Annotated in this window: 55 protein-coding genes (1 of these 55 only partly in view); 28 read left to right on the top strand and 27 right to left on the bottom strand. The window is 75.6% G+C overall.

What is annotated here, in order from left to right; translation table 11 throughout:
* Window positions 1-1,162, top strand: partial view of an NAD(P)/FAD-dependent oxidoreductase gene (locus ACI79X_RS08105; RefSeq protein ID WP_457024909.1) — the 3' portion only. The gene continues 8 nt to the left of window position 1, outside the view; the window shows 1,162 of its 1,170 coding nt (coding positions 9-1,170); its start codon lies beyond the left edge, outside the window; it ends in the stop codon at window positions 1,160-1,162.
* 4 nt (window positions 1,163-1,166) lie between these two features.
* Here ACI79X_RS08105 and ACI79X_RS08100 read toward each other — a convergent pair whose 3' ends face one another.
* On the bottom strand, window positions 1,167-1,490 hold the full coding sequence (locus ACI79X_RS08100; protein ID WP_457024908.1) for a GNAT family N-acetyltransferase: 324 nt from the start codon (window positions 1,488-1,490) through the stop codon (window positions 1,167-1,169).
* A 25-nt stretch (window positions 1,491-1,515) separates the two neighbouring features.
* A complete protein-coding gene (locus ACI79X_RS08095) occupies window positions 1,516-2,814 on the bottom strand; it encodes a cytochrome P450 (RefSeq protein ID WP_457024907.1) in 1,299 nt (432 codons plus the stop codon).
* 441 nt (window positions 2,815-3,255) lie between these two features.
* On the opposite strand from ACI79X_RS08095, the gene ACI79X_RS08090 reads away from it, so the two are divergent.
* The 6 genes from ACI79X_RS08090 (at window position 3,256) to ACI79X_RS08065 (ending at window position 9,993) form a co-directional block, all read left to right on the top strand.
* Window positions 3,256-3,888 carry a hypothetical protein gene (locus ACI79X_RS08090; protein WP_457024906.1) on the top strand — a complete coding sequence of 211 codons (633 nt, stop codon included), beginning with the start codon at window positions 3,256-3,258 and terminating at the stop codon, window positions 3,886-3,888.
* Window positions 3,889-3,988: 100 nt separating this feature from the next.
* Window positions 3,989-4,219 carry a toxin-antitoxin system YwqK family antitoxin gene (locus ACI79X_RS08085; RefSeq protein WP_457024905.1) on the top strand — a complete coding sequence of 77 codons (231 nt, stop codon included), beginning with the start codon at window positions 3,989-3,991 and terminating at the stop codon, window positions 4,217-4,219.
* Window positions 4,220-4,486: 267 nt separating this feature from the next.
* Window positions 4,487-4,789, top strand: coding sequence for a hypothetical protein (locus ACI79X_RS08080; RefSeq protein WP_457024904.1), 303 nt, complete (start codon window positions 4,487-4,489; stop codon window positions 4,787-4,789).
* Window positions 4,786-5,760: a hypothetical protein gene (locus tag ACI79X_RS08075; RefSeq protein ID WP_457024903.1), complete on the top strand. Its 975-nt coding sequence runs from the start codon at window positions 4,786-4,788 to the stop codon at window positions 5,758-5,760. Before ACI79X_RS08080 ends, ACI79X_RS08075 begins: the two co-directional genes overlap by 4 nt.
* Before the next feature lie 50 nt (window positions 5,761-5,810).
* Entirely contained in the window at window positions 5,811-8,507 is a 2,697-nt protein-coding gene (locus tag ACI79X_RS08070) for a putative bifunctional diguanylate cyclase/phosphodiesterase (protein ID WP_457024902.1), read from the top strand.
* A 91-nt stretch (window positions 8,508-8,598) separates the two neighbouring features.
* A complete protein-coding gene (locus tag ACI79X_RS08065; RefSeq protein WP_457024901.1) occupies window positions 8,599-9,993 on the top strand; it encodes a neutral zinc metallopeptidase in 1,395 nt (464 codons plus the stop codon).
* Window positions 9,994-10,003: 10 nt separating this feature from the next.
* Here the strand turns inward: ACI79X_RS08065 and phaZ are convergent, their stop codons facing one another.
* The 3 genes from phaZ to ACI79X_RS08050 form a co-directional block, all read right to left on the bottom strand.
* Window positions 10,004-10,801 carry a poly(3-hydroxyalkanoate) depolymerase gene (phaZ, locus tag ACI79X_RS08060; protein ID WP_457024900.1) on the bottom strand — a complete coding sequence of 266 codons (798 nt, stop codon included), beginning with the start codon at window positions 10,799-10,801 and terminating at the stop codon, window positions 10,004-10,006.
* 4 nt (window positions 10,802-10,805) lie between these two features.
* On the bottom strand, window positions 10,806-12,560 hold the full coding sequence (locus ACI79X_RS08055) for a PHA/PHB synthase family protein (RefSeq protein ID WP_457024899.1): 1,755 nt from the start codon (window positions 12,558-12,560) through the stop codon (window positions 10,806-10,808).
* A 70-nt stretch (window positions 12,561-12,630) separates the two neighbouring features.
* A complete protein-coding gene (locus tag ACI79X_RS08050) occupies window positions 12,631-13,812 on the bottom strand; it encodes an acyl-CoA dehydrogenase family protein (protein WP_457024898.1) in 1,182 nt (393 codons plus the stop codon).
* Between the two features lie 176 nt (window positions 13,813-13,988).
* On the opposite strand from ACI79X_RS08050, the gene ACI79X_RS08045 reads away from it, so the two are divergent.
* Window positions 13,989-14,696, top strand: a complete 708-nt coding sequence (locus ACI79X_RS08045; RefSeq protein ID WP_457024897.1) for a hemerythrin domain-containing protein — start codon at window positions 13,989-13,991, stop codon at window positions 14,694-14,696.
* 117 nt (window positions 14,697-14,813) lie between these two features.
* Here ACI79X_RS08045 and ACI79X_RS08040 read toward each other — a convergent pair whose 3' ends face one another.
* Both ACI79X_RS08040 and ACI79X_RS08035 read right to left on the bottom strand, forming a co-directional pair.
* Complete coding sequence (locus ACI79X_RS08040; RefSeq protein ID WP_457024896.1) at window positions 14,814-15,860, bottom strand: YihY/virulence factor BrkB family protein; 1,047 nt, start codon at window positions 15,858-15,860, stop codon at window positions 14,814-14,816.
* 95 nt (window positions 15,861-15,955) lie between these two features.
* Window positions 15,956-17,473 (bottom strand): MFS transporter, encoded by a 1,518-nt coding sequence (locus ACI79X_RS08035; protein WP_457024895.1) that lies wholly within the window; start codon window positions 17,471-17,473, stop codon window positions 15,956-15,958.
* 201 nt (window positions 17,474-17,674) lie between these two features.
* Between ACI79X_RS08035 and ACI79X_RS08030 the strand changes: the two genes are divergently transcribed.
* Window positions 17,675-17,845, top strand: a complete 171-nt coding sequence (locus tag ACI79X_RS08030) for a hypothetical protein (protein ID WP_457024894.1) — start codon at window positions 17,675-17,677, stop codon at window positions 17,843-17,845.
* A gap of 85 nt (window positions 17,846-17,930) precedes the next feature.
* Here the strand turns inward: ACI79X_RS08030 and ACI79X_RS08025 are convergent, their stop codons facing one another.
* A complete protein-coding gene (locus tag ACI79X_RS08025; RefSeq protein ID WP_457024893.1) occupies window positions 17,931-19,721 on the bottom strand; it encodes an acyl-CoA dehydrogenase in 1,791 nt (596 codons plus the stop codon).
* A gap of 94 nt (window positions 19,722-19,815) precedes the next feature.
* Between ACI79X_RS08025 and ACI79X_RS08020 the strand changes: the two genes are divergently transcribed.
* Both ACI79X_RS08020 and ACI79X_RS08015 read left to right on the top strand, forming a co-directional pair.
* Window positions 19,816-20,286 carry a hypothetical protein gene (locus tag ACI79X_RS08020; protein ID WP_457024892.1) on the top strand — a complete coding sequence of 157 codons (471 nt, stop codon included), beginning with the start codon at window positions 19,816-19,818 and terminating at the stop codon, window positions 20,284-20,286.
* Complete coding sequence (locus ACI79X_RS08015; RefSeq protein ID WP_457024891.1) at window positions 20,283-21,458, top strand: zinc-dependent alcohol dehydrogenase; 1,176 nt, start codon at window positions 20,283-20,285, stop codon at window positions 21,456-21,458. Before ACI79X_RS08020 ends, ACI79X_RS08015 begins: the two co-directional genes overlap by 4 nt.
* Before the next feature lie 277 nt (window positions 21,459-21,735).
* Here ACI79X_RS08015 and ACI79X_RS08010 read toward each other — a convergent pair whose 3' ends face one another.
* Window positions 21,736-23,523 carry an MDR family MFS transporter gene (locus ACI79X_RS08010; protein WP_457024890.1) on the bottom strand — a complete coding sequence of 596 codons (1,788 nt, stop codon included), beginning with the start codon at window positions 23,521-23,523 and terminating at the stop codon, window positions 21,736-21,738.
* On the bottom strand, window positions 23,520-24,023 hold the full coding sequence (locus ACI79X_RS08005; RefSeq protein WP_457024889.1) for a MarR family winged helix-turn-helix transcriptional regulator: 504 nt from the start codon (window positions 24,021-24,023) through the stop codon (window positions 23,520-23,522). Before ACI79X_RS08005 ends, ACI79X_RS08010 begins: the two co-directional genes overlap by 4 nt.
* Window positions 24,024-24,281: 258 nt before the next feature.
* On the opposite strand from ACI79X_RS08005, the gene hrpA reads away from it, so the two are divergent.
* Entirely contained in the window at window positions 24,282-28,223 is a 3,942-nt protein-coding gene (hrpA, locus tag ACI79X_RS08000) for an ATP-dependent RNA helicase HrpA (RefSeq protein ID WP_457024888.1), read from the top strand.
* A gap of 13 nt (window positions 28,224-28,236) precedes the next feature.
* Here the strand turns inward: hrpA and ACI79X_RS07995 are convergent, their stop codons facing one another.
* A complete protein-coding gene (locus tag ACI79X_RS07995; RefSeq protein ID WP_457024887.1) occupies window positions 28,237-28,671 on the bottom strand; it encodes a hypothetical protein in 435 nt (144 codons plus the stop codon).
* A 194-nt stretch (window positions 28,672-28,865) separates the two neighbouring features.
* On the opposite strand from ACI79X_RS07995, the gene ACI79X_RS07990 reads away from it, so the two are divergent.
* The 3 genes from ACI79X_RS07990 to ACI79X_RS07980 all read left to right on the top strand — a co-directional run bounded on the left by ACI79X_RS07990 (window position 28,866) and on the right by ACI79X_RS07980 (window position 30,913).
* Window positions 28,866-29,258, top strand: a complete 393-nt coding sequence (locus ACI79X_RS07990; RefSeq protein WP_457024886.1) for an ATP-binding protein — start codon at window positions 28,866-28,868, stop codon at window positions 29,256-29,258.
* Window positions 29,259-29,334: 76 nt separating this feature from the next.
* A complete protein-coding gene (locus tag ACI79X_RS07985; protein WP_457024885.1) occupies window positions 29,335-29,508 on the top strand; it encodes a hypothetical protein in 174 nt (57 codons plus the stop codon).
* Between the two features lie 49 nt (window positions 29,509-29,557).
* Window positions 29,558-30,913, top strand: coding sequence for a cytochrome P450 (locus ACI79X_RS07980; protein WP_457024884.1), 1,356 nt, complete (start codon window positions 29,558-29,560; stop codon window positions 30,911-30,913).
* A 7-nt stretch (window positions 30,914-30,920) separates the two neighbouring features.
* On the opposite strand, the gene ACI79X_RS07975 is transcribed toward ACI79X_RS07980, so the two are convergent.
* On the bottom strand, window positions 30,921-32,243 hold the full coding sequence (locus ACI79X_RS07975; RefSeq protein ID WP_457024883.1) for a sulfate adenylyltransferase subunit 1: 1,323 nt from the start codon (window positions 32,241-32,243) through the stop codon (window positions 30,921-30,923).
* A gap of 91 nt (window positions 32,244-32,334) precedes the next feature.
* On the opposite strand from ACI79X_RS07975, the gene ACI79X_RS07970 reads away from it, so the two are divergent.
* Entirely contained in the window at window positions 32,335-32,565 is a 231-nt protein-coding gene (locus ACI79X_RS07970) for a hypothetical protein (protein WP_457024882.1), read from the top strand.
* Here ACI79X_RS07970 and cysD read toward each other — a convergent pair.
* From cysD to ACI79X_RS07940, 6 genes are all read right to left on the bottom strand, one after another.
* Complete coding sequence (cysD, locus tag ACI79X_RS07965) at window positions 32,519-33,427, bottom strand: sulfate adenylyltransferase subunit CysD (protein WP_457024881.1); 909 nt, start codon at window positions 33,425-33,427, stop codon at window positions 32,519-32,521. The genes ACI79X_RS07970 and cysD overlap by 47 nt on opposite strands.
* 96 nt (window positions 33,428-33,523) lie before the next feature.
* The gene (locus ACI79X_RS07960; protein ID WP_457024880.1) at window positions 33,524-34,270 is read right to left on the bottom strand and encodes an inositol monophosphatase family protein; all 747 of its coding nucleotides are present in this window, start codon (window positions 34,268-34,270) and stop codon (window positions 33,524-33,526) included.
* Window positions 34,267-34,986 (bottom strand): PaaI family thioesterase, encoded by a 720-nt coding sequence (locus tag ACI79X_RS07955; protein ID WP_457024879.1) that lies wholly within the window; start codon window positions 34,984-34,986, stop codon window positions 34,267-34,269. Before ACI79X_RS07955 ends, ACI79X_RS07960 begins: the two co-directional genes overlap by 4 nt.
* Complete coding sequence (locus ACI79X_RS07950) at window positions 34,976-36,556, bottom strand: sensor histidine kinase (RefSeq protein ID WP_457024878.1); 1,581 nt, start codon at window positions 36,554-36,556, stop codon at window positions 34,976-34,978. The genes ACI79X_RS07955 and ACI79X_RS07950 overlap by 11 nt, the downstream gene beginning before the upstream one ends.
* On the bottom strand, window positions 36,553-37,281 hold the full coding sequence (locus tag ACI79X_RS07945; protein WP_457024877.1) for a response regulator transcription factor: 729 nt from the start codon (window positions 37,279-37,281) through the stop codon (window positions 36,553-36,555). Before ACI79X_RS07945 ends, ACI79X_RS07950 begins: the two co-directional genes overlap by 4 nt.
* A gap of 106 nt (window positions 37,282-37,387) precedes the next feature.
* Window positions 37,388-38,164: a siderophore-interacting protein gene (locus ACI79X_RS07940; protein ID WP_457024876.1), complete on the bottom strand. Its 777-nt coding sequence runs from the start codon at window positions 38,162-38,164 to the stop codon at window positions 37,388-37,390.
* Between the two features lie 321 nt (window positions 38,165-38,485).
* Here ACI79X_RS07940 and ACI79X_RS07935 point away from each other — a divergent pair, with 321 nt between their 5' ends.
* Together ACI79X_RS07935 and ACI79X_RS07930 are read left to right on the top strand one after the other, a co-directional pair.
* Window positions 38,486-38,695, top strand: coding sequence for a DUF2945 domain-containing protein (locus tag ACI79X_RS07935; RefSeq protein ID WP_457024875.1), 210 nt, complete (start codon window positions 38,486-38,488; stop codon window positions 38,693-38,695).
* 17 nt (window positions 38,696-38,712) lie between these two features.
* Window positions 38,713-39,135: a DUF2795 domain-containing protein gene (locus ACI79X_RS07930; protein WP_457025039.1), complete on the top strand. Its 423-nt coding sequence runs from the start codon at window positions 38,713-38,715 to the stop codon at window positions 39,133-39,135.
* Window positions 39,136-39,157: 22 nt separating this feature from the next.
* Here ACI79X_RS07930 and ACI79X_RS07925 read toward each other — a convergent pair whose 3' ends face one another.
* On the bottom strand, window positions 39,158-40,288 hold the full coding sequence (locus ACI79X_RS07925; RefSeq protein ID WP_457024874.1) for a hypothetical protein: 1,131 nt from the start codon (window positions 40,286-40,288) through the stop codon (window positions 39,158-39,160).
* A gap of 200 nt (window positions 40,289-40,488) precedes the next feature.
* Between ACI79X_RS07925 and ACI79X_RS07920 the strand changes: the two genes are divergently transcribed.
* Entirely contained in the window at window positions 40,489-42,660 is a 2,172-nt protein-coding gene (locus ACI79X_RS07920; protein ID WP_457024873.1) for an LCP family glycopolymer transferase, read from the top strand.
* An 82-nt stretch (window positions 42,661-42,742) separates the two neighbouring features.
* On the opposite strand, the gene pstB is transcribed toward ACI79X_RS07920, so the two are convergent.
* The 6 genes from pstB to ACI79X_RS07890 form a co-directional block, all read right to left on the bottom strand.
* Window positions 42,743-43,522 carry a phosphate ABC transporter ATP-binding protein PstB gene (pstB, locus tag ACI79X_RS07915; protein ID WP_457024872.1) on the bottom strand — a complete coding sequence of 260 codons (780 nt, stop codon included), beginning with the start codon at window positions 43,520-43,522 and terminating at the stop codon, window positions 42,743-42,745.
* A gap of 26 nt (window positions 43,523-43,548) precedes the next feature.
* Window positions 43,549-44,628 (bottom strand): phosphate ABC transporter permease PstA, encoded by a 1,080-nt coding sequence (pstA, locus tag ACI79X_RS07910; RefSeq protein WP_457024871.1) that lies wholly within the window; start codon window positions 44,626-44,628, stop codon window positions 43,549-43,551.
* Window positions 44,628-45,581 carry a phosphate ABC transporter permease subunit PstC gene (gene pstC, locus ACI79X_RS07905; protein WP_457024870.1) on the bottom strand — a complete coding sequence of 318 codons (954 nt, stop codon included), beginning with the start codon at window positions 45,579-45,581 and terminating at the stop codon, window positions 44,628-44,630. Before pstC ends, pstA begins: the two co-directional genes overlap by 1 nt.
* A 116-nt stretch (window positions 45,582-45,697) precedes the next feature.
* Window positions 45,698-46,822, bottom strand: a complete 1,125-nt coding sequence (pstS, locus tag ACI79X_RS07900; protein ID WP_457024869.1) for a phosphate ABC transporter substrate-binding protein PstS — start codon at window positions 46,820-46,822, stop codon at window positions 45,698-45,700.
* A gap of 251 nt (window positions 46,823-47,073) precedes the next feature.
* On the bottom strand, window positions 47,074-48,018 hold the full coding sequence (gene mshD / locus ACI79X_RS07895) for a mycothiol synthase (RefSeq protein WP_457025038.1): 945 nt from the start codon (window positions 48,016-48,018) through the stop codon (window positions 47,074-47,076).
* The gene (locus tag ACI79X_RS07890; protein WP_457024868.1) at window positions 48,015-48,767 is read right to left on the bottom strand and encodes a winged helix-turn-helix transcriptional regulator; all 753 of its coding nucleotides are present in this window, start codon (window positions 48,765-48,767) and stop codon (window positions 48,015-48,017) included. Before ACI79X_RS07890 ends, mshD begins: the two co-directional genes overlap by 4 nt.
* 197 nt (window positions 48,768-48,964) lie before the next feature.
* On the opposite strand from ACI79X_RS07890, the gene ACI79X_RS07885 reads away from it, so the two are divergent.
* From ACI79X_RS07885 to ACI79X_RS07860, 6 genes are all read left to right on the top strand, one after another.
* The gene (locus ACI79X_RS07885; RefSeq protein WP_457024867.1) at window positions 48,965-49,795 is read left to right on the top strand and encodes a hypothetical protein; all 831 of its coding nucleotides are present in this window, start codon (window positions 48,965-48,967) and stop codon (window positions 49,793-49,795) included.
* A gap of 4 nt (window positions 49,796-49,799) precedes the next feature.
* The gene (locus ACI79X_RS07880; protein ID WP_457024866.1) at window positions 49,800-50,501 is read left to right on the top strand and encodes an LmeA family phospholipid-binding protein; all 702 of its coding nucleotides are present in this window, start codon (window positions 49,800-49,802) and stop codon (window positions 50,499-50,501) included.
* A 37-nt stretch (window positions 50,502-50,538) separates the two neighbouring features.
* Entirely contained in the window at window positions 50,539-51,000 is a 462-nt protein-coding gene (locus tag ACI79X_RS07875) for a thioredoxin family protein (protein WP_457024865.1), read from the top strand.
* Window positions 51,001-51,147: 147 nt separating this feature from the next.
* Window positions 51,148-51,585 carry a DUF4395 domain-containing protein gene (locus ACI79X_RS07870; RefSeq protein WP_457024864.1) on the top strand — a complete coding sequence of 146 codons (438 nt, stop codon included), beginning with the start codon at window positions 51,148-51,150 and terminating at the stop codon, window positions 51,583-51,585.
* A gap of 37 nt (window positions 51,586-51,622) precedes the next feature.
* On the top strand, window positions 51,623-52,450 hold the full coding sequence (locus ACI79X_RS07865) for a sulfurtransferase (protein ID WP_457024863.1): 828 nt from the start codon (window positions 51,623-51,625) through the stop codon (window positions 52,448-52,450).
* 6 nt (window positions 52,451-52,456) lie between these two features.
* Window positions 52,457-52,750: a DUF1416 domain-containing protein gene (locus tag ACI79X_RS07860; protein WP_073421221.1), complete on the top strand. Its 294-nt coding sequence runs from the start codon at window positions 52,457-52,459 to the stop codon at window positions 52,748-52,750.
* Window positions 52,751-52,852: 102 nt separating this feature from the next.
* Here ACI79X_RS07860 and ACI79X_RS07855 read toward each other — a convergent pair whose 3' ends face one another.
* On the bottom strand, window positions 52,853-54,091 hold the full coding sequence (locus ACI79X_RS07855) for a PP2C family protein-serine/threonine phosphatase (RefSeq protein WP_457024862.1): 1,239 nt from the start codon (window positions 54,089-54,091) through the stop codon (window positions 52,853-52,855).
* A 93-nt stretch (window positions 54,092-54,184) separates the two neighbouring features.
* Entirely contained in the window at window positions 54,185-54,910 is a 726-nt protein-coding gene (locus ACI79X_RS07850) for a DUF4184 family protein (protein WP_457024861.1), read from the bottom strand.
* A 68-nt stretch (window positions 54,911-54,978) separates the two neighbouring features.
* On the opposite strand from ACI79X_RS07850, the gene ACI79X_RS07845 reads away from it, so the two are divergent.
* From ACI79X_RS07845 to ACI79X_RS07835, 3 genes are read left to right on the top strand one after another with little or no spacing between them, the layout of a single operon-like run.
* Window positions 54,979-55,155, top strand: coding sequence for a hypothetical protein (locus ACI79X_RS07845; RefSeq protein WP_457024860.1), 177 nt, complete (start codon window positions 54,979-54,981; stop codon window positions 55,153-55,155).
* Between the two features lie 37 nt (window positions 55,156-55,192).
* Window positions 55,193-55,729, top strand: a complete 537-nt coding sequence (locus tag ACI79X_RS07840; protein ID WP_457024859.1) for an FABP family protein — start codon at window positions 55,193-55,195, stop codon at window positions 55,727-55,729.
* The gene (locus ACI79X_RS07835; protein ID WP_457024858.1) at window positions 55,726-56,076 is read left to right on the top strand and encodes a hypothetical protein; all 351 of its coding nucleotides are present in this window, start codon (window positions 55,726-55,728) and stop codon (window positions 56,074-56,076) included. The genes ACI79X_RS07840 and ACI79X_RS07835 overlap by 4 nt, the downstream gene beginning before the upstream one ends.

Genomic DNA, 56,076 nt, shown 5'->3' with positions numbered 1-56,076 from the left:
GGTCGCGGGCGCCGGCGCCGTCGCGGACGTCGTCGTGGTCGGGGCGGGCCTGGCCGGTCTGCACGCCGCCACGCTGCTCGCCCGTGGCGGGCACGACGTGCTGCTCGCCGACCGGCGGCCGCGGCTGGCCGGGGCGGTCCGCACCACCGGGATCTTCGTGCGCCGGACCCTCGACGACTTCGAGCTGCCGCCCGGGCACCTGGGGCCGCCGATCCGCCGCGTCGCCCTCTACCCGCCGGGCCTGCGCCGACCGGTGACGCTCGACAGCGACCGCGACGAGTACCGCGTGGGCGACATGGGACCGCTGTACGAGGCCGCCGCGCGCGCCGCCGTCGCGTCCGGCGTCCGGCTGGTCCTCGGCGCCCGCTACGAGGGCCGCGCCGACGACGGCGCCGTCCTGCTCACCGGCCCCGGCGGGCCGCTGCGGGTGCGCACGCGGTTCCTCGTCGGTGCCGACGGCGCCCGCTCCCGGGTGGCCCGCGACCTCTGCCTGGACCGCAACACCGAGCTGCTCACCGGCGCCGAGGAGGTGTACGCCGTCCCCGACACCGGCCGCACGCCCACGTTCCACTGCGTCCTCGACCCCACCCTGGCGCCGGGCTACCTGGCCTGGGTGGTCGACGACGGCCGGCACGCCCACGTCGGCGTCGCCGGGTACGCGCACCGCTTCCCGTCCGGGCTGCGCGCCGCCCTCGAGCGGTTCGCCGCCGCCGCGCCCGGGCTGCCCGGACCCCGGCCGGAGGCGGTCGAGCGGCGCGGCGGCCCCATCCCCGTCGGCGGCCTGCTGCGCCGGATCGCCTGCCCGGAGGGGCTGCTCGTGGGCGACGCCGCCGGCGCGGTCTCCCCGCTCACCGCCGGCGGCCTCGACCCGTGCCTGCGGCTGTCGGCGCACGCCGCCGAGGTCCTCGACGACGCGCTGCGCACCGGCCGGCGCGATGCGCTCGCCGCCTACGACGGCGCCGCGCTGCGCGCCTCGTTCCGCGGCCGCCTGCTCCTGAGGCGGGGCCTCGCGGCGGTGCGCACGCCCGCCGTCGCCGAGGCCGGGTTCGCGCTGCTGCGCACCCCGCCCGGCCGGGCCGCCGCGCGCCGCGTCCTGTTCGGCGACCGGTCCTTCCCCGACCCCACCCCCGTCCGCCGGGCGGCGGACGCCGTGCCCGCCTGAGCGGTCAGCCCTCCGGCAGGGAGAACTGCGCGCGGCGGGCGGCCGGGACCAGGTCGACGTAGTCGGGGTGCCGCTCGATCCAGCGGCGGACGAACGGGCAGAACGGCAGCACCGGGACGCCCTCGGCGCGCGCGGCGTCGAGGGCGCCGCGGGCCAGCACCGACCCCAGCCCGCGGCCCTCGAAAGCCGGGTCGACGACGGTGTGGGTGAAGGCCAGGGACGACGCCGTCCGCCGGTACTCGGCGAACCCGGCGACGGCGCCGTCCACCCGCACCTCGAAGCGGCTCGCCCCGGGCACGTCCACGACCTGCGGCTCGGGATCGCTCATGCCGTGATCCTGGCGCAGGGAGCGCTCAGGCGGGGACGGTCCTGCGGTCGGCGGCCGGGCCGAGCAGCACCGGCAGCGTGTCGTGCCCGCGCAGGATGATCGTGCGGCGCCGTCGGCCCGGCCCGGCGGGGGCGAGGTCGGGGAACCGCTCGAACAGCGCCCGCAGTGCCACCTCGCCCTCCATCCGGGCGAGCGCGGCGCCCAGGCAGTAGTGGATGCCGCTGGAGAACGCGACGTGGTCGCGGGCGTTGGCGCGGGTGACGTCGAAGACGTGCGGGTCGTCGAAGACGCGCGGGTCGCGGTTGGCCGCGGCCAGCACCAGGATCACCAGGTCGCCGGCCCGGACCGGCACGCCGGCGACGGCGGTGTCGCGCAGCGCCCGCCGGCCGGTCCGCTGCACGGGGGACTCCACGCGCAGCACCTCGTCGACGGCGTTGGGCCACAGCGCCGGGTCCTCGGCCAGCAGCCGCCGCTGGTCCGGGGCGGCGAACAGCCGGTCGGCGCCGTTGCCGATGAGGTTCACCGTCGTCTCGAAGCCGGCGCCGAACACCAGCAGCGCGGTGGCCAGCAGCTCCTGCTCGGTGAGCCCGCTGCCGTCGTCGTCGGCGGTGGTGACCAGGGCCGAGAGCAGGTCGTCGCCGGGGGAGCGGCGCAGCTGCCGCAGGTGCCCGCGGAACCAGGCGTCGAGCTCGTCGAGGCTGCGCTCCACGCTGCGGTGGGTGCGCCAGTCCAGGCCCATGTCGAGGCTCGGGGTGGCCGCGTCGCCCCAGGCGAGGAACCGTTCGCGCATCGCGACCGGGACGCCGAGCACCTCGGAGATGACGGTGACCGGCAGCAGGCTGGCGTAGCGCGCCACGAGGTCGGTGCGCCCGCCCGTCGCGGCGGCGTCGCGCTCGAGGTCGTCGAGCAGCTCCTCGGCGATCAGACGGGTGCGCTCGCGCAGCCGCGCCACGGCCCGCGCGCTGAACGCCCGGGTGACCAGGCGCCGGTAGCGGGTGTGCTCGGGCGGGTCGACGGCGAGCATCGACGGCGGGTCGATCGGGCCCACGCTCGCCCGCGGACCCGCCACGCGCAGCGCGGTGCGCAGGAGCGGCGGCAGACCCTCGGTGCGCGAGCCGCCGATCTGCCCGAAGTCGGCGCTGCGCAGCACCTCGGTGCACACGTCGTGGTGGACGCTGACCTTGGAGAACGCGCCGCCCACCAGCGGGGCGGCGGTCCGCAGTCGCTCGTAGTGGGCGAACGGGTCCTCCCGGACGGCCGGGTCGCGCAGCACCTCGGCGTCGGGGTTGCCCGCCCGGGCGCGGGCCCGGATCGCCAGCCGCATCACCCCGTGCGTCGCAGCCCACCGGACCGCGCTGCGTGCCGTCGACCCCGCCGTCGTCCGCGCCGCCATCCCCGCCGCCTCCCTCGCGTCCGGCCACCGGTACGGCCGGGTACCTCATCCTGCGCAGCCGCCGGGGCGCCGTCCACCCGTCCCGCACGGGACGCGCCGGGGACTCCGGCCGGCACCGGGTGACCGACCGGGTTCGGCAACTCCCCACGCCCGGGGGAGCGCGGAACGGTCGACATGTGGGCGGTTGGGGAGGCGGGTCACCGGCTGTGGTAGCGGCCTTGACAACGATCCGGGAACGCCGCGTCCCGCAGGGGTGCAACGGGGCGTGGCGCGCGCCGCGCGGCCCTACCTTTCCCCCATCCGCACCGCCTCCCCACGCGGTCGCGGGTGCCGTCGCACTTCCCCTCGACGGCCCCATGGACGGGACGAACGGTGGACACGGTGGTTCTGCGCAGCAGTGAGGTCCGGCTCGACGGCGAGGCGCGTCTGGGCTGGTGGTTGGTGAGCGAGGACGGGCTCGGGCCCGGCCGGCTGGTGGACGGGCCCTTCCCCGACCGCGCCGGCGCGGCCTGGGCGGCGGCCGGGCACGCGGTGGACGAGGGCAGCAGCCTGCGCCCGGTCTACGGCCTGCGCCGGCCCGACGGCGGGCTGCACCGCCGCCCGTCGCCGCAGGAGCTGGCGTGGCTGGCGCACCTCGGTGACCAGCTCGACCGGCTGCCCGAGGACTGGGACGCCACCCTCGGCGAGGAGGACCCGCTGGCCACCCTCGTCGTCGAGGTCGCCGCGGCGCTCACCGAGGCCGGCCTCCCGCTGTGGGACGCCACCGGCGCCGGTGCGGCGCTGGGCGGCGCGTGCCTGAGCGCCGAGCCCGCTCTCGACGGCGTCGTCGTCGGCTGGCGGCAGCACGACCGGATGAGCGTCGAGCAGGTGCACGGCCTGGTCGCCGACATCTCCATCCAGGCGGTCATGAACCGCGCGCTGGCCGACGTGCTGTGGCTGCGCGGTCTCGAGGTCACCCCGCTCGGCGAGGACGCCGGCGGCCACGTGGTCCGCTACGCCGACTAGGACCCCGCCCCGTTCCACCCTCCAGGGACGCCGTCGATCTCGACGGCGTCCCTGTGGCGTTCCCGGGGGACCGCCGGTGTGCCGTGGCAGGCTGCCGCGCATGCCGCAGGCCTCCTTCCCAGACGGCGGGCTCCACGAGGAGCGCCACCGCGACGGGTCCCTGCGCGCCCGCGGCCCCGTCGTCGGCGGGCAGCCGCACGGGTACTGGGAGTGGTTCCGGCTCGACGGCACGCTGATGCGCTCGGGCACCTTCGACGACGGCCGGCAGAGCGGCGAGTGGACGACGTACGACCGCTCCGGCGCGCCGTACAGGACGACGACGTTCGGCTGACCGGGCCGACACGCCGCGCGCCGGGACCCCGTCCGGGGTGACCGACCGCCCGGCGGGCGCCCCCACGCGGGGGAGCCGACGGCGAGTCGACATGACGTCGGCCGCAGCGGCCGGTCACCGGCCCCTGACCTGCACGGACACAACGATCGCGTGACGGCGGCGCCGCGGGTGCGCCGAACGGGGCCACTCCGGGGGCCCCGGGCCCGATGCTCGTCGCGTCCCCGGCACCTTCCCCGGCCGGGACGTCAGTCCGGGAGGAACCCCACCGTGAGCGCGCCCGCCCCGCCGGCCCCCCGCCGGTCCCTGCTCTCCCCGGCTACGGCCGACGACGGGCTGAGCATCGCCGACCTCGTCGACCTGCTCGGCCTCGGGTCGCCGGCCGACCTCGCCGACGAGACGGCCGACGAGACGGCCGACGAGCCGGCCGACGAGCCTGCCGACGAGCCGGCCGGTCCCCGCGACGAGCCCGCCGGCCGCGAGCCGGTCGACGCCGTCGCCCTCGTCCGTGGATGGGTCCGCCGCGCCGCCGACTGGGGTGCCGGCCCGCAGCGTTCCTGGTGCGCGTGGTGAACGACCCGGTCCTCCTCTGGCCGCTGGTCGCGGTCCTGGGCTTCCTCGCGGCGGCCGGCCTGGTCGTCGCCCTCGGCCGGGCCTCGACCGCGCAGTACGAGTTCGAGCGCAACCTGGCGCGCGCCGGGCAGCAGCGCCCCGCCGACGTCCCGGCCCCGGCCGGCGGGAACGCGGCCGGTCCCGCGGGTCCGGCCGGTCCCGCCCGCGGGGAGCCCGGCGGCCCCGGGGGCTCCGGCGGCGAGGGCGCCCGCGCCCGCGTCGACGCCCCGCTGCCCGGCGCCGGCGCGGTCGAGGTGGCTCCGCAGGCCCGCACCGCCGTCGGGCTGGCCACCCACCCGGCCGGCCGCCGGCTCGCCGACGCCGGCGCGCCGACCGCCTGGTGGCTGGTCGACGTCGACGGCGACCGCTCCGCCCCGGCCGCGCTGGCCGGCCCGTTCGCCGACCGCGTCGAGGCCGACTGGGCGGCGGTGGCCAACGGCCTGGACGCCGACGCCCGCGCCGTCCACGGCGTGCTGCGTCCCGACGGCACCGTCTCCCGCCGGCCCTCGGCCCAGGACCGCGCCTGGCTCGCCGAGCTCGGCGAGCAGCTCGACCGCCTCCCCGAGGACTGGGACGAGCTGCTCACCGACGAGGACGCGCTCACCACGCTGGTCGTGGAGGTCACCGCCGCGCTCGTGGAGGCCGGCCTGCCGCTGCACGACTGCTCCGGCGCCGACACGGGGGAGACCCCGTCGGGCGGCGTGTGCCTGACCCCGGAGCCGCTGCACGGCGGGATCCTGGTCAGCTGGCGCCAGCACGACCGGATGAGCCTGCAGCAGGTGCGCGGCGCCGCCCTGGACACCGCCGTCCAGCGGACGATGAACGGCACGCTCGGCACCCTGCTGGTGCAGTTCGGCTTCGTCGTCGAGGAGTTCGCCGAGGCCGGCTGCCACCTGGTCACCGCCATCCGGACCCACCCCTCGGGGGGGTAGCGGGGGCGCTGCGGGTCGAGAACGGCCGGAACCCGGCCGTTCTCGACCCCATGGCAGGGAAGTCGACGACGCACCCCCGACGGCGGGGGATCGCGCTGTGGTGCCACCTCACCGCGCTGGTCGCGGTCCCGCTCCTCGGCGTGGGCGTCCTGACGACGCTCATCGCCGGCGCGCGGTCGGACGAGGTGGCGAGTGCGGTACGGGCCGAGGACGCGGTCCGCGCCGTGGCCCAGCTCGACGCGATCCGGGCCGCCGTGGAGCAGGAGATCCTCCCGGCGCTGGCGCTCACCGTCATCGACGACCCGGCCGCCGCCGAGCAGCTCGGCGTCCAGCCGTGGCTGCTGGGCGGGGTCCGCACCACCGCCCTCGACGCCATCGACGCGCGCCGCCGGATCACCGACACGGCGCTGCAGGCGGTGCCCGACGGCACGTTCGGCTCCGGGGTGGCCGGACGGGTCACCGAGGCGCTGGCCTGGCTGCGCGCCCGCAGCGACAGCGGTGCCGAGCGGCTCGAGTCGATCTACCTCGGCTACCTGGACGTCTCCAACGAGGTGATGACCGCCGAGCGCGCCGCCGCGTCGGCCGCCGTCTCGGAGGGCGTGCCCGCCCGGACGGTGCGCGCCGTCCAGGACGTGCAGACCGTCGCCCAGCTCGCCCAGGACGCCAGCCGGCAGATGCCGCTCTACCTCGGGTCCCTGTTCGCCGCCGACAACGCGATGATCGGCTCCCGCCTCGCGTGGGAGACCGGCTGGCTGTCCTACACCGACGCCAAGCGCCAGATGGACGAGCTGTCCCAGCCCTCGCTGCGCACCGCGTGGGAGGAGGTGCAGCGGTCGGACCTGATGCAGGAGATGGACCGGCTGCTCACCCCCACGGACAGCCCGGAGGTCCTCGTCTCCGACATCACCCGCACGACCGACGTGTTCTTCCGCAGCGGCGACCGCGACGCGCTCCTCGGTGAGCTGGTCGACACCGCCGTCGCCAGCGCGCTGACCCTCGCCGAGGCCGACCGGGACGAGGCCGGCGACGACCTGCGCACCACGCTCGTCCTCGGCCTGGGCCTGCTGGCGCTGTCGGGTCTGGGCGCCTGGTGGCTGGGCCGCACCATCGCCCGCTCCCTCGGCCTGCTCGCCGGGCAGGCGACGCAGATCAGCCAGGGCGAGCTCGTGGAGGTCGAGGTGGCCGGGCCCCGCGAGGTGCGCACCGTGTCCGCCGCGCTCGGGGACGCCGTCGCCGGACTCCGCCGCATCCAGGACCAGGCGCAGGCGGTGGCGCGCGGTGACCTCGACGACGCGCTGCTGCACCAGTCGCTGCCCGGCCCGCTCGGCGAGGTCGTGCACGCCTCCATCCAGCAGATCGTCTCGTCGGTGCGCCAGCGCGAGGAGCTGCAGTTCGCCCTCGCCCACCGCGCCACCCACGATCCGCTCACCGAGCTGCCGAACCGCGCGCAGGCCCTGACGCTGGTCACCTCCGCGCTGCACCGCGCCCGCCGCTCGGGGGAGACGACCGGGCTGCTGTTCGTCGACCTCGACGGGTTCAAGGGGGTCAACGACGGCCACGGCCACGCCGCCGGCGACACCGTGCTGCGGGAGGTCGCGGCGCGGATGAGGGCCCGGGTGCGGCCCGGCGACGTCGTCTGCCGGCTGGGCGGGGACGAGTTCGTCGTGCTCGTGGAGCCGGCCGGCACCGAGCGCGACCTCGTGGAGCTCGCCGAGCGGCTGATCGCCGCCGTCAGCGAGCCCATCGACCTGGGGGGCACCCCGGTCGCCATCGGCGCCAGCATCGGCATCGCGGTCAGCCGCGACGGCGGCGCCGACGCCGACGTCCTGTTCGCCGAGGCCGACACCGCTGCCTACCGCGCCAAGCAGCGCGGCCGCGGGCGCGCGGAGCTCTTCGACGACGCGCTGCGCCGGCAGCTCGCCGAGCGCGCCGAGACCGAGGCCGCGATCACCGCGGCGCTCACCGACGGCGGCATGCGGCTGCACTACCAGCCGGTCGTGGACGTCGCGGGGCAGCGGCTGCACGGCTTCGAGGCGCTGGTGCGCTGGGAGCGCGACGGCCGGATGGTGCCGCCGGACGAGTTCGTCCCGGTGGCCGAGGCCAGCCGGCTCATCTGCGACGTCGACCGCTGGGTGCTGCACGAGGCCACCCGGCAGCTCGCCGCCTGGCGCGCCGCGTCGCCGCCGCCTGCGGGGGAGCCCGAGCCGACGATGGCGGTCAACGTGTCCGGCCGGCACCTGACCGACCGGCGGGTCGTGGCCGACGTCGCCGACGCGCTCGCCGCCTCGGGGCTGCCGGCGCACCTGCTGGTCCTCGAGGTCACCGAGACCGTGCTCGTGGACGACCCGGTGGCGATGACCCACCTCGCGGAGCTGCGGGCGCTCGGGGTCTCGATCGCGATCGACGACTTCGGCACCGGCTACACCTCGATCGGGCAGCTGCGGCACATGCCGGTGCACACCCTGAAGATCGACCGGAGTTTCGTCACCTCGCCCGACCCGGGCCAGCAGGAGCTGGTGGCGCTGGTCATCCGCGCCGCGCACACCTTCGGGCTGACCGTGGTCGCCGAGGGCGTGGAGGAGCCGGCGCAGCTCGAGCGGCTGCGAGAGCAGGGCTGCGACCACGCGCAGGGCTACCTGTTCCACCGCCCGCTGCCGGTGGGCGAGGCCGGCGCGCTGCTGCGGAGCGAGCCGACCGCCGTGCCCGCCCCCCTGCCCGCCACCGTGCCTGCCGCCGTGCCCGCCTGACGTCGCGCGGCGGGTTGACCCGGGCCGTCCCGGCAGGAGAGCCTCCTGCCGCCGGCCCGGACGCAGGCACCGGCCCGACCGGAGGTGTCCCGTGCGCATGGGTCCCGGGCGCTCCGCCCGTGCCGCCGGTCTGCTGCTCGCCGCGGCGGCGGCGCTCACCGGCTGCACGGGCGTCGTCGTCGGCACCGCGTCCCCGCCCGGCGGCGGGCTGCGCACCGACGCCACCGACGCCGACGTGCCCGTGCGGCTGGCCGAGCCCGGCGGCGAGACCGACCGCATCGCCCGCAACGCCATCGCCGACGTCCTCGCCTACTGGGAGGAGACCTACCCGCAGGTCTACGGCGGGTCGTTCGGCGAGGTCGAGGGCGGCTTCTGGTCGATCGACCCCGAGGAGACCGACGCCGCCGACCTGCCCGACGGCGACTGCTTCGCCGAGGACGTGGCCGAGCTCGCGGAGAACGCCTACTACTGCGGAGGCGCCGACGTCGTCGTCTACGACCGCGCGTGGCTGGAGGACCTCGCCGGCGACTACGGGCCGTTCATGATCGCCGAGGTGATGGCGCACGAGATCGCACACGCCGTCCAGGCCCACGCGGGGCTCGACGACCCGTCGATCATCGCCGAGACCCAGGCGGAGTGCTTCGCCGGCGGGTGGACGCGCTGGGTGGTGGAGGGGCGGTCGCGGCACTTCACCGTGCAGCCGAAGGAGCTCGACCCCTACCTGCTCGGCTACCTGTACTTCGGCGACGCGGTCGGCTCCTCGCCCGACGCCGAGGACGCGCACGGCTCGCTGTTCGACCAGCTCTCGGCGTTCCAGGAGGGCTACGCCGACGGGCCGCAGGCCTGCGCGGCGTTCGACGGGACGCGGCTGTTCACCGAGCAGGAGGCCGACCCCTCCGACGGCAGCGGCGACCTGCCCTACGAGCAGATCGTGGACACCACCGACGACGTCCTCGACGCCTTCTGGCGCCAGGCGCTGACGGCGGGCTTCCCGGGCACCGCGGCGCTGGGCGGGGCGCTGTCCGAGCCCGACGTCCGCGCCGCCGACGGTGAGGGCATGGTGTGCGGCGGCGGGGGTGCCGAGCTCGACCTGCAGTTCTGCCCGGAGGACGGGTCGGTCCGCTACGACGCCGCCGGACTGCTCGAGCCGGCCTACGACGAGGTCGGCGACTTCGCCGTCACCACGCTGATCGGCCTGCCGTACGCGCTGTCGGTGCGCGAGCAGCGCGGCCTGCCCGTCACTGGCACCGACGCCGTCACCAGCGCCGTGTGCGCCACCGGCTGGCTCGCCCGGGAGATGTACCTCGGGGAGATCGACGCGGCGCAGCTGTCCATCTCACCGGGCGACGTCGACGAGGCCGCCGTCGTGCTGCTGCAGTACGCGACCGACCCCGCCGTCGTGCCCGACTCCGGGCTCTCCGGCTTCCAGCTCGTCGACTCCTTCCGCCAGGGCTTCGTCGACGGCGGCGGCAGCTGCGGTCTCTGACCCGGCGGGCTCAGGGCGCGTCGAGGAAGGCGTCGACGACGGGGGCGAGCTCGTCGGCCTCGGTGACCAGCGCCAGGTGCCCGCCGGAGTAGAGGTGCAGCCGGGCCCGGGGGATCCCGCGGGCCAGGATGCGGGCGTTGACCGTCGGGATGATCGGGTCGTCGTCGCCGCAGAGGACCAGGGTCGGCTGCCGGATGAGCGAGAGGAACGGCAGGCTGCTCCAGCCCGCGCTCGCGGCCAGCTGGTAGTAGTAGCCGCGCTGCGGGCCCAGCCGGGTCTCGGCGTGCAGGGCCCGCGCCGCCCGGGCGGGGTCGGTGCGCACCGAGCCGCCGTAGATCGTCCCCGCGATCCGCTCGGCGTAGGCCGGGTCGCGGTGCCGCCGGGGCGTGAGCATGTGCGAGAGCACCCGCGGTGACGCCGGCACCATGAGCGACCCGGTGCCCGTGGCGGCCAGCACCAGCCGCCGGCAGCGCCGCCGGTGCTGCACCGCGAAGTGCTGCGCCAGCCCGCCGCCCCACGACAGGCCCAGCACGTCGACCGGCCCCTCGTGGCCCAGCCGCCGCAGCAGCCCGGACACCACCGGCGTCAGCGTGGCCAGCACGTAGGGCACGACGGGCGCGGGTGAGCCGCCGACCCCGGGGACGTCGAAGCGGACGACGGTGCGCCGCGGGTCGAGCGCGTCGACGAACGGCTGCAGCACCTCCAGGCTCGCCCCGATGCCGTTCATGAGCACCAACGGCGGCGCGGTCCCGTCGCCGCGCCGCTCGGCCACCCGCAGCGTGCGCCCGCCGGCGGTCAGCGTGCGCACGACCTCACTTGTCGAAGACATAGGTCCCCGGTGCGTCCCCGAGCACGGGCAGCTCCGCGCTGCCGAGCTCCTGCGGTGCCGGCACCTCCTCGCCGGACCGCTCGCCCAGCCAGGCGGTGAAGTCCGGCCACCAGGAGCCCTTCTCCTCGTGCGCGGAGGCGAGCCACTCCTCCGGGTCCGCCGGCGTCTGCGGCGCCACCCGGAACGACGCCTTGCGGTTGCCCGGCGGGTTGACCAGCGAGGCGATGTGGCCGCTGGTGGACAGCACGAACCGGCTGTCCCCGCCGAGCAGCTGGGTGGTGCGGTAGCAGGACTGCCAGGGGCACAGGTGGTCGGCGATCCCGGCGGTGACGTAGGCGTCGACGTCGACCGTGGACAGGTCGACCGGCGTGCCGAGCATCGTCGTCGCGCCGGGCGTCGTCAGCCGGTTGCCGACGGCGACCTCGATGAAGTCGCGGTGCAGGGCCGCGCTCATCCGCGTGGTGTCGGCGTTCCAGTAGAGGATGTCGAAGGCCGGCGGCGGGTTGCCCTGCAGGTAGTTGTTGACCCAGTAGTTCCACACCAGGTCGTTGGGCCGCAGCCAGGCGAACACCTCGGCGAGCATCGCGCCGTCCAGGTAGCCCTTCTTCCGCGACTTCTCCGTCGCCTCCTTGACGGCCTCCGGGTCCATGAGCGCGCCGACCGTCCCGGCCTTGGCCCAGTCCAGGACGGTGACGGCGAAGCTCGCGGCGGCCACCCGGTCGAGGCGGTCGGTGGCGGCCAGGTGCGCCAGCACCATCGCGAGGATGATCCCGCCGCTGCAGAAGCCCTGGAAGGAGACCCGCTCGCTGCCGGTGATCCGCGCGGCGGCGTCCATGGCGTCGAGGACCGCCTGCCCGTAGGTGTCCAGCCCCCAGTCGGCGTGCCGCTCGTCGGGGTTGCGCCAGCTGATCATGAAGACCTGCTGGCCCGCGGCCACGTAGTTCTCCACGATGCTGCGGCCGGGCGCGAGGTCGGTGACGTAGTACTTGTTGATCGTCGGCGGGACGACCACCAGCGGCACGGCGCGCACCGTCTCCGTCGTCGGCCGGTACTGGATGAGCTCGAAGACCTCGGTGCGCAGCACCACCGCGCCCGGGGTGACCGCGAGGTCCTCCCCCACGGTGAACGCGTCGGGCTCGACCATCGAGGGCACCCGTGGCGGGGAGAGGACGTCGCTGACGAACCGGCGGGCCCCCGTGACGACGTTGCGCCCGCCGGTGTCGATGGCCGCCTTGAGCGCCAGCGGGTTGAGGAACGGCACGTTGCTCGGGGCCAGGGCGTCGACGACGTTGGTCAGCGCGAAGCGGATCCGCTCGTCGTCCTGCCAGCCGAGGTCGACGTCGTCGACGATCCCGGCGGCCGCCCGGGCCGCGGCGATGTGCGCCTGCATGGTGCGGCGCAGGAAGGGGTTGCCGGTCCAGGCGGGGTCGGCGAAGCGGCGGTCCTTCGGCGAGGGCGCCACCTCGGAGCGGCCGACGGCGATCCGGCCCAGCTCCCGGACCAGCTCCCCGCCGCGGCCGGTGACGGCCTCGGGCTTCCGGACCAGCGCCGCGCCGAGCGCCCCCAGGGTGCGCACCGGCGGGACCATGCGCCGCAGCGGCCCGCGGGCGGCGTCGACGAGGACCATGTCGAGGCCCATGACGGCCTCGCCGGCCTGCTCCTCGGCGCTGCCGTCGGCGGCGGCGGCAGGGCGGGGACGGGGGGTGTCGCGGTCGGTGCGCGGCGCGGTGCTGGTCATCCGGACTCCCGGTGGTCGTCGGATCCTGTGACCCGCTTCACTCAAGCACAGACGCCGGGGTCCGGCACCGTCACGCGATCGCGCTCCTGCCCGTGACCGCCCGGCCCACGATCAGGCTGTTCACCTCGCGGGTGCCCTCGTAGGAGTAGATGGCCTCGGCGTCGGCGACGAACCGGCCCACGTGGTTCTCCAGCAGGATCCCGTTGCCGCCCATGAGCTCGCGGGCCCAGCCGACGGTCTCCCGCATGCGCATGGTGCTGTAGCCCTTGGCCATCGAGGCGTGCTCGTCGCGGAGCATCCCGCAGTCCTGCAGCTGGGAGGCGCGGGCGCACAACGCCGCCGAGGCGGTGATGTTGCCGAGCATCCGGAACAGCAGGTCCTGCACCAGCTGGAACGAGGTGATCGGCCGGCCGAACTGCTCGCGCTCCATCGCGTAGCGCAGCGCGTGCTCGTAGGCGCCGCGCGAGCAGCCCACCGCCGACCACGCCACGCTCACCCGGGTCGCGCGCAGCACGTTCGCGGTGTCGCGGAAGGAGTTGGCGTTCTGCAGCCGGTTCTCCTCCGGCACGCGGACGCCCTCGAGCGTGATGTGGGCGTTCTGCACGGCGCGCAGCGCGATCTTGTCCTCGAGGTCGACGGCGGAGAACCCCGGCGTCGGCGTCTCGACCACGAAGCCGAGCACCCGGTCGGTCTCGACGTCGCGGGCCCAGATGACGACGAGGTCGGCGAAGCTGCCGTTGCCGATCCACTTCTTCTGCCCGTCGAGCACCCACTCGCCGCCCTCGCGGCGGGCCGTCGTCTGGATGCCGCGGGCGACGTCGGAGCCGTGCTCGGGCTCGGTCAGGCCGAAGGCGCCGATCAGCTCCATCCGCGCCATCGCGGGCAGCCAGCGCTCCTTCTGCTCCTCGGACGCGCACAGGTGCAGCGTCCCCATCGCCAGGCCGCCGTGGACGCCGATGAACGTGGCCACCGACGGGTCGCCCCGGCCGAGCTCCATCGCCACCATGCCGTCGAACAGCGAGGAGCGGCCGGGGGAGCCGTACCCGGAGTACTGGGCGCCGGCGATGCCGAGCTCGGCGAGGCCGGGGATCAGCTGGCGGGGGAACTGCGCCCGGGTCCAGTACTCGTTGATGATCGGCTCGACCTGCTCGTCCATGAACGCGCGGACGCGGTGCAGCGTCGCCCGGTCCTGGTCGTCGAGCAGCGCCTCGAGGTCGTAGAAGTCCGACGTGACGGGTGGCCGGTCGGCCATGGGTGCCTCCTGGCGACAGCGGGACCGCGGCGTCCCGTGGGCCCGCCCTACCCGCGGCCGGGCTGGGCAACCCGGGCCGTCGTCCCGGTCGCGGCGGGATCGCGGCCGGCGGCATGGGGACCGCCCGCACCGGGCAGGAGCGGACGGTTCCGTCCGCACTCCCCCAGGAGGGCCCCGTGCCCCGTTCCATCGCCGACCAGACCGAGGCCGAGCTCGGTGGTCCCGGCAGCGTGCTGGTGCGCCAGCGCAAGGACCACGTCGAGCTCGACCGGCTGCTGCACGAGCTCGACGGCGCCACCGGCCGGCACCAGGAGGAGGTGCTCACCCGCATCGACCGGCTGGTGTTCAGCCACGCCTTCGCCGAGGAGACCGTTCTCTGGCCGGTGGTCCGCCGGGTGCTGCCCGACGGCGACGAGATCACCCGCCGGGTCGAGATCGAGCACCAGGAGGTCAACGAGCTCGTCGCCGCGCTGGAGGAGGGCGGTCCCGGCTCCCCGGAGCGGCCGGCACGGCTCGCCCGGTTGGTGCAGGTGCTGCAGGAGGACGTCCGGGACGAGGAGGACGTGATGTTCCCCCGGCTGCAGGAGCGCCTCGACGTCGCCGAGCTGCGTCGCCTGGGCCGCCGCTGGGACCTCGTGCGCCGCATCTCGCCGACCCGGCCGCACCCGACGGTGTCCCGCCGCCCGCCCGGCAACGCGCTCTCCGGCCTGCCGCTGTCCCTGGTCGACCGCAGCCGCGACGCCGTCGACGCCGTCGTCCGCCGGGTGCCCGAGCGGTTCGCGCCCGCGGGCGAGGCCGTCAGCCGCGGCCTGGCCGCGGTGGCAGCGGTCATCGAGCGCACCCCGCCGGCCCGCCGCGGGGACGGGCCGCCCACCGCCCGCTGACGCGCACACGGCAGAGGCCCCCTCCCCGGCCAGGGAGGGGGCCTCTGCCACCTACTGGAACGGCCCGCCTGCACGACCCCGCCACGAGCCTGCGAGTGGTGGGGCCAGGGGGTCCTTCTAGTTGGTGTTGCGGTCCTTCGGCTCGGCGCGGGCGTCGAGCTGGATCTCCTTCTCGGCCGCCGGGACGCCCTCCTTCATCTCCTTCGTCCGCTCCATCTCGGCGTCGAACTCGATGCCGAACAGCAGCGCCAGGTTGATGAGCCAGAACCAGATGAGGAAGACGACGACGCCGGCCAGCGTGCCGTAGGTCTTGTTGTAGCTGCCGAAGTTGCCCACGTAGAACGCGAACGCCGCCGAGGCCACGACCGCGACGAGGATCGCCACGCCGGCACCCGGGCTGACCCACTTGAAGCCGCGCAGCTTCACGTTCGGCGTCGAGTAGTAGAGGACGGCGATCATCAGCGCCAGGATCACGAGGATCACGGGCCACTTGACGACGTTCCACACGGTCAGGGCGGTGTCACCCAGGCCGATGGCCGAGCCGACGGCCTCGACGACCGGGCCGCTGAGCACCAGCATGAGGACGATCGTGGCGGCGAACAGGATGCCGATCAGCGTGACCAGCAGCTGCAGCGGCTTGAGCTTCCAGATCTTGCGACCCTCGGGCGTCTCGTAGACGACGTTGGCGGCCCGGGTGAAGGCGCCGACGTAGCCCGACGCCGACCAGACCGCGCCGGCCAGACCGATGACGAGGCCGATCCCGGCGGCGCTCTGGTTGCCGGCGACCTGCTCGATGACCGGTCCCAGGGTGTTGGCCGCCTGCCCGGGCAGGACCGTGGTGAGCGCGTTGGTCAGCTGCTCGGGCGTCGTCAGCAGGCCGACGATCGACACCAGCGCGATGATCGCCGGGAACAGCGCCTGGATGCCGTAGTAGGTCAGCGCGGCGGCCCAGTCGGTGAGGTTGTCCTCGCTGAACTCCTTGAGCGTCCGCTTGATCGTGCCCATGGTCGTGGGCGTGCGCTCGTGGCCCTTGGGGGCGCTGTCGAAGCGCGTGGAGTTGACCTTGTCGTCGTGCGGCGCGGGGTCGCCGGCGGTGTTGCCGGAGAAGCGCGTCGGCTTCGACGACTCGGTGCTCGCGGCGCGTGAGCCGTGGGGTCGGGCCATCGTGGTCCTCCGGGACAGGGTGCGGGCGGATCAGGGTGATCGATTCCCCGGACGGTCCCGTTCCATGCACCCGGGTGATCACCCGGCGTGTCCGCTCAGCGGATGCCCGACACCGGCGACCACTCCCCGGCCCGCGCGCAGGCCCGCTCGACGTCGGCGAGCTCGTCGGGCCCCGCCGGTCCCCGCCGGCGGGCCTGCACCATGCCGGCCACGCTCACCAGGGCGACCGCCGCGGCCGCGCCGGCGCCCAGCAGCGACACGACCGTGAAGGCGGAGGCGCGGGGGAAGCCGGTGGCCGGGTCGAGACCGGCGCCGAGCAGCGCGACGGTGAGCGTGCTGCCCACCGCCTGGCCCACCGCGCGGGCGATGGAGTTGACCGCGTTGGCCACGCCCGTCTCGCTGCGGCGGACCGCCGAGACCACCAGCGAGGGCAGCGCCGCGTAGGCGACCGTCACCCACGCCTGCGACAGCAGCCCGGCCACGACCACCCACGCCGGCTCCGCGCGGCCCAGGGCGAGCACGAGGAAGCCGGCCAGCCCGGTGACCGAGCCGGTGAGCAGCGTGGGCAGCGCGCCGATCCGGTCGACCACGCGCCCGGCCAGCGGGGCGAGCGCGATGCCCAGCACGCCGCCGGGCAGCAGGTAGACGACGGCGGCCTCGAGCACCGGTGCGCCGAAGCCGTAGCCGGCGGCCGCGGGCGGGGTCTGCACGTACTGCATGACCACGAGGAAGGAGACGAACAGCCCGACGCCGGTGGCCAGGCCCGCGAGGTTCGGGACGAGCATCCGCGGGTCGGCCAGCAGCGCCGGGCGGACCAGCGGCTCGGCGCGGCGGCGCTGCAGCAGCACCCAGCCGGTGAGCACGACGAGTGCACCGGCGGCGCAGCCGAGCGTGAGCGGCGACGTCCATCCCCAGCCGTTGCCCTGCGAGACCGGCAGCAGCAGGAGCACCAGGCCGGCGCCGAGGACGACCGCCCCGGCCCAGTCGACCCGCCCGGTGGCCGTCGCCGGGCGGCGGGGCAGCACGAGGGCGGCCAGCGCCAGCGAGACGAGCGCGACGCCGAGGCCGATCCAGAAGGGCCGGTGGTAGTCGCCGCCGTCGCCGGTGAGCAGCCCGGCGGCCACCAGCCCGACCACGCCGCCCACGCCGAGCGTGCTGCTGACGATCGACATCGCCACGCTCAGCCGCTCCGGCGGCAGCTCGCGGCGCAGCAGGCTGATCGAGAGGGGGAACAGGCCGTAGGAGGAGCCCTGCAGCACCCGGGCGACGATGAGCAGCGGCAGCGAGCGGGTGATGATCGCGAGCAGCGTGCCGACGGCGACCGCGGCCAGGATGCCGAGCACGACCGGGCGCTCGCCGTGGATGTCGCCGAGCCGGCCGAGGACCGGCGTGAGCACGGCGGCGGCCAACAGGTTCGCCGTCAGCACCCAGCTCGCGGCGGCGGCCGAGACGCCGAGTTGCTCGCCGATCGGGCCGAGCACCGGGACCACGAGGCTCTGCAGCAACGACAGGGTCGTGACACCCAGTGACAGGGTCAGGACGAGGAGCGCGGGACGCGTCGGGCGGGCGCTGGAGGCCGTGCCCCGTCGTCGGGCCTGCGCGCCTGCGGACACGTCCCGATGACACCATGCGTGCGCCCTCGGCACCGGCCGGGCTCCTCGCGGGCCCGGCTGTGCTTCCGATCACAGTCCGTCAGGTGAACATCACGTGCCGACGATTGAGAGGGCGGTCGGCTGGGGACACAGTCCTCAGACGACGAGCCGCTGGGCACGGTCCCGGCGGCGCGAGACGAGATGAGCAAGGGGTAGTTCGAGATGGTTCTGTGGCCCGCTGTCGCCCTCGTCGGTTTCCTGGTCCTCACCGGCCTGGTCATCGTGATGGGCGCCTCGACGACCGCACGGTACGAGCAGGAGCAGCGGGCGGCCCGCGCGGCCACGCCCGCGCCCGCCGGTGCCGAGGCCGTGGGGGTCGCACGGGCCGCCTGAGCGTGATGCCCACTGACGCCCCGCGCGACGACCCGCGCCCCGCCGCTCCTCTCCGGAGCCGCGGGGCGCGAGTGCGTCCGGGTGCCTACAGGTGCGTCTCCGGGGTGTCGAGCACCGTGCGGTCCAGCGACTCCAGCAGGTCCAGCCAGGTGTGCACCTTCGGCAGCTCCCAGCGCTGGAAGTACCGCGCCGCGGCGCGCTTGCCCTCGTGGAAGTCGCTGGTCTCGTCCCGGGTGGCCAGCGCCTGCTCCAGCCACAGCCACGCGACGACGGTGTGCCCGGCGGCGTCGAGGTAGGCGCTCGCGTTGGCCAGGGCCAGCGCGGGGTCGCCCGTGCCCCACAGCGTGCCGGTGACCTCGACCAGGCGGCGGACCGCGGTGTCGACGTCGGCGGCCAGGTCGGCGAAGGGGGTGCCGGCCGCCCGTGCCGTCGTCGCCCCGATCGTCTCGGCCAGCAGCCGCAGCCCGGCGCCGCCGTGCATCGTCACCTTGCGGCCGAGCAGGTCGAGGGCCTGGATGCCGTTGGTGCCCTCGTGGATCGGGTTGAGCCGGTTGTCCCGGTAGAACTGCTCGACCGGGTAGTCGCGGGTGTAGCCGTAGCCGCCGTGCACCTGGATGGCGAGGTCGTCGGCGACCGGGCCCCACTGCGACGGCCAGGCCTTGGCGATCGGCGTCAGGGTGTCCAGCAGGAGGTGCGCGCGCTCGCGCTCCTCCTGCGTCTCCGCCGTCCGCTCCTCGTCGACCAGCCGGGCGCAGTAGAGGCCCAGCGCCAGCCCGCCCTGGGCGTAGCTCTTCGCGGCGAGCAGCATCCGGCGGACGTCGGGGTGGTCGACCAGCCGCACCATCGGCGAGGAGGCGTCCCGGTTGCTCGCCGGGCGCCCCTGGGTGCGGGTGCGCGCGTACTCCAGGGCGTGCAGGTAGCCGGTGTAGCCGAGGACCGTGGCGCCCATCCCGACGCCGATCCGGGCCTCGTTCATCATGTGGAACATGTAGGACAGGCCCTTGTGGGGCTCGCCCACGAGGTACCCGACGGCGCCGGCGCGGCCGCCCGGGGTGTGCACGCCCTCGCCGAAGTTGAGCAGCGTGTTCGTCGTCCCGCGGTAGCCCATCTTGTGGTTGAGCCCGGCCAGGACGACGTCGTTGCGCTCGCCGATCCCGCCGTCCTCCCGCACGAGGTACTTCGGGACGACGAACAGCGAGATGCCCTTCACGCCGGGCGGGCCGCCGGGGATCTTCGCCAGCACCAGGTGGACGATGTTCTCGGTCAGCTCGTGGTCGCCGGCCGAGATCCACATCTTGTTGCCGGTGAGCCGGTACGTGCCGTCGTCCTGGGGCTCGGCGCGGGTGGTGATGTCGGCGAGCGACGACCCGGCCTGCGGCTCGGACAGCGCCATGGTGCCGAACCAGCGGCCCTCGAGCATCGGCCGGACGTAGGTGTCCTTCTGCTCCTGCGAGCCGTGCGCCAGCAGCAGGCGCGCGTTGCCCATGGTCAGGAACGGGTAGCTCGACGTACCGACGTTGGCCGCCTTGAACCACGCGAACGCGGCCTGCCCGACGGTCTGCGGCAGCTGCATGCCGCCGTACTCCTCGTCGAAGGTGCCGGCCATGATCCCGGACTCGCGGAAGACGTCGAGCGCCCTGCCGACCTCGGGGATCATCTCCACCCGGCCGTCGACGAACCGGGGCTCGTTCTCGTCGGCCTTCCGGTTGTGCGGCGCGAAGTGCTCCGTGGCGATCTGCTCGGCGAGCTCCATCACCGCGTCGAACGTCTCGCGGGAGTGCTCGGCGTACCGGGGGCGCTTGGTGAGCGTCTCGACCTCCAGCCACTCGTGCAGGAGGAACTCCAGGTCGCGGCGGGACAGGATGAGCGAGGACACGACGGCCTCCACGGACGACGGCGGCGGGAGAGGCGGGCGCGCGGCCCGACCGGCTCACGATAGGCCGGGCGCCGGGCCGGGTAGCCAGCGCCGCATGGACATCGACCAGCTGATCGGCCGGGCCACCGGCCTGGCGAGCGGGGCCGGCGCCGCGCTGCTCAGGCAGTTGCAGCACGTGCGGGTCCCCGGCGCCGGCCAGGCCTCGGCCACCGACGACCCGGCGGTCGCCGCCCGGAGGTGGCGGGCGGTCACCGTGCTGCGGGAGCCCGGGGAGGTGTCGGCCGCGCTGCCCGCGCCGCTGGCCGCGCTCGGCGACCGTGTCGAGGTGCGCACGACGCCCGCGCCGGGCGACCGGGGGACCGAGCTGGCGGCCCGCTTCCGCGGCACCCCGACCGAGGACGAGGTCGGCGAGCTGCGCGCCGCGCTGCGCGAGTCGAAGGCGCTGCTGGAGGTCGGCGAGGTGCTGCGGATGGAGCCGCAGCCCCACGGGAGGCGCGCGGCCACCCCGCAGGGTGCCGCGCTCGAGGGCGCCGCGCAGGCCGCGCCGAAGGAGGGCGTGCTGTGAGGGCCGCGACCTGGACCGGCGTCAACGAGGTCTCGGTGGAGACCGTCCCCGACCCGACGATCCTCAACGACCGCGACGTGGTCCTCAAGGTCTCCCGGACGACGACGTGCGGCTCCGACCTGCACCTGCTCGGCGGCTACATCCCGGCGATGCGGGTGGGCGACGTGCTGGGCCACGAGTTCATGGGCGAGGTCGTGGAGGTGGGCCCCGGCGTGCGGGACCGCCGGGTGGGCGACCGCGTCGTCGTCAACTCCTTCATCGCCTGCGGGCACTGCTGGTACTGCCGGCAGGAGCTCTACTCGCTGTGCGACAACGGCAACCCGAACCCCGGGATCACCGAGGGGCTGTGGGGGCAGAGCCCGGGCGGGTGCTTCGGCTACTCGCACGCGATGGGCGGCTTCGCCGGGTCCCACGCGGAGTACATCCGGGTGCCGTTCGCCGACGTCGGCACCTTCCTCGTGCCCGAGGAGGTCAGCGACGACCGCGCGCTGTTCGCCTCCGACGCCGTCTCCACCGGCTGGATGGGCGCCGACCTGGCCGGCACGGAGCCGGGCGACACCGTCGCCGTGTGGGGCGCCGGCGGGGTGGGCCAGATGGCGGCGCGCGCGGCGATGCTGCTCGGCGCCGAGCAGGTGTACGTCATCGACCGGCTGCCCGAGCGGCTCGAGCAGGTGCGGCGGCACGTGGGCGCCGAGGTGATCGACTACTCGACCACCGACGTGATGGCCGAGCTGCGCGAGCGCACCGGCGGGCGCGGTCCCGACGTCTGCATCGAGGCCGTGGGCATGGAGGCGCACAGCACCGGCGTGCAGGGGGCCTACGACCAGCTCAAGCAGCAGTTGCGGCTGCAGACCGACCGGCCGTCGGCGGTGCGCGAGGCGATCATGGCCTGCCGCAAGGGCGGGAGCGTGTTCGTGCTCGGCGTCTTCGCGGGGCCGGTGGACAAGTTCCCGCTGGGCGCCGCGATGAACAAGGGCCTGACGCTGCGCGGGGCGCAGGTGCACGGCCAGCGCTACATGCCGCGGATCCTCGAGCACATGGCCCGCGGCGAGCTGACCACCGAGCACCTGGCCACGCACGTCATGCCGCTGGAGGACGCCCCGCGCGGGTACCGCATGTTCAAGGACAAGGAGGACGGCTGCGTGCGCGCGGTCTTCCTGCCGCACGGCTGACCCCCGCGGCCGAGCCGGGCCCCGGACGCCCGGCGCCCGGTCGAGATCCGGCTCGTTGCCGCTCGCGGCGGCGTGTCGGTGCGTGTCTGCGGCAACGAGCCGATGATCGACCCGGAGTCCCCCTGCCGATCATCGGCTGCGTGCACGGGACACGGCGCGACACGCCGCGCGGGCGTGCACGCGTCCGGTGATCAACGGTGCGGCCCGCCCCCGAGACGGCGAGAGGCCCCTCCCCGCGAGCTCGCGGGGAGGGGCCTCTCGTCGTCGTGCGGAGGGCTCAGCCGGCGTGGCGCCCGGTGGTCTCCGCGTCGCCCGGCCGGCCGACGGGCGGGGCGGTCGACGTCGGCGCGGACGCCCCGGCCGACTGCACGGCCTGCTCGGCACCGTCGTGGTCGGCCGCGTGGCCGCCGGCGGTCTGCTCGCCGGCCTGCCGCGCCTGGATGCCGGACTTGTTCGACAGCGCCAGCTGCGGCAGGAACAGGAACACGAAGAACCCGACGGCCACCACGCACGCGGCGATGAGGAACACCAGGTCGATCGAGTTCGAGAACCCGGTCTTGAACGGTGCCGCGAGGAACGACGGCAGGGTCTGGATGAACGAGGTGTCCTGCAGCGCGTCGCCGCCCGTGGGCAGCTGGCCGCCCTGGAGGGCCTGCGCCACGCGCGGGTCGCCGGCCGCCGCCGAGGTCAGCGAGTCGCCGATGTCCTGCGGCAGTCGGCTGAACAGCACCGACAGGAAGACGGCGGTGCCGATCGTGCCGCCCATCTGCCGGAAGAACGTCACCGACGAGGTGGCCACGCCCATCTCCCGCGGCGACACGGCGTTCTGCACCGCGAGGATCGCCGGCTGGAAGTTGAAGCCGAGGCCGAGACCCAGCAGGACCATGAACGGCACGAGGGTCCACACCGAGGTGTCGGCGTCGACGACGAACGACATGGCCAGCAGCGCGCCGGTCATCAGGGCGATGCCCACGAGCGGGAAGACCTTGTACCTGCCGGTCCTCGAGATCGCGATGCCCGAGCTCATCGCGCCGGTCATGATGCCGGCGACCAGCGGGATCATCTGCAGGCCGGCGACCGTGGCGCTGGAGCCGTGCACGATCTGCAGGTACTGGGGCAGGAGCAGCAGCCCGCCGAACATGCCGGCGCCCATGACGACGCTGCCGACGCCGACCACCGAGAAGCTGCGGTTGCGGAACAGGCGCAGCGGCAGCAGCGCGTCGTCGCCGTAGGCCCGCTCGGCCAGGACGAAGAGCACGAAGCCGACGGCGCCGATGACGTAGCAGGCCACCGAGCGGCCCGAGGTCCAGCCCCAGATGCGGCCCTGCTCGGCGACGACCAGCAGCGGCACGAGGAACGTGATCAGCGCCAGCGCGCCCGGCCAGTCGATGCGGTGCTCGCGGCGCTCGTGCGGCAGGTGCAGCACCCGGAACACGGCGGCGAAGGCGAGCACGCCCAGCGGGACGTTGACGTAGAAGATCCAGCGCCAGCCGTCGATGGCCAGCAGCGAGCCCTGGCCCGCGAAGAAGCCACCGATGACCGGGCCGAGCACGCTCGAGGTGCCGAAGACGGCCATGAAGTAACCCTGGTACCGCGAGCGCTCCCGCGGCGGGACGATGTCGCCGATGATCGCCAGCGCGAGCGACATCAGGCCACCCGCGCCGATGCCCTGGACCGCGCGGAACGCGGCCAGCTCGTACATCGACGTCGCCATGCCGCACAGCACCGAGCCGACGACGAACACGGCGATGGCGAACAGGTAGAAGGGCCGCCGGCCGTAGATGTCGGAGAGCTTGCCGTAGAGCGGCGTGGCGATCGTCGAGGTGATGAGGAACGCCGTCGTCGCCCAGGCCTGCAGGTCGTAGCCCTGCAGGTCGTCGGCGATGGTGCGGATGGCGGTGGACACGACCGTCTGGTCGAGGGCCGCGAGGAACATCGCGACCATCAGCCCGACGAGGATCGTGACGATCTGGCGGTGGGTGAACGCGCCGGAGGAGTCCGGTGCTGCCGCCGCGGCGCGGGCGCCGCTACGCCCGCCGGAGGGGCGGGCGGTGGTCTGGCTCATGGCTTCTCTCTCGGGACGGGGAGTGCGGAGGGGGACGGCAGCGCTGCCGTGAGGTCGTCGAGCAGGCGTCCGAAGAGCCCGGTGAGGGCGGCGAGGTCGTCGTCGGACCAGCCGGCGAGCATCGCCTCCAGCTGCGTGGCGCGCTCCTGCGCGAGCCGCTCGACGGCGTCGCGGCCGGCGTCGGTGGCGACCAGCCGGGTGGCGCGGCCGTCGGTCTCGTCGGCCACGCGCTGCACGAGGCCCTGCTCGACGAGCGAGGCGACGTGCCGACTGACCGTGGAGGGGTCGGCGTGCACCAGCTCGGCGAGGGCGCTCTGGCGGAGCGGGCCGATGCGGGTCAGCGGGAAGAGCAGGACCAGCGCGGCGCGCTCCCGGCCGTCGCCTGCGGCCTGCTGGCTCTTGAACGCGTGCACCAGCCGCATGAAGCGCGGCATCTGCTCCGACAGGAGCCGGACCTCGGCGGAGCGGGTGCTCGCCGGGGGCGAGGCGGGGGAGGGCACAGGAGGACTCCGGAACGGAGGGACGGGTGCATGTACCGTACAAACCGTTGCGCCGTACATGCAACCAGTTGTGTCGTGCATGCAGTGTGAGCCGTGCGACTCCGGTACCCCGCGGTGCCGGAGGAGGAACAGCCACCGGCCCGCGGGCGTTGTCCCCCTCGGCCCGGACGCCGACGGCGCGGGCCCCTCCGGTGCGATCCTGGGCGCGACCCCCGCCCGCACCGGGCCCTCTCTCGATGGATGGAGCCGAGCACCGCCGTGACCGCGACCCTCCCGGACCTCCGGTCCCGGCTGGCCGCGCTGACCCTCGAGGACGAGCACCGGCTCGGCCGCCGCCTGGAGGGGCTGCGCCGCACCCGCGACGCCGCCGCCCGCGACCGCGCCCTCGAGAAGATCGCCGCCGACGTCGCCGCCGCCGAGGAGCGCATCGCCCGCCGCCGCGCGGCCGTCCCCGCGGTCACCTATCCCGAGGGCCTGCCGGTCAGTGCCCGGCGCGACGACATCGCCGCCGCCCTCCGGGACTCCCAGGTCGTCGTCGTCGCGGGCGAGACCGGCTCGGGCAAGACCACCCAGCTGCCCAAGATCGCCCTCGAGCTGGGCCGCGGGGTGCGCGGCCGCATCGGACACACCCAGCCGCGGCGGATCGCCGCCCGCACGGTGGCCGAGCGGATCGCCGAGGAGCTGGAGACCCCGCTCGGCGGCGCGGTCGGGTGGAAGGTGCGCTTCACCGACCAGGTCGGCGACTCCACCCTGGTCAAGCTCATGACCGACGGCGTCCTGCTCGCCGAGATCGCGCACGACCGGCTGCTGCGCCAGTACGACACGATCATCGTCGACGAGGCGCACGAGCGGAGCCTCACCATCGACTTCCTGCTGGGCTACCTCGCCCAGCTGCTGCCCCGCCGGCCCGACCTCAAGGTCGTCATCACCTCGGCCACCATCGACGTGGAGCGGATCGCCAAGCACTTCGGTCTCGACGGCGCCGACGTGCCCGTCGTCGAGGTCAGCGGCCGCACCTACCCGGTCGAGGTGCGCTACCGGCCCGTCGTCGACCCCGACGACCCGGACGCCGACCCCGACCGCGACCAGGTCACCGCCATCGGCGACGCCGTCGAGGAGCTGGCGCACGAGGGCCCGGGCGACGTCCTGGTCTTCCTCGCCGGCGAGCGCGAGATCCGCGACGCCGCCGACGTCCTCACCGAGCGCTTCCCCGGCACCGAGGTGCTGCCGCTCTACTCCCGGCTGTCCGCCGCCGACCAGCACCGGGTCTTCCAGCCGCACACCGGCCGCCGCATCGTGCTGGCCACCAACGTCGCCGAGACGTCGCTGACCGTGCCGGGCATCCGCTACGTCGTCGACCCGGGTACCGCGCGCATCTCCCGCTACAGCGCGCGGACCAAGGTGCAGCGGCTGCCCATCGAGCCGATCAGCCAGGCCTCGGCCCGGCAGCGCTCCGGGCGCTGCGGCCGCGTCGCCGACGGCATCGCCATCCGGCTCTACACGGAGGAGGACTTCGAGAGCCGGCCGGAGTACACCGACCCGGAGATCCTGCGCACCAGCCTCGCCTCGGTGCTGCTGCAGATGGCCGCGCTCGACCTCGGCGCGGTGGAGGACTTCCCGTTCGTCGACCCGCCGGACCGCCGCGCCGTCACCGACGGCCGCGCCCTGCTCGAGGAGCTCGGGGCCCTGCAGGACGGGCGGCTCACCGACACCGGCCGCGCCCTCGCCCAGCTTCCCCTGGACCCGCGCCTGGGCCGCATGGTGGTCGAGGCCGACCGCCGCGGCGTGCTCGAGGAGGTCCTCGTCATCGCGGCGGGCCTGACCATCCAGGACCCGCGCGAGCGTCCCGCCGAGCACCAGCAGGCCGCCGACCAGATGCACGCGCGCTTCGCCGACGAGCACTCCGACTTCCTCGCGCTGCTCAACCTGTGGCGGTACCTCGCCGAGCAGCAGGACGCCCTGTCCGGCAGCCAGTTCCGCCGCACGGTCAAGCGCGAGTTCCTGCACTACGTGCGCATCCGCGAGTGGCAGGACCTGCACGGCCAGCTGCGCAGCACCGCCCGCCGCCTCGGGATGACCGTCGGCGACCTCGCCGCCGAGCCCGACGAGCGCGGCGTGCACACCGCGCTGCTCGCCGGGCTGCTGTCCCAGGTCGGCCTCCAGCTGGAGGACAAGCGCAAGGACGGCGACCGGCGGCGCGGCGGCCGCGAGTACCTCGGCGCCCGCGGCGCCCGGTTCGTCATCGCGCCCGGCACGCCGCTGGCGAGGAAGCCGCCGCGCTGGGTGGTGGCCGCCGAGCTGGTCGAGACCAGCCGGCTGTTCGCCCGCACGGTGGCGCGCGTCGACCCCGAGGACGTCGAGCGGCTGGCCGGCCACCTGGTCTCCCGCGAGTACTCAGAGCCGCGGTGGGACGCCCGGCGCGGCTCCGTCGTCGCCACCGAGCGGGTCACCCTCTACGGCATCCCGCTCGTCGTCGGCCGCCGCGTGCAGTACGGCTCCATCGACCCGGTCGTCTCCCGCGAGCTGTTCATCCGGCACGCCCTCGTGCAGGGCGAGTGGACGACGCACCACCGGTTCTGGGCCGACAACCAGCGGGCGCTGGAGCGCGTGGCCGAACTGGAGGAGCGTGCCCGGCGGCGCGACATCCGGGTCGACGACGAGACGGTCTTCGAGCTCTACGACGCGCGCATCCCGGCCGACGTCGTCTCCACCCGGCACTTCGACCGCTGGTGGAAGCAGGCGCGGCAGCGGACGCCGGACCTGCTCACCTTCACGCCGGAGATGCTCACCAACGCGGCCGCCGCGGGACAGGTGCGCGTCGAGGACTTCCCGGACGAGGTGCCGCTCACCCAGGGGCTGACCCTGCCGCTGTCCTACGCCTTCGCGCCCGGGGCGCCGGAGGACGGCGTCACCGTCGACGTCCCGCTCGCCGTCCTCGACTCCGTCGTACAGCAGACGTCGGGGGAGTCGCTGGCCTTCACCGTCCCCGGCCTGCGGGAGGAGCTGGTGACGGCGCTGCTCCGCACGCTGCCCAAGCAGCTCCGCCGGGCGCTGGTCCCCATCCCCGACCGGGTGCGCGAGGTCCTGCCGCGCATCGCCCCCACCGAGCCGCTGCTGCCGGCGCTGGAGCGCGAGCTGCGCCGCTCGGCGGCCGTCGTCGTCCCGCCCGGCGCCTGGCAGCCGGCGCAGGTCCCCGGCCACCTGCGCGCCACCTTCCGCGTGGTCGACGACCGGCAGCGGGCGCTGGCCACCGGCAAGGACCTGCAGGCGCTGCGCCGCGAGGTCGCCCCGCAGGCGCGCGCCAGCCTGGCCGCGGCCGCCTCCGACGTGGAGCGCACCGGCCTCACGGCCTGGACCATCGGCGAGCTCCCGCGCACCGTCGAGGTGCGCCGCGGCGGGCACGTGGTCACCGCCTACCCGGCGCTGGTCGACGAGGGCGCCACGGTCGGCGTGCGCGTCGTCTCCACCGAGGCCGAGGCCGCGCGCCTGTCCTGGCGCGGCGCCCGCCGGCTGCTGGTGCTCGTCGCGGGCTCGCCCACCCGGCAGGTGGTCAAGGGGCTGTCCCCCAAGAGCCGCCTGGCCCTGCAGTTCAACCCCGACGGCGAGATCCCCGCGCTGGTCGACGACTGCGTCGACGCCGCCGCCGACGAGCTGGTCGCCGCCGCGGGCGGGCCCCCGCGCGACGAGGCCGCGTTCACCGCGCTCGTGGCGACGGCGAAGCAGCAGCTGCTGCCGCTCGCCCAGGACGCCGTCCGGCGGGTCGAGGCCGTGCTCATCCAGGCCCGCGAGGTCGCCGTCGCGATCGGCGCGGCGCCCGGCCGGCGGGTGCCCGAGGCGGCCGTCGCCGACCTGCGCCGGCAGATGGGCGGCCTGCTGCACCGCGGCTTCGTCGCCGACGCCGGCCGGCGGCGGCTGCCCGACCTGGTCCGCTACCTGAAGGCCATGGCGTACCGGCTGGAGAAGCTGCCGGCCAACGCGGTGCGCGACGCGCTGTGGATGGACCAGGTCGCCGCGGTGACCGCCGAGTACGAGCAGCTGCGCCGCGAGGTGCCGCCCACCGGCGCTCCCGACGACCCGGTCACCCGGATCCGGTGGATGGTCGAGGAGCTGCGCGTCGGGCTCTTCGCGCAGCAGATCGGCACGCCCCGCCCGGTGTCGGAGCAGCGGCTCTACAAGGCGATCGACGCGCTCACCGCGTAGGACCGCCCGGTACTCAGGCCGGGGGCACGGCGTCCGGGTCCGGCGGGGAGTCCGGCGCCGGCTCCCGCAGCAGGGCGGAGATGCGCTGCCGCGTGACGCCGAACAGCGCGGCGATGCGGTTGATGCTCACCTGCTCGTCCTGGAGGGCGCGGGCCTGCGCGCGGCGCCAGGTCGAACCCGCGCCCGCGAGGGCCGACAGCACCGTCGTGATCCGCTCCACGACCAGCGGCCGGGCCTCGGCGCTGACGATGTCGAGCCAGGCCCGGCCGGTGCGGCGCTCGGCCAGCAGCAGCTCGGCGCGCTCGCGCGCGCCCTGCAGCTCGACGGCGCAGCGGTCGATCTCGCGCACCAGGTCCTGCAGCGCGGCCAGCGCGGTGTCCCGCTCGCGCCCGTCGTCCCGCGGTCCGGCCTGCTCCGGCTCCGCCCGGAGCTGCTGCGGTCCTGCCACGGTCGTCCTCCCGCGTCCCTCCGGCGGTCTGCCCCACCGGAACCGGTTGCACACTACCTTGTTCAACGGCTGTTGCGTGCAACGGGGGTGACACGCAACGGTCGTTGCACTTCGGATGAGGAACTGGGATGGTCGGCCACGATCCGATCGTGCACCGCCGAGTCGGCCGTGCCCCGGCTGCCAGGGAGACCCCGATGTCGACGCTCACCGCCCGGGTGGACCTGCCACCGTCCCCCCGGAGCGTCCCCGTGGCGCGCCACCTCGCGCGGGAGGTGATGCGCGCCTGGCGGGCGCCGCAGGACACGGGCGACGTCGAGCTGCTGGTCACCGAGCTCGTGGCCAACGTCGTCGACCACGTCGGCGGGGAGGCCGTGCTGTCGCTGGAGCTCGAGTACTCCGACGGCTGGCTGCGGATCGCCGTCACCGACGGCAGCGGGATCCGCCCCGTGGTGGGGGAGCTGCGGGGCGACCAGCCGCGCGGGCGCGGCATGCAGATCGTCCAGGCCATCGCCGACGACTGGGGCGTCGAGGACGTCGGCGACGGCAAACGGGTCTGGTTCGTCCTCGACTCCCGCTCCGCCGGCTGAGACCGACCCTGCGTTTGCCCCGGCGCCTCCCCGGGGAGGGCTGGGGAGACCGATGCCGCCCGACGGAGGAGACGGAATGAGCGAGCCGACCAGCCACACCGAGGCAGCCGGCGAGGGCCTGTCCGACGAGGAGATGGTGGAGACCGTCGCCGACCAGACCGACAGCGCCTCCGGCCACGCCTACAAGGCCGGCAAGGACTGGGACGGCGACGCGAGCCAGACCCCGGAGCCGCCGGACGCCGACCGGTAGGTCCTGCGACACTGCCTCCCGCCTGGCGAGCGCCGGGCGGGAGGTGCCCATGACGACCACGTCCCCGCGCACGGCCCCGGCCCCGCTGGCCGAACCGCCGCGGTCGCCGCTGCTGCGCCCGGTGCGCACCGCGGCCCGCTACGCCGTGCGGCACGGCCTCCCGGCGGTGTACCTCGCCCGGGCCGCCCGCCGCGGCGATCCCCTCGCCCGGCTGCTGCGCGACCCGGGCGCCCGCGAGGACCCGCACGCCCTCTACGAGCGGCTGCGCGACCGCGGGCCGGTCACCTCGAGCGCGCTCGGCCCGGTGACCACCTCGCACGCCGTGGCCGCCGCCGTCCTGCGCTCCGACGCCGCGGGCGTGGGCTGGGACCGCTCGCAGGCGCCCGCGCTCATCCGCTGGGCGCTGCGCGTGGGCGACGAGCTCGACGCCACCGGCGTGGCCGAGCCGCCGTCCATGCTGGTCACCGACCCGCCCGACCACACCCGCTTCCGCCGCCTCGTCGGCCGTGCGTTCACCCCGCGCGCCACGCTCGCCTCCGAGCCCATGGTCCGGCGCACCGCCGAGGCGCTGCTCGACGACCTCGCCGGCCGCGACGGCGTCGTCGACCTCGTCGGCGCCTACGCCGCCCAGCTGCCGGTGCTCGTCATCGCCGACCTGCTCGCCGTCCCCACCGACCGCCGCGAGGACTTCCTGCGCTGGGGCGCCGCGGCCGCCGCCACCCTCGACGCCGGCCTGTCCCCGCGCCGCTACCTCGCCGCCGAGCGCGGGCTGCGCGCCATGCACGCCTTCCTGCGCGGGCACTTCGCCCGGCTGCGCGCCGACCCCGGCGACGACCTGGTCAGCCGCCTGGTCACGCTGGAGGGGGACGAGGCGCTGAGCGAGCGCGAGCTGCACGCCACCGTGATGCTACTGCTCGGCGCCGGCTTCGAGACCACGGTCAACCTGCTCGGCAACGCCGTCGTCCTGCTCGACGCCCACCGCGACCAGTGGGACGCCCTGCGGGAGGACCCCGCCGGCTGGGACGGCGCCGTCGAGGAGGTGCTGCGCGCCGACAGCCCCGTGCAGCTCACCGGCCGCACGGTCACGCGGGACGCCGGGTTCGCCGGCGTCCCGCTGCGGGCCGGCACGCGCGTCACCGTGCTGCTCGGCGCGGCCAACCGCGACCCCGAGGTGTTCGCCGACCCCGCGCGCTTCGACGTCACCCGCCGCAACGCCCGCGACCACCTGGCCTTCTCCGGCGGCGTCCACTACTGCCTGGGCGCCGGGCTGGCCCGCCTGGAGGGCGTGGTGGGCCTGCGGGTGCTCAGCGAGCGGTTCCCGCGGCTGCGGGTGGCCGGGACGCCGGTGCGCCGCGACCTGCGGACGCTGCGCGGCTTCGAGAGCCTGCCGGTCGCCCTGCGCTGAGCCGGCGTCAGTGGGGGACGAGCATCCCGGCGCCGACCGTGGCGTTGGTGGCCTCGTCGACCAGGATGAACCGGCCGGTGGCGCGGTTGTGCGTGTAGTCGTCGACGAACAGCGGCTGGGTGGTGCGCAGCCGCACGCGCCCGATGTCGTTGAGGCCGAGCTCGCCGGCCTCCTCCTCGTGGTCGAGGGTGTTGACGTCGAGCCGGTGCACGACCTCCTTGACCATCGCGCGCACCGAGCGGGTGGTGTGCTTGACCGCCAGGCGCTGCCGCGGGCGCAGCGGCTCCTCGGCCATCCAGCAGACCAGCGCGTCGAGGTCCTGGGTCACCTCCGGGCCGGCGTCGGTGCCACCGTCGGGGCCGCAGATCATGTCCCCGCGGGAGACGTCGAGGTCGTCGGCGAGGCGCACGGTCACCGACATCGGCGGGACGGCGACGTCGACCGGGCCGCGCGGGCCGTCGATCCCGGCGACCGTCGTCGTCCGGCCCGACGGCAGCACCCGCACCTCGTCGCCGGGGCGCAGCACGCCGCTGGCCACCGTGCCGGCGTAGCCGCGGTAGTCGTGGAAGGCGTCGGACTGCGGGCGGATGACGTACTGCACGGGGAACCGGACGTCGGTCAGGTTGGCGTCGCCCGCCACCTCCACCGACTCGAGGTGCTCGAGCAGCGACGGCCCGTCGTACCAGGGGGCGGCGTCGGACCGGGTGACGACGTTGTCGCCGCGCAGCGCCGAGACCGGGATGACGGTCAGGTCGGGCACGTGCAGGCGCGCGGCGAAGGCGCGGAACTCGTCGCGGATGGCCTCGAAGACCTCCTGCGACCAGTCGACGAGGTCCATCTTGTTCACCGCGACCACCAGGTGCGGCACCCGCAGCAGCGCGGCGAGGTAGGCGTGCCGGCGGCTCTGCTCGAGGATCCCCTTGCGGGCGTCGACCAGCACGATCGCGAGGTCGGCGGTGGACGCGCCGGTGACCATGTTGCGCGTGTACTGCACGTGGCCCGGGGTGTCGGCCAGGACGAACGTGCGCCGCGGGGTGCTGAAGTACCGGTAGGCGACGTCGATGGTGATGCCCTGCTCGCGCTCGGCGCGCAGGCCGTCGGTGAGCAGCGCGAGGTCGACGTAGTCACCGCGGCTGGCGCGCTCGATCGCCGCGTACTGGTCCTCGAAGACGGCCTTGCTGTCGAACAGCAGGCGGCCGATGAGCGTGCTCTTGCCGTCGTCGACCGAGCCGGCCGTGGCGATGCGGGCGATGTCCCGGCGGGCCGTCGCGATCTCTGCCGCCTGCTCGGCGGCAGCGGAGTGGACGTCGACGGCGGGCAGGTCGGACATGGCCCCCATCGTCCCAGCCGCGACACGGGGCGCCGCGAGCGGGGACGCTGGTGTGGGCGGCGCCACAGGGCGCCCACCGGGAGGAGGCGGGGTGGGCGGTCTGGTGTTCCTGGTGCCGGTCCTGCTGGTCGTCGTCGCCGGCTACGCCGTGGGCTACGTCGCGGCCGAGGCGCTCGGCGTGGGCGCGCCGGAGGCGGTCGGCTGGCCGGCGGGCTTCCTGCTGCTGGCCGTCACCGTCGTCGTCCTGCTGCGGTACCGGCGCCGCCGGGGGAGGGCTAGAAGTAGCCCTCCTTCTTCCGGTCCTCCATCGCGGCGTCGCTGACCTTGTCGTCGCCGCGGGTGGCGCCGCGCTCGGTCAGCCGGGTCACCGCGATCTCGGCGATGACCTCCTCGACCGTCGTCGCCCGGGACCGCACCGCCGCTGTGAGGTTGGCGTCACCGACGGTCCGGTAGCGGACGGTCTCGCGGAACACGTGCTCGCCCTCGCGCGGCCGGACGAACTCGTTGACGGCGTAGAGCATCCCCTGGCGCTCGACGACCTGGCGCTCCTGCGCCAGGTACAGCGGCGGGATGGCGATGCCCTCCTGGGCGATGTACTGCCAGATGTCGAGCTCGGTCCAGTTCGACAGCGGGAACACCCGGATCGACTCGCCCAGGTGGATCCGGCCGTTGTAGAGGTCCCAGAGCTCGGGCCGCTGGTTCTTCGGGTCCCACTGGCCGAACTCGTCGCGGAAGCTGAACACCCGCTCCTTGGCGCGCGCCTTGTCCTCGTCGCGGCGGGCCCCGCCGAACAGCGCGGTGAACCCGTGCTCCTCGACCGCCTCGAGCAGCACCGGCGTCTGGATGCGGTTGCGCGAGCCGTTGGGCTCCTCGCGCACCAGCCCGCGGGCCATCGCGTCGGGCACCGAGGCGACGACCAGCTCGACGCCCAGCTCGGCCACCCGCTTGTCGCGGAACTCGAGCACGTCGGGGAAGTTCAGCCCGGTGTCGACGTGCATCACCGGGAACGGGATGCGCGCCGGCGCGAACGCCTTGCGGGCGAGCTCCAGCATGACGATGGAGTCCTTGCCGCCGGAGAACAGCAGTACCGGGCGTTCGAGCTCGGCGGCCACCTCGCGGATGACGTGGATCGACTCGGCCTCGAGCGTCTCCAGCTGGGTGAGCCGGGTGGGTGCTGCGGTCACGTGCTCGCGCTCCGGGGGTGGGGGACGACGGTCGTGGTCCAGCACCAACCGCACCGGTCCACCGGGGATTCCCGGCCTCCAGTGTCCGCCATCGGGTCAGCGGCCCGGGGAGGACCCCGTGGCGACGGCGGCCAGCAGCCGCCCGGCCAGCTCCGGCCGGCACACCAGCAGGTCGGGCAGCGACGGGTCGGGCTCGTTGTAGCGCAGCGGCGACCCGTCCAGCCGCAGGGCGGTCAGGCCCGCGGCCAGGGCGACGGCGACCGGCGCGGCGGAGTCCCACTGGTACATGCCGCCGGCGTGCACGTAGGCGTCGACCTCGCCGCGCACCACCGCGGTGACCTTGTAGCCGGCTGACCCCATCGGCACGAGCTCGCCGCCGACCGCGGCCGCCGCTGCGTCCGCCTGCGCAGGCGGGCGGGTGCGGCTCACCGCGATCCGGGGCGCCCGCGCGACCGCGGCGGGGAGGGCCGGTGCCGGGTCGGTGACGAGCACCTCGCCGACGGCGGGCAGTGCCACGGCCGCGGCGGTGAGCGTCCCGGTCATCCACAGCGCCACGTGGACGGCGAAGTCGGACCGGCCCGTCTCGCCGTACTCCCGCGTGCCGTCGAGCGGGTCGACGATCCACACCCGTCCGGCCTCGAGGCGGCTGCGGTCGTCGGCCGCCTCCTCGCTGAACACGACGTCGTCGGGCCGGTGCGCCGCGAGGACCCCCGCGATGGCCTCCTGCGCGGCGGCGTCCCCGGCGTCGCCGAGGGCCCGGCCGGTCAGCCCGCCGGCCCGCAGGCCCACGAGCACGTCCGCGGCGGCCCGGGCGGCGGCCGCGGCGACCTCGACGTCCCTCACCGGGCACCGTCCCGGACGGGCGCGGTCGCGTCGGTGGGCCGCGACGGCGGCGCGTGCCGGCCCGACGCGTCGGTGACCTGCGCGAAGTAGGCCTCGCGCAGGTCCTCCCGCGGCAGCACGAACACCGCCCGGGCCTCGACCAGCGGCCGGCCGGGCTCGGCGGCGAGGGCGATGGTGCCGGTCACCACCGACTTGCGGCCGCCGTGCTCGGTCACCCGCCCGCGGCAGACGACGGGGGTGTCCAGGGGGACCGGGCGGCGGTAGTCCAGCTCCAGGCGGGCGGTCATGCCCCACAGGCCTGCGCGGATGGTGGCCGCGCCGAGCACCTGGTCCATGACCAGCCCGCTCGCGCCGCCGTGCAGGTACCCGGGCGGGCCCTCGTAGGCCAGGCCGAAGGACACCTCGCCGACGACGCCGCCGGGCTCCTCGCGCAGCACCAGCGGCGGCGCCAGCGCGCTGCCGGTCCCGCTGACCATGTTGTAGACGCGGCGGAACGCCACCGGGTCGTCGAGCGCTGGGAGCTGCCCGGGCGGGCGGACCGCGGCGGCGAGCCGGCCGGCCAGCGCGCGCGCCTCCGCCGCGACCGCGTGCAGCTCGCCGGCCGGGACGGTGGTGCGCACGGAGGCGTCGACCAGCCCGCGCAGCGCGTCGCCCAGGTCGGCGACCGCGGCGGTCAGCGCGGGGTCGGAGGAGCTGCCCTCGGCGTCAGGAGTCACCCGCGGACGGTACTTCCGCGCCCGCCGGTACCTGCCCGGGGACCCCGCCGGCGTCGGGCCCGGACCGCGGCAGGCGGACGGTGAACGCCGCGCCCCGGCCGGGCGCGGTGTCCAGCGAGACGTCCCCGCCGTGCGCGGCCACCAGCGACGCGACGATGGACAGGCCGAGGCCCGTGCCGCCGGCGACCCGGCTGCGGGAGGCGTCGGCCCGGTAGAAGCGCTCGAACGCCCGCGCGGCGTCCTCCGGCGCCATGCCCGGGCCCTCGTCGGCCACCCGGAGCACCACCCGGTCCCCGCCGTCGCTGGTGTCCTCGCCGAGGGAGACGGTGACCGGCGCCGTCGGCGGGGTGTGCACCAGCGCGTTGGTGACCAGGTTGCCCACCACCTGCCGCAGCCGCGCCTCGTCGCCGAGCACCACGGGCACCTCGGTGAGCGAGTCGTCGAGGCGCAGCGAGACGGGCCGCTCGGGCTGCAGCACCCGCGCGTCGTGGACGGCGTCGCCCGCGACCTCGGCCAGGTCGACCGGGGTGAGCGACAGCGGGCGCTGCTGGTCGAGGCGGGCGAGCTGCAGCAGGTCCTCGACGAGGACACCCATCCGCGCGCCCTCGCTCTCGATGCGCGCCATCAGCCGCGCGGTCTCCTCGGGACTGCCGACGGCGCCCTGCCGGTAGAGCTCGGCGAAGCCGCGGATCGACGTCAGCGGGGTGCGCAGCTCGTGGCTGGCGTCGGCGACGAACCGGCGCATCCGCTCCTCCGACGCCCGGGCCTGCTCCTCCGAGCGCTGCTGGGCGCGGAAGGCGCTCTCGATGCGGGCGAGCATGCCGTTGAGCGCCTGGGACAGCCGGCCGACCTCGGTGCGGCCGTCGCCCTCGGGCACCCGCTGGGACAGGTCGCCGGCGGCGATCGCCTGCGCGGTGCGCTCCACCGCGGCCAGCGGGCGCAGGCTGCTGCGCACCAGGGCGTACCCGGCGACGCCGAGCGCCGCGAGCACGACCAGGCCGACGACGACCTCGATGGCCACGAGCCGGGCGATCACCCGGTCGTCGCGGTCGAGGTCCCCGCCGGCGACGAGGACCAGGCCGCCGGGCAGCTCCACCGCGGTCACCCGCCAGTAGGTGTCGCGGTCCGCGGAGGCCACCGTGTGCGCGTCGCGGCCGCCGGGGCCGGGGCGGTCCCGGCCGGCGTCCGCGGTGATCTCGGCGACCGTGTCGGCGTCGAGGTCGGGCAGGTCGTCGTCGGACAGGGGGCCGGAGAGCACCACCGGGCGCCGGTCGCCGGGGACGAGGCAGGCCTGGTAGTCGCCGGGGGTGACGTAGCGCTGCCGCCCACCGAACAGGCAGGCGGTGACGTAGTTCTCCTGGTCGACCGACTGGCGCAGCGTGCTCTCCAGCTGCTGGTCGAGCTGGTCGACGAGGTAGCGCTTGAGCAGCGACGTGGCCGCCAGGCCGGTGGCGACCAGCGCGACGGTGACCAGCACGAGCAGCAGCGCCACCAGCGTGATCCGCAGCGGGACACGCGGCAGGGCGGGACCGCCGCGGGCCGCGGGCGGGGCGCCGGCGGGAGTGGTCACGAACCGCGCGGCAGGCGCAGCGTGTAGCCGACGCCGCGGATGGTGTGCAGCAGGCGGGGCTCGGTGGTGTCGACCTTGCGCCGCAGGTAGGAGATGTAGGACTCGACGACGTTCGCCTCGCCGTTGAAGTCGTAGTTCCACACGTGGTCGAGGATCTGCGCCTTCGACAGCACGCGCCCGGCGTTGGCCATCAGGTAGCGCAGCAGCTTGAACTCCGTGGGCGAGAGGCTGACCACCTCGCCGGCCTTCACGACCTCGTGCGACTCCTCGTCGAGCTCGATGTCGGCGAACGACAGCCGGGGGCTCTCGGCGGCGCGCTGCTGGCCGGTGCTGCGGCGCAGGACGGCCCGGATGCGGGCGAGCACCTCGTCGAGGCTGAAGGGCTTGGTGACGTAGTCGTCGCCGCCGAGGGTCAGCCCGGAGACCTTGTCCTCCGCGGCGTCGCGCGCGGTGAGGAACAGCACCGGGGTGTGCCGGCCGCTCTCCCGCAGCCGCCGGACGACGCCGAAGCCGTCGAGCCCGGGCATCATCACGTCGAGCACCAGCAGGTCCGGCCGGAAGGACGAGGCCAGCGCGAGCGCCTGCTGCCCGTCGGCCGCCGTCGCCACCTCGAAGCCCGCGTAGCGCAGGCTGGCCGAGAGCAGCTCGCGGATGTTCGGCTCGTCGTCGACCACCAGGAGGCGGGCCTCCGGGCCGGTGGCGCGAGCACTGCGGGTCCCCGTCACGACATCTCCCGTCGGACGCCTGGCTACCGTCGTCATGGCACCCACGGTGCGGGGTGCGGCTGCGGCTCCACTGGACGGTACCTGTGAGCTGCCTGTACGTCGGCGGTCAGCCGGCGGGGGCCATCGCCCGGCCTCGCCGCCAGTAGCCGATCGCGTGGTGCTGGGCGCGGGACAGGCCCCAGCGCCCGCGCAGGTCGGCCCGCACGGCCCGGACGGCGGCGGACTCGGCGGCCACCCAGGCGAACAGGTCGTCCCCGGCCGGCCGCTCGAGGGCGGCGACGGCGTCGGCGAGCAGCGTGCCCTCCCCGGGCGGGGTGTCGCCGCGGTGCAGCCAGCGCAGCTCGACGCCGGCCGGCGCGGCCAGTGGCTGCTCCTCCGCGGGGCCCGCGACCTCCAGCAGCGCGGTGCCGGTGGTGTCCGGCGCGGCCGCGGCGAGGATCCGGCTGATCGCCGGCAGCGCCGTCTCGTCGCCGGCCAGCAGCAGCGTGCCCGCGGGCCGGTCGCCCAGCGCCCCGCTGCCGGCCACGCCGAGCAGGGCACCGGGCGCCGCGGCGGCGGCCCACGACGCCGCCGGGCCGTCGCCGTGCAGCACGAAGTCGATCTCCACCTCGCCGCGCTGCGGGTCCTGCCGGCGGGCGGTGTAGCTGCGCAGGCTCACGCCGTGCGCACCGACCGGCCAGACCACGCGCCCGTCGCGGGCCACCGACGGCCAGCGCGGGTCGGGGTCGCCCACCCGCGGCACCAGCAGGTTGACGGTCGGCCCGGCCGCGGCGACGGCGTCCGGCGTCCCGGACAGGACCACCCGCCGGACCGACGGCGTCACATCGGCGACGGAGGTGACGGTGAGGACGTCGACGCTGCGGGGATCGCCGGGCTCGGACACGCAGCGAGCGTAGGGACCGGGGGCCGATGCGGGCCGACCCGGCCGACCCCGGGGGAATGAGGTCGACCGGGCCGGCGATCGAGGACGGGAGGACCTCACGTTCCGTCACTGCCGCTCGACCGTCAGCAGCGGGTTCGTGTCGGTGACCCCCGTCGACGTGAACGCTACGTGACCGTGGCGTCCGTGGCACTGCCCGATCGGGTGGACCTCACCGCCGCCGGGGTGATCTGGGTCGCTCGGGGACCGGGCCGGGCCGGATGTGTGCCCCCGGGACGGGCCGGGCACCGGGGGAGGACCACTCGGGACGACGGAGGACGGGGCATGGCCGACGACTTCACGAAGGGTGACCACGTCACCTGGAACAGCCACGGCAGCAAGGCCGAGGGCGAGGTCACCAAGAAGATCACGAAGGAGACCGAGGCCGGCGGCCGGAAGGTCAAGGCCAGCCCCGACGAGCCGCAGTACGAGGTCAAGAGCGACAAGAGCGGCGGCACGGCGGTCCACAAGCCGTCCGCGCTCGACAAGAAGTAGGAGAAGCCGTGAGCGAGATGGACGACCGATTCGCCGGGGTGTCGTCGCGCAGCGACAAGCACAACCCGCGCCTCGACGAGGAGATCGAGCACGAGATCCAGGGGATGCTCAAGGCCGGGCGCGCCACCCGGTCCGAGGAGTTCCGCGAGGTGGAGCCGGTGGCCGAGGGTGAGCCGGACCCCGCCGGCAGCCCGAACAGCACGCTGATCGGCGGCGTGCCGGTCGGCATGACCGAGGACGCCGTGGTGGCGCGGGCCGAGCTCGCGCGCTGGCTCGTCCGGGCCGACTTCCCGGCCGACGGCCCCGCGCTGGTCGAGGCCGCGCAGGACCACCGCGCCCCCGACGCCGTCGTCGCCGAGCTGCAGCGGCTGCCCGAGGGCGAGACCTACGAGCGCATCGGCGACGTCGCCCGGGCGCTGGGGTACCCGACCGAGACCTGACCGGCCCCGCGGTCGAGGAGGCTCAGGAGCCGGTGCGCTCCTGGGCCTCCTCGCCGTTGTCGGCCTCGTCGGCGATCTCCTCGCGGCCACGCCGGCGGAACAGCTTCGAGCCGGGGAAGCCCTTCACCACCTCGCGGATGTCCTGCATGGTGTCGAGCAGGTCGTGCACGTCGGTGCCGACGTCGCCGAGCCCCTCGAGCACCGGGATCACGCCCTCGTCGAGGTGGGTGACGAGCGAGGGCAGCCGGTCGACCAGCTGCACCAGCGCCTCGACCTCGTGCGGGTCCAGCGTCTCGGCCAGCCGGCGCACCGACGGCGTCAGGCGGGCCAGCGGCTCCTCGTAGCCGCCCAGCAGTGGGTCGATCCGGCCCACGAGCCCCTCGGCGCGCTCCACGGCCCCCTGCGCGCCCTCGATCGCCCGGCCGACCGCGCCGATGGACTCGTCCGCGCGCTGCTGGGTGGCGCCGACGGCGGAGATCGCCTCGTCCGCCTTCCGCTGGGTCTGCTCGACCGCGGAGATGGCGGCGTCGGCCTTCTGTTGGGTCTGCTCGACCGCGGAGATGGCGGCGTCGGCCTTCTGCTGGGTTCGCTCGACCGCGCCGATGGCGGCGTCGGCCTTCTGCTGTGTCTGCTCGACGGCGCCGATGGCGGCGTCGGCCTTCTGCTGTGTCTGCTCGACGGCGCCGATGGCGGCGTCGGCCTTCTGCTGTGTCTGCTCGACCGCGGAGATGGCGGCGTCGGCCCTCTGCTGGGTGGCGCTGACGGCGGAGATGGCGGCGTCGGCCCTCTGCTGGGTGGCGCCGACGGCGGAGATGGCCTCGTCGGCCCTCTGCTGGGTCTCCTCGACCGCGGAGATGGCGGCGTCCGCCCGCTTCTGCGTGCCGCCGACCGCCTCGATCGCGGCATCCGCGCGCTCGCGCGTGCTCCCGACCGCCTCGATCGCCCGGTCCGCGGCGGCGATCGTCCCGCCGGCGTGCTCCACCAGGCCCTCCGCCCGGCCGACCACGCGGTCCGCCCGGTCGAGCAGGTCCTCGAGCCGGTCCACCGCCGCCGCGATCCGCGGGACCAGCGCGAGGGCCTCGGCGACGCCGTCGCGCAGGCTCTCGACGGCGGAGAAGACGTCGGACGGGCCGGGGATCGAGGGGAGCCGCACGCGCCGACGCTACGTCCGGGGGAGGTGGGGCGCCCGGTCGGCGAGTGCTGGAACCCCCGCACGGGTAGGGCGGGACGCGTCCCGGGTTCCGCCCGCTCCCGCGCGTCGGCCCGCGATACGGCCCGCGGGCCGTATCGTCGAGTGCTGCCGCGTGTGCGGGGAGCTACCGCGGACGACGGACACGGAACGACGACGATGGGATGTCGACACCGGTGGGCGACGAGCGGGGGCGGGACGACCGGGCCGACGGCCGTGGGACCGGCGCGCCCGGCCCGATCACCGTCGAGCAGCTGATCGCCCGGTCCGGCAACGCCACCGGCCGCCGCGCCGCGCGCCGCACCGGTGAGGTGCCCATCCCGCTCGAGCCCGGCGAATCGCTGCCGCCGCACCGCGGGCCCCGCCCGCCCGTGCCGCCGTCGGTCGACCGGGCCGCGCCCCCGCCGTCCGCCACCCCGCCGGCCGCCCCGCCCCGGACCCCCGCACAGCCCGCCGACGAGACGCCGCGCCGCGGCCTGCCCCCGGTGCCCGGCGGCGTCCAGCGCTCCCAGCCGGTGCCGCCGCTGCCGGGGCCCGTGCACCGGTCCGGGCCGGTCCCGCCGCTGCCCGGCGCCCAGCCGTCGGCGCCGGTCCCGCCGCTGCCCGGCGCCGCCCACCGCTCGCAGCCGGTCCCCCCGCTGCCGGGCGCGGTGCACCGCTCCGCGCCCGTGCCGCCGCTGCCGGGGACGCCGGGCGCCCGGCCGTCGGCGCCGCTGTTCCCCCCGCTGGGGCCGCCCACCGGCTCCACCCGCCGGCCGGCCCCGCTGCCGCCCATCCCGGGCATCGACGTGCCGGCCGTGTCCGGCGCCGGCAGCACGCGGCGCCCGTCGCCGCCCAAGCCGCCGCGCAGCCCCGCCCGCCGCCGGATCCGCCGGGCGGTCATCGGGGCCGGGGCGCTGGTCGGCGTCGTCGCCGCCTACCACCTGGGCCTGTACTCCTACGTCGACCAGAGCATCTCCCGTGTCGCCGCGCTGGCCCCCCAGGGCCCGGAGGTCATCGCCGCGCAGCTGCAGGAGGGCGCGACCACCTACCTCGTCGTCGGCACCGGCCTGCCCGGCACCGAGGGCGCGGCCTCGGTCACCACCCTGCTGGTGCACGTCTCCGCCGACGGGCAGCGGGCGGCGCTGGTCAGCGTCCCGCCGACCGCACTCGTCGACACCCCGACCTGCCGGACCGACGACGGCGAGGTCCGCGAGGCGGTCTCCGAGGCCTTCGCCACCTCGCTGCTCGACGGCGGGCCCGCCTGCATGGTGCGCGCCGTGCAGCAGCTGTCCGGCCTGCGGGTCGACCACTACCTGGGCCTCGACCTCGGCCGGCTGCCCGCGCTCGTCGACGCCGTCGGCGGCGTGAGCGTGTGCCTGCCCACCGCCGACACCGACGCGTCCTCCGCCGCGCCCCTCCCGGCCGGCACCACCGAGCTCGACGGCGAGCGGGCCACCGGCTACCTCACGCCGGGGGAGGCCGGCTCCGACGTCACCGGGGCCGCCGCGGCCCAGCGGACCCAGCTGCTGCTCTCGGCGACGCTGCGCACCGCGGTCAGCGCCGGCACCCTGCTCGACACCCCGGAGCTCACCCGGTTCCTCACCCGGGCCGCCGGCGCGCTGACCCTCGACGAGCACACGACACTCGGCGACCTGCGCACACTGGCCTCCGCGCTCGGCGACCTCGAGGGCGACGCCGTCCAGCGCGCCGCCCTGCCGGTGTCGCAGGTCGGTTACGTGCCGGCCGGCACCGACCAGGCCTACGTGCTGCTCGACGGCACCGGCGTCCGCTCGCTGTTCGACGGCGTCATCGAGGACACCCGGGTGCCCGAGGAGCTCGCCGCCCCCGCGGTCGCCGCGGCCACCGCGGCCGCGCCCGACCCCGCCGCCGCGGCCGCCCCGGCGCCCGAGCCGTCGGCCGCCGCCCCCGCCCCGCAGGCACTCACCGTGGCCCCCTCCGGCGTGACCGTCGACGTGCTCAACGGCACCGCCACCAGCGGGCTGGCGTCCACGGTCGCCGACCTGCTGCGCGCCCAGGGCTTCACCGTCGGCCAGGTCGGCAACGAGACCGGCGTCGTCAACGAGACCGTCGTGCGGCACGGCCCCGGCGTCGTCGAGCAGGCCCGCACCGTGGCCGCCGCGGTGCCCGGTGCGGTGCTGCAGCCCAGCGACGCCATCGGCGACACCGTGCAGCTGGTCCTCGGCCCCGGCTACACCGGCGTCGTCCCGGTGCAGGTGCCCGCGCCCGTGCCCGTCGTCGCCGAGGCCCCGGCGGCGGACACCCCGGTTCCCGCCGACGCGACCACCCCCGGCCCCGACCCGGCGACGACCACCGGCCCGGTCAGCTGCGGCTGACCCGACCCGGACCCGGCTCGACCGACGACGAGGCCCCCGCGAGCAGCTGCTCGCGGGGGCCTCGTCGTGTGCTGCGGTCAGCTCACCCGAAGCGGCCCGAGATGTAGTCCTCGGTGGCCTTCTGGTCGGGGTTGCTGAAGATCTTCTCGGTGGGGTTGAACTCGATGAGCCGGCCGGGCTGGCCCACCCCGTTGAGGTTGAAGAAGCCGGTGGACGTGCTCACCCGCGCCGCCTGCTGCATGTTGTGCGTGACGATCACGATGGTGAAGCGGTCCTTGAGCTCGGCCATGAGGTCCTCGATCGCCAGGGTGGAGATCGGGTCCAGGGCGGAGCACGGCTCGTCCATGAGCAGCACGTCGGGCTCGACGGCGATCGCGCGGGCGATGCACAGCCGCTGCTGCTGACCACCCGACAGGCCCGAGCCGGGACGGTCGAGCCGGTCCTTGACCTCGTTCCAGAGGTTCGCGCCGCGCAGGGCGCGCTCCACCAGGTCGTCGGTCTCGGCCTTCTTCATCCTCTTGTTGTTGAGCCGGTTGCCGGCGATGACGTTGTCGTAGATCGACATCGTCGGGAACGGGTTGGGTCGCTGGAAGACCATGCCGATCTGCCGGCGGACGTCGACCGGGTCGGTGTCGGCGCCGTAGAGGTCGACGCCGTCCATCACGACCTTGCCCTCGACGCGCGCGCCCGGGATGACCTCGTGCATGCGGTTGAGCGAGCGCAGGAAGGTGGACTTGCCACAGCCCGACGGGCCGATCAGCGCCGTGATGCTGCGGGGCTCGATCGAGACGTTGACGCCCTCCACGGCCAGGAAGTTGCCGTAGTAGATGTTGAGGTCGGAGACCTCGATGCGCTTGGCCACGGGGAGATCCTCCGGGTCGGGTCCGGTCAGCGACCGGTCTTGGGGGCGAAGAAACGGCTGATCAGGCGGGCCACGACGTTGAGGACCATGACCAGGATGATGAGGACGAGCGCCGCCGTCCAGGCCCGGTCGAGGAACGCCTGGGTGTCGGTGCCCGGCTGCGTGAGCTGGTAGTAGGCGAACACCGGGAGCGTCGCCATCCGTCCGTCGAACGGGTTCAGGTTGGTGCCCGTGATGAGGCCCACGGTGATGAGCAGCGGCGCGGTCTCACCGATGACGCGCGCGATGGCGAGGGTGATGCCGGTGCCCAGGCCCGCGACGGCGGTCGGCAGGACCACCTTGACGATCGTCCGCCACTTCGGCACGCCCAGGGCGTAGCTCGCCTCGCGCAGCTCGTTCGGGACGAGCTTGAGGACCTCCTCGCAGGAGCGCACGACCACCGGGATCATCAGCACCGACAGCGCCGCGGAGCCCATGAGGCCCAGCCGGACGTCGTTGCCGAACAGCAGCGAGAACAGCGCGAAGGCGAACAGGCCGGCGACGATCGACGGGATGCCGGTCATGACGTCGACGAAGAAGGTGATGGCCTTCTTGAGCCGGCCGGTGCCGTACTCGACCAGGTAGATCGCGGTGAGCAGGCCGATCGGCACCGAGATGACCGCGGTGACCGCGGTGATGATCACCGTGCCGAGGATGGCGTGGTACGCGCCGCCGCCCTCGCCCACGACCCGGAACATCGAGTTGGAGAAGAACTGGGCGTCGAAGCGGGCCAGGCCCTTGTCGAGGACCGTGTAGACCAGCGACACCAGCGGGATCATCGCGATGCCGAAGGCCGTGGTGACCAGCGCCGTGACCAGCCGGTCGGTGGCCTTCCGCGTGCCCTCGACGGCCCGCGAGCCGGCGTAGACGAAGACGGTGCCCAGGACGACGCCGTAGATGACGGCGAGGGCGACGCTGAAGCCGGTGAGGGCCGACAGCAGGGCGCCGACGGCGAGGCCGGCGACGTAGAGACCGAGGCCGGCGTACCGGGGGAGCTTGCGGTGCGGGCGGATCGGGCCGGAGGGCTCCTCGGCGACCCGGACGGGGGACTGGGTCGAGGTGCTCATCAGTTGGCTCCGGAGAAGTCGGCGCGCCGGTTGACGATCCAGCGGGCGATCATGTTGACCGCCAGGGTGATGACGAACAGCACCAGACCGCTGGCGATGAGGGTGTTGATGCCCAGGCCGGTGGCCTCGGGGAACCGCAGGGCGATGTTCGACGCGATCGTCGAGGGGTTCGAGCTGCTGATCAGGTTCAGCGTGGCGCCGGCGCCGCCGGAGAGCACGATGGCCACCGCCATCGTCTCGCCGAGCGCGCGGCCGAGGCCCAGCATGGCGCCGGCGATGACGCCGGACTTGCCGTAGGGCAGCACGGCCATCTTGATCATCTCCCACCGCGTGGCGCCGAGGGCGAGGGCTGCCTCGCGGTGCAGCGCCGGCGCCTGGCCGAAGACCTCGCGGGCGATGGCCGAGATGATCGGCAGGATCATGACGGCGAGCACCAGGCCCACGGTCAGCATCGTGCGGCCGCTGGTCGAGGCGGGGCCGGCGAAGATCGGCAGCCAGCCCAGGTTGTCCGCCGCCCACACGTGGAACGGCACGAGCGCCGGGGCGAGGACCGCGAGACCCCAGAACCCGTAGACGACGCTGGGGATCGCGGCGAGCAGGTCGATCACGTAGCCCAGGCCGGCCGCGATGCGGCGGGGCGCGTAGTAGGTGACGAACAGCGCGATGCCGACCGCCAGCGGGGTGGCGACGAGGAGGGCGAGGACGGCACCGAGCAGGGTCCCGAGGATCAGCGGCGCGATGTAGGACGCGAGGCCCTCGCCGCCGGGGATGTCCTCCGCGGGCGCGGTGAGGGCGGGGATCGCCTCGCTGATGAGGAAGGCGGCCACGCCGGCCAGTACCAGCAGGATGAAGATGCCGGAGCCCTTGGCGCTGCCGGCGAAGATGCGGTCACCCGCCCGTCGCACCGTGCGCTGCTTCGTGGGGGGTGGGGTGGGGGCCTTCGTGGCGGTCACCGCTGCTCCGGGTGGTCGGTCGGGGTGGTGCGGGGGTGGTGCGGGGCGCCCGTCGCCGGGCGGGGTGGTGGCCCGGGGCGTCGGTCGACGCCCCGGGCCACCGGGAGTGTGCCGCGTCAGCCCGCGGCGGTGATGGCGTCGACCGCGCCCTGGGCCTGCTCGCGCAGCGTGTCGGAGATCGGCGCGTTGCCGGCGTTGTCGGCGGCGACCTGCTGGCCGTCCTCGCTGATCACGTAGGACATGAAGGCCTTGACGTTGTCGGCGGTGGACTGGTCGTCGTACTCGACGCAGCCGATGTGGTAGCTGACCAGCACGATCGGGTACTCGCCCGAGCCCTCGGTCTGGCGGTTGACCTCGATGGCGAAGTCGTACTCGCCGCGGCCCTCGACGGCCGGGGAGTTCTCGACGACGGCGGCGGCGGCCTCGGCCGACGGGGCCACGAAGTCCGAGCCGACGCCGACGTTGGCGACACCGAGCTCGCCGGCGCGGCTGGCGTCGGCGTAGGTCACGGCACCGGCCGTGCTCTCGACGACGCCCACGACGCCGGAGGTGCCGTTGGCGGCCTCGCCACCGGGCAGCGGCCACACGCCGTCGGGCTCGGCGGTCCACACGTCACCGGCGGCCTGGAACAGGTAGTCGGTGAAGTTGTCCGTGGTGCCCGAGTCGTCCGCGCGGTGCACGGGGGTGATCGCGGTGTCGGGGAGCTCGGCGTCCGGGTTCGCCTCGGCGATCGCCGGGTCGTTCCAGGTGGTGATCTGGCCGGTGAAGATCCGGGCGATCACGTCGGGGGAGAGGTTGAGCTCCTCGACGCCCTCGAGGTTGAAGATCACCGCGATCGGCGAGATGTAGTTCGGCAGCTCGAAGACCTCGCCGCCGCCGCAGCGCTCCTGCGCGGCGGTCAGCTCCTCCTCGTCCAGGGCGGCGTCGGAGCCGGCGAAGTCGGCGCGGCCGTCGATGAACTGCTCGCGGCCCGCGCCGGAGCCGGCCGGGTCGTAGCTGAAGCTGACGTCGGGGTACTCGCCCTCGAAGCCGGCCTGCCAGGCCTCCATGGCGGCCTGCTGGCTGCTGGCGCCGGCGCCGACGAGGTCGCCGCTGAGCTCGGCAGCGCTCGAGCCGCTGCCGCCGTCGCTGCCGCCCGAGGAGCCCTCGGACTCGTTCGCGGCGCCACACGCGGCGAGCGCGAGGGTGCTGGCCAGCGCCGTGCTGAGGACGGCGGCGCGCGACCTGGTGCTGAGCTTCAACTCTGTGCCTTTCGGAGAGGGGACCCGGACCTCGTTGCCGGGCAGAGCGGGACCAACGCCGAGGAAGGTAGGCAGCCCAGGTGGCCGGTCCCGGGTCGCTCGGTGAACGCGCGGTGAACGCCCGCGGGACCTTTCCCGACCGGGTGAGAACGACGTCACGTCCAGCAGGTGAACGCGTGCGTTTCGGGTGGCGGCCGACACTCCCCGTGCGGCAGAAAGGGGCGTTTGCGTCCGGTCCGGCGCCCCCGCGGTCAGCGGGAGAGGCGCCAGGAGACGTCGACGGCGAACCGCGTGAACCCGCTGCGCTCGTACAGCGCGACCGCGGGCACGTTGTCCTCCTCGACGTAGAGGAGCACCTGCCCCAGGCCGGTGCGGCGCAGGTGCGCGAGACCCAGGGCGGTCAGTGCTCGGCCGAGCCCGAGCCCCTGGGCGTCGGGGTCGATGCCGAGGACGTAGACCTCGCCGGCCGGGTCGGGGCCGGCGTCTCCGGGCGGGTGGACCTTGGTCCAGTGCGAGCCGAGCAGGGCGCCGTCGCCGGCCGGGTCGCCCCGCCAGGCGAGCAGGAAGCCGGCCGGGTCGAACCACGGCTCGGCCTCGCGCAGCCGGAGGTCGGCGTCGGTCCACGAGCCCTGCTCGGGGTGGGTGGCGAACGCCCGGGCGTTGACCCGCAGCCACGCCGCCTCGTCACGGCCGGGCCGGAAGGCCTCGACGTGCACGCCGTCGGGCAGCGGCGCCGTGACGTCGAGGTCGGCGTCGGTGAGCGCGCGGCGCATCTGCAGGAGCACCCGGGCCCGGGTGTAGCCGCGGGCGCCGGCCAGGGCGGCGGCGGCCGGCAGGTCGCCGTGCGCCCAGACGCGCAGCGGCCGGCCGGCGGCGAGCTCCTCGAGCCGGGTCAGCAGCGCGCGCCCGGTGCCGCGGCCCCGGGCGGCGGGGGCGACGACGAGCTCCGCCTCGGCGTCCCCGGTGGACCCGGGCCCGCCGAGCTCCAGGCGGGCGTAGCCCACCGGCACGCCGTCGGCGTCGGTGGCGAGCACGTCGCGCCCGCCGGGCGGGCCGCCGTGCTGCAGCCGCAGCTCGCCCTCCTCCGACAGCGGGCGCACGCCGTCGGCGGCGGCCGCGTCCTTGAGCAGGGCGAGGACGGCGGCGGTCTCCGCGGGCGCGAGGCCCGCGGAGTCCCGGAGGACGGGGGTGCTCAGAGCAGCGGCGCCGTGCTGCGCGAGGCGTCGGCCTCGGCCTCGGCGCGCGCGGCGGCGGCCGTGGCGTCGGCGACCTGCTGGTCGAGCTTGTAGCCGACGTTGCGCACGGTGCCGATCAGCGCCTCGTGCTCGGTGCCCAGCTTGGCGCGCAGCCGGCGGACGTGGACGTCGACGGTGCGGGTGCCGCCGAAGTAGTCGTAGCCCCAGATCTCCTGCAGCAACTGGGCGCGGGAGAACACGCGGCCCGGGTGTTGGGCGAGGTACTTGAGGAGCTCGAACTCCTTGTAGGTGAGGTCCAGCGGGCGGCCGCGCAGCTTGGCCGAGTAGCTGTGCTCGTCGATGACCAGCTCGCCGGCCTGGGTGACCCCGCCGTCGGCGCCGTCGGCGGGCGTGGCGGCCGCCATCCGGCGGGCGGTGGCCCACTTGAGCCGGGCGTCGACCTCGGCGGGGCCGGCGGTGTCGAGCAGGACGTCGTCGACGCCCCAGTCGGCCGACAGCGCGACCAGGCCGCCCTCGGAGAGGACGGCGACCAGCGCCGAGGCCACCCCGGTGGAGGACAGCAGGCTGCACAGCGTGCGGGCTTGGATGAGGTCGTGGCGGGCGTCGACGAGGACCACGTCGCCGGAGTCGCCGTCGAGCAGGCTCGACAGCTCGGGCGCCACCACGCGCACCTGGTGGCCGAGCAGGCCCAGGGCGGGCAGCACCTCGGTCGTCGCCTGGCGCGCCGCGGTCATGAGCACGAGTCGCATGTCGTCTCCTCGGGGAGGGCGTCGACGGCGCTGTCGAACCGAGACCGCAGGATAGCCGACGGCCGGCCGCCTCCCTGTGAGGTCGCCGACACGCGGGCGCGGGCGGCTCGCCGACGGGCCGTCCGGTCGGGATCTGCGACGATCGGGGTCCAGCGGGCGCCGGCGGACGCACCCGCCGTCCGCGGGCAGGAGGCGACGTGACCACCGCGCTGCAGACCCCCGCCGCCACGCGCGGGCGGCACGTGTCCGCGGCCGTCGCCGTCGCCCTCGCCGCCGCCGCGCTGGCCTGGGCGCCCGAGGCGGGCGGGGAGACCGCGCGGCTCGGCGTGGTCCTGGTGCTGCAGGTCGCGCTGGTCGCCGCCTGGGTGCTCGCCGTGGCCCCGGCGGGCGCCCGCGGTGCCGCCGCGCTGGCCGTCGCGGCCGCCGTCGCCGCCGACCTGCTCGCCGTGTCCGCCGACCCCACCGGGGGCCCCGGGCCGGGGGTGCTGCTCGTCGTGGCCGGGCCCGCCCTCGTCGTGGCCGTCGTCCACCAGATGCTGCGCCGCCCGCCGCGGGCCGACGTCGTGGGCTCGCTCGGCACCGTGGCGCTGCTGGTCGCCGCGGTCTGCGCGCTGGCGCTGCTCCTGCTCCCCGAGGTGGCCGGCGACCCGGCGTCCCCGGCGACCTCGCCGCTGCTCGTCCTCGGCGCGGCCCTCGCGGCGGGGCACCTGGCCGACGCCGTCCTGCCCCGTCCCGCGGTCGCCGACGGGGTCCCGCGCGGCGGCCTGGGCGTGCTCGCCGCCCTCGCCGCGGCGGTGGCCGTCGCGCTGGCCGAGAGCGGCACGGCCGAGACCGTCGACGTGCTCGCCGGCCTCACCACCGGACTGGTGCTCGGCCTCGTCGCCGCCCTCGCCGGGATGACGTCGTCGTTCGCGCTGGCCGACGCCGGCACCGGCCGGCGGGTGCCCGCGCCCGCCGCCGCCGGCGTCGAGGCGCTGCTGCCGCTGGCCGTCTGCGCGCCGGCCCTGCTGGCGCTCGCCGTCGTCTGAGCCCGTGCGCACCCTCCTCGGGCTGCTCGCGCTGCTGGCCGCGCTGCTCCTCGTCGTCGGACTGGTGGCCGACCCGGTCGCGGAGGGCGTCGCCGAGGACCGGGTGGCGCAGGCCCTGCGCGACGGCGGCGGCCTGGCCGGCATCCCGGAGGTCGACGTCACCGGCTGGCCGTTCCTCACCCAGGCGGTGTCGGGGACCTACGACGACGTGCGGATCTCCCTGACCGCCGAGGACCTCGGCCAGCCCGCCGGCACCCGCGCCGACGTCGTGCTGCGCGGGGTGCACGTGCCGCTGTCGGACGTGCTGTCCGGCTCGGTGCAGCAGGTGCCCGTCGACCGGGTCGACGGCACCGCGACGCTGTCCTACGCGCTGCTGTCGGCCCAGCTCGGCGCGGACACCGTGGTCGAGCGGGCCGGCGACGCGCTGCGGGTCACCCGCACCGTCGAGGTGCTCGGCTACACGCTGCCGCTGACCGCCACCGGCACCGTGTCGCTCGACGGGCAGGACGTCGTCGTCGACGTCGCCGACGCGTCGGCGGCCGGCGTCGACGTGCCCGGCCTCGTGGTCGACCGGGCGGTGGACCTGCTCGACCTGCGCTACCCCGTCGCGCTGCCCTTCGGGCTGCGGCTGACCGGTGTCCGCCCGGCCGACGACGGCGTCGTCGTCACCGCCGAGGCCACCGACGCGGTGTTCACCACGCAGTGACGGAATGCCGCCCGCCGCGGCCGGGTTGCTGCCGGGGATGAGCGGGACCGGACCGGCCGTGCTGGCCGCCGCGCTGGTGCTGACCGCGGCCGCGGCCTGGTGGCTGCGGGCGCGCGACGGCGCGGTGCGGACGCCCACCGCGCGGGAGCAGGCGCAGGAGGAGGACGGCGTGCGGGGACCGGCGGCGGTGCTCGGGGACCTGGGGGTCCGGCCGGACGAGGCCGACCTGACCGTCGTGCAGTTCTCGACGGCGTTCTGCGGCCCGTGCCGCACCACCCGGGCCCGGCTGCAGCACCTGCAGGCCACCCGGCCGGGCCTGGCCTACGTGCACGTCGACGCCGAGAGCCACCTCGACGCCGTCCGCGAGCTCGACGTCCGGCGCACCCCCACGCTGTTCTACCTCGACCGCGCGGGCACGCTGCTCGGCCGCAGCAGCGGCGCCCCGCGCCCCGAGGAGCTCACCGCCCTGGTCGACGCCCACACGGGCCCCCGGGCGTGATCGGCTACCCTCGCCGCATGGGCACCCTGCTGACCTCGCGCCGCACAGTGGACCTGTGCCGCGTCGGCAGCTGCCTGTGTCGCGCCTCCTGAGGGCGGCACCGCTCCGCCCAGACGTGCCCTGACCGCCGTCCGGAGAGCCCATCCCATGTCCCAGAGCACCACGCGCACGGTCGACGTGCGCGGGCCCCGCGCCGCCGCGTGGGTCACCAGCGCCGTGCTCGCCGTCGTCCTGCTGACCGCGAGCGGCTGGCTCGCCGCCGCCCAGGCCGTCGTCTTCGCCGTCGGTGCCGCCGCCGGCCTGCGGTACGCGCCCTACGCGGTGCTCTACCGCACCCTGCTCGCCCCGCGGCTGGGCCCGGTGCGCGAGCGCGAGCCCGAGGCGCCGGTGCGCTTCGCCCAGCTCGTCGGGTTCGTCCCCGCCGCCGTCGGCGCGGCGGGCTACCTGCTCGGTGCGCCGGTCCTCGGCGCCGTCGCCACCGGCCTCGCGCTGGTGGCGGCCCTGCTCAACGCGGCCACCGGCTCCTGCCTCGGCTGCGAGCTGTACCTGACCGTGCGCCGGGTCGTCCCGGCGCGCACCGCCTGACCCGACCGCACACCCACCACAGGGAGGAAGACCCCCCATGAGCCGCACCGACGTGCTCGTCAGCGTCGACTGGGTCCAGGAGCACCTGGGCCAGCCCGGCATCGTCCTCGTCGAGGTCGACGAGGACACCAGCGCCTACGACGGCGGCCACATCGAGGGCGCCGTCAAGCTGGACTGGAAGAAGGACCTCCAGGACCCGCTGCGCCGCGACCACCTCGACAAGACCGCGTTCGAGACCCTGCTGTCCTCGCGCGGCATCGGCAACGACGACACCGTCGTCCTCTACGGCGGCAACAACAACTGGTTCGCCGCCTACGCCTACTGGTACTTCAAGATCTACGGCCACCGGGACGTCAAGCTCATGGACGGCGGCCGCAAGAAGTGGGAGCTGGACGGCCGCCCGCTGTCCAAGGACGCCGTCGAGCGCCCGGCCACCCAGTACCAGGCCTCCGAGCCCGACCTGTCGATCCGCGCCTTCCGCGACGAGGTCGTGGCCTCCATCGGCTCGAAGAACCTCGTCGACGTGCGCTCGCCCGACGAGTTCTCCGGCAAGATCCTCGCCCCCGCCCACCTGCCGCAGGAGCAGTCGCAGCGGGCCGGCCACGTGCCCACCGCGATCAACATCCCGTGGAGCAAGGCGGCCAACGAGGACGGCACGTTCAAGAGCGACGAGGAGCTCGCGAAGCTCTACGCCGAGCAGGGCTTCGACGACAGCCGCCCGACCATCGCCTACTGCCGCATCGGCGAGCGCTCGAGCCACACCTGGTTCGTGCTGCGCGAGCTGCTCGGCAAGCAGGACGTCAAGAACTACGACGGCAGCTGGGTCGAGTACGGCTCGCTGGTCGGCGTGCCGATCGAGAAGTGAGCTGACATGTGCGGAGCCCCGAAGCAGGGCGGTGCCCTCGCGGGCATCGACCTCGACACCCAGACGGTGATCCAGGGCCAGGTGTGGCACGACGGCGCTCCCGTGGCCGGTGCCTACGTCCGGCTGCTGGACGCCACCGACGAGTTCACCGCCGAGGTGGTGACCAGCCCCGAGGGCGAGTTCCGGTTCTTCGCCGCCCCCGGCACCTGGAAGCTGCGCTCGCTGGCCCCCGTCGGCCGCGGTGAGCGCGTCGTCGAGGCCGAGGTCGGACTGACCGAGACGACCGTCGTCCTCGACTGAGGGAGGACCCCTCGCCCCCCACGGCTCGCCGCGGGCCCCTGCGAGGGGGCCGTTGCGGCACGTCACCAGCGCCCCTCCCGGCTCCGGCCGGGAGGGGCGCTGTCACGTCGCGGGGTGGTCCGGCGGCAGCCGGTTCGGCCCGGCCTCCGGCGGCCGCGGCCGGTCCTCCGGGTAGGCGCGGACGGCGACCAGCGCGACGTCGTCGGCGCCGGCCTCCGGCACCATCCGCGCCAGCAGCGTGTCGCACAGCTGCTCGAGCGGCGTCGTCCCGAGGTCGCGCAACGCCTCGCGCAGCGCGGCCAGCCCGCTGTCGAGGTCGGAGCCGCGGCGCTCGACCAGCCCGTCGGTGACCAGCAGCAGCGTGTGCCCGTCGGGCAGCTCGGCGGTGTGCTCGCCGCGGCGGGCGTCGGGGTCGACGCCGAGCATCAGGTCGGCGCGGGTCTCCAGCAGCGTCGTCGTGCCGTCGGGGGCGAGCAGCACCGGCGGCAGGTGGCCGGCGTTGCTCCACCGCAGCACCCGGGTGCCGGCCACGGGCACGTCGGGGTGCCGCTCCACGCGGGCCAGCAGGACCGTCGCCAGGGTGCTGACGGCGAGACCGCGGGCGACGTGCTCGAGGCGGGCCAGCGTGGCCGCGGGGGAGCGGTCGCCGTCGTAGGCCAGCGCCCGCAGCAGCCCGCGGACCTGGCCCATCGCTGCGGCCGCGGAGCTGTCGTGGCCGACGACGTCGCCGATGACCAGCACGGTCGCGCCGTCGGGCTGCAGGAAGGCGTCGTACCAGTCCCCGCCCACGCGGGCCCCGACCGCGGCCGGCCGGTAGCGGACCGCCACGTGCAGGTGGTCCGGCTCCGGCGGCGGGGTGAGCAGGGCCCGCTGCAGGCGGTCGGACAGCATCCGGTCGGCGGCGTTCTGCGCGGTCAGCCGGCGCAGCTCCTCGGCCTGCCGGCGGGCGGCCAGCCGGTCGGTGAGGTCGCGGAAGGAGACGACGACGCCGCTGACCTCGCCGTCCTCCACCATCGGCACGGCGATCAGCTCCACCGGCACCGGGGTGCCGTCGGCGCGCCAGAACACCTCGTCGTCGGCCGAGACCGTCCGGCCGGTGGTGAGCGCCTGCCACACCGGGCACTCGTGCCGGGGGTAGGGCCGGCCGTCGGGCCGCGTGCCGTGCACGAGGGCGTGCTGGTCGTGGCCGAGCTGCTCGGCGGCGGTCCGGCCGGTGATGCGCTCGGCCGACGGGTTGACGAACTCCACGCGGCCGGCCCGGTCGAGGCCGTAGATGCCGTCGGCGACGGTGGCGAGCACCCGCTCGTGGCGGGCCGCCGTCCGGGCCAGCTCGGCCTCCACCCGGTGCAGGCCGCCGTGGCCCGCGTGTCCTCGGCTGTCGATCGCCCCGTCCTCCTCGGTCCCGCTGGTGTCACACCACCCTGCCCCACGGGCTCACCCGCGGCGCGCGCGCACCGTCCAGGCCAGGGCCAGGAGCACGGCGGCCGCGGACGCCGCGGGTGAGCCCGCGAAGGCGGCGGCGACCGCGGCCGACCGGGGGTCCGGCCCCCCGGCCGCCCGCACCATCCCGGCGGCAGCCGCCGTGAGCGCCACCACCGCCCACGGCGCCCACCACCACCGCGCGGTCGGCAGGGCGTCCCGCGGCGGCGTCCGCCGCCACCACCGTCCGGTCCATGCCGCGAGGACCAGTGCCCCGGCGAGCCCACTCACGTCCTGCGCCCAGGCCGTCCCGGGCATGCCGGCGCAGGTGCGCCCGAGGGCCGGCACCAACTCGGTGCCGAGACGGCCGGGGTGGGTGAACTCGTCCCACAGCACGTGGGTGGCCGCCCCGAGGGCCAGCGCGGTGAGAACCCGCGCCGGCGCGCGCAGCCGGCGCCGCAACCCTGGCGCCGCGGAGCCGGGCAGCCGGGCTGCGAGCTCCGCGGGTGCCCAGGCGAGGGCCGGGCGGGCGAGCAGCCCGTGCCAGATCACCCAGAGCACCGCGCCCAGCAGCACGTCGGTGCTGACCACGGCGAGCGCGGTGTGCGTGCGCAGGCCGGGCGTCGAGGGCAGGTGGAGCGGCACGTCGGGCGCCAGGCTCCCGGCCACCAGTGCCGAGGCCGGCAGCCCGGTCCGCAGGAACGGCAGCACCGCGGCAGGGTGGCTCCCGGTGAACGGCACGGCTGCCGTCGTCCCCGGCGCGGCGGGTCCGGCGGCCGGGCCGTCCCCGGCGCGCCTACCGTGGCGCCGTGGTCGCCGCGTGGGTCCTCGTCGCGCTCGCCGCGCTGCTGGCGCTCGGCTGCGCGGTCGCCGTCCGGCGGCTGGCCCGGCCCGGGGACCGCCCGCGCCGGGAGCGTCACGCCGCCGCCCGTGCCGCTGCGGGGGCGGCCGTCCCCCCGCCGGGCCGCGGGGCGCGCGGCCGCTGACTACCGTGGCGGGCATGCCTCCGCGGGACGCCGGCCGGTGACCGGCCCGACCGAACTGCCCGTCGCCGACACCGTCGACGTCCGCTCCGGACCGGAGGTGGCGCACGGGCTCCTGTCGGTGCTGCCGCTGCTCGGCGAGTGGCACGGCGAGGGCGTCCTGGCAGGCGGGGACGTCGGCGACCGGCGCTTCGGCCAGTGGATCCGCTTCGCCCACGACGGCCGCGACTTCCTCGCCTACGAGGCCCGGGCCTGGCTGATCGCCGACGACGGCTCCGTCGCCGGCCCCGCCACCCGCGAGTCGGGCTTCTGGCGGCCGCGCGGCGAGGACGACGTCGAGCTGCTGGTCGCGAGCCCCGACGGGCTGATCGAGCTCTACGTCGGGGCCGCGCGCACCACCACGAGCTGGGAGCTGACCAGCGACGTCGTGGCGCGCACCCCGGACGCGCCGGACACCACGCGCGCCGTGCGGCTGTACGGGATCGTCGACGGCGCGCTCATGTACGCCATCGACCGGGCCGGCGCCGACACCGACCTGCGGCCCACCATGTCCGCGCGGCTGGAGCGCCTCCGGTGACCGCCCGGGGGAGCACGCCCCGGCAGGTGGCCGACCGCTACGTCGACGCCGTCTGCGACCTCGACCCGATCGTCGCGACCTCGCTGGGCACCCGGCCCGGCGACGACCGGCTGCCCGACCCGAGCCCCGCCGGGATCGAGGCCGAGGCCGAGCTGACCCGCCGCACGCTGGCCGAGCTCGACGCCGTCCTCGCCGCCGACCCCGCGCTGGACGCCGACCCGGTCGAGCGCCGGTGCGCCCGGCTGCGGGGGGGGGGGGGGGGGGGGGGGGGGGGCGGGGGCCGCCGCGCCGGGGGCGGCGCGGGGGGGTGGAGCTGGTTCATCCAGGTGGAGGAAATCCTTACATAA

The sequence above is a fragment of the Geodermatophilus sp. SYSU D01119 genome (assembly GCF_054049975.1).
The sequence above is the reverse complement of the archived record's forward strand: the minus strand, read 5'-3'. Positions and strand labels throughout refer to the sequence as shown.

Excerpts from the sequence above, each read along its gene's own strand:
- ACI79X_RS08010 (WP_457024890.1), bottom strand. The coding sequence starts at position 23,523 with ATGAGCCAGACCACCGCCCGCCCCTCCGGCGGGCGTAGCGGCGCCCGC.
- ACI79X_RS08100 (WP_457024908.1), bottom strand. The coding sequence starts at position 1,490 with ATGAGCGATCCCGAGCCGCAGGTCGTGGACGTGCCCGGGGCGAGCCGC.
- ACI79X_RS07980 (WP_457024884.1), top strand. The coding sequence starts at position 29,558 with ATGACGACCACGTCCCCGCGCACGGCCCCGGCCCCGCTGGCCGAACCG.
- ACI79X_RS08095 (WP_457024907.1), bottom strand. The coding sequence starts at position 2,814 with ATGCGGCTGGCGATCCGGGCCCGCGCCCGGGCGGGCAACCCCGACGCC.
- ACI79X_RS07930 (WP_457025039.1), top strand. The coding sequence starts at position 38,713 with ATGGACGACCGATTCGCCGGGGTGTCGTCGCGCAGCGACAAGCACAAC.
- ACI79X_RS08020 (WP_457024892.1), top strand. The coding sequence starts at position 19,816 with ATGGACATCGACCAGCTGATCGGCCGGGCCACCGGCCTGGCGAGCGGG.
- ACI79X_RS08070 (WP_457024902.1), top strand. The coding sequence starts at position 5,811 with ATGGCAGGGAAGTCGACGACGCACCCCCGACGGCGGGGGATCGCGCTG.
- ACI79X_RS08085 (WP_457024905.1), top strand. The coding sequence starts at position 3,989 with ATGCCGCAGGCCTCCTTCCCAGACGGCGGGCTCCACGAGGAGCGCCAC.
- ACI79X_RS08050 (WP_457024898.1), bottom strand. The coding sequence starts at position 13,812 with ATGGCCGACCGGCCACCCGTCACGTCGGACTTCTACGACCTCGAGGCG.
- ACI79X_RS07870 (WP_457024864.1), top strand. The coding sequence starts at position 51,148 with ATGTCCCAGAGCACCACGCGCACGGTCGACGTGCGCGGGCCCCGCGCC.
- ACI79X_RS07865 (WP_457024863.1), top strand. The coding sequence starts at position 51,623 with ATGAGCCGCACCGACGTGCTCGTCAGCGTCGACTGGGTCCAGGAGCAC.
- ACI79X_RS08055 (WP_457024899.1), bottom strand. The coding sequence starts at position 12,560 with ATGACCAGCACCGCGCCGCGCACCGACCGCGACACCCCCCGTCCCCGC.
- ACI79X_RS07935 (WP_457024875.1), top strand. The coding sequence starts at position 38,486 with ATGGCCGACGACTTCACGAAGGGTGACCACGTCACCTGGAACAGCCAC.
- ACI79X_RS07990 (WP_457024886.1), top strand. The coding sequence starts at position 28,866 with ATGTCGACGCTCACCGCCCGGGTGGACCTGCCACCGTCCCCCCGGAGC.
- ACI79X_RS07920 (WP_457024873.1), top strand. The coding sequence starts at position 40,489 with ATGTCGACACCGGTGGGCGACGAGCGGGGGCGGGACGACCGGGCCGAC.
- ACI79X_RS08040 (WP_457024896.1), bottom strand. The coding sequence starts at position 15,860 with ATGGCCCGACCCCACGGCTCACGCGCCGCGAGCACCGAGTCGTCGAAG.
- pstA (WP_457024871.1), bottom strand. The coding sequence starts at position 44,628 with ATGAGCACCTCGACCCAGTCCCCCGTCCGGGTCGCCGAGGAGCCCTCC.
- ACI79X_RS07890 (WP_457024868.1), bottom strand. The coding sequence starts at position 48,767 with ATGCGACTCGTGCTCATGACCGCGGCGCGCCAGGCGACGACCGAGGTG.
- ACI79X_RS07975 (WP_457024883.1), bottom strand. The coding sequence starts at position 32,243 with ATGTCCGACCTGCCCGCCGTCGACGTCCACTCCGCTGCCGCCGAGCAG.
- ACI79X_RS07860 (WP_073421221.1), top strand. The coding sequence starts at position 52,457 with ATGTGCGGAGCCCCGAAGCAGGGCGGTGCCCTCGCGGGCATCGACCTC.
- ACI79X_RS08030 (WP_457024894.1), top strand. The coding sequence starts at position 17,675 with ATGGTTCTGTGGCCCGCTGTCGCCCTCGTCGGTTTCCTGGTCCTCACC.
- ACI79X_RS07875 (WP_457024865.1), top strand. The coding sequence starts at position 50,539 with ATGAGCGGGACCGGACCGGCCGTGCTGGCCGCCGCGCTGGTGCTGACC.
- ACI79X_RS07985 (WP_457024885.1), top strand. The coding sequence starts at position 29,335 with ATGAGCGAGCCGACCAGCCACACCGAGGCAGCCGGCGAGGGCCTGTCC.